This is a genomic window from Halomonas shantousis (assembly GCF_054654615.1).
This window is the reverse complement of record NZ_BAAIER010000001.1, coordinates 57,672-114,795: the sequence shown is the minus strand read 5'-3', so window position 1 is coordinate 114,795 and position 57,124 is coordinate 57,672. Positions and strand designations below refer to the sequence as shown.

Below are 57,124 nucleotides of genomic sequence, written 5' to 3'. Positions count from 1 at the left end.
GGCATCCAGGCGCGCCAGCGTCGCCTCGGAGAGCTCGGCCAGGTGTCCATCCATGTCAGCCAGCTCATCGACCGCCAGGACACCGATTCCTCCGCCATTGGTGAGAATGGCCAGCCGGTCGCCCTTCACGCGGATGCCGGTGGCCAAGGTGCCTGCGGCCTGGAACAACTCATCGAGCGTGTTGACCCGCAGCATCCCTGCGCGCCGGAACGCGGCGGCATAGACGGCATCGGCGCCGGCCAGTGCGCCGGTATGCGACAGCGCGGCCTTGGCACCGGCATCGCTGCGCCCGGCCTTGACCACCACCACGGGCTTGTTGCGCGAGGCCATGCGGGCCGCCGACAGGAACTTGCGTGCCTCGGTAACGGCCTCGACGTAGAGAAGAATGGACCGTGTCTTGGGGTCGAGGGCCAGGTAATCGAGCATGTCACCGAAATCGACATCGCTCATCGAACCGAGGGAAACCACATGCGAAAAGCCGATGCCACGCGCCGAGGCCCAGTCGAGGATGGAGGTCGCCACCGCGCCCGATTGGGTGACGAAGGCCACGTCGCCTTTCTGTGGCGTGAGATGCGCGAAGCTGGCATTGATTCCCCGGTGCGGCACCAGGATACCCAGGCAATTGGGCCCGACGATGCGCATCAGGTAGGGCCTGGCTGCTTCCAGCATCGCCTGCTTGAGCGCCTTGCCATCCGCACGCTCTCCCTCGCCGAAACCGGCCGTGATCACCACCGCAGCACGACAGCCCCGTTCCCCGAGTTCGCGGATCAGCTCCGGCACGGTATCGGGCGGCGTCGCGATGATTGCCAGATCGGGGGCCAGCGGCAGTTCGCTGATGGTGTGGTAATTTAGGGCCGAACGAATGGCCCGCTCTCTTGGATTCACGGTCAGGATAGGCCCCTCGAAACCGGCCTCGAAGAGATTGCGCGCCAGCACGGCACCCACTGAGCCAGGACGGTTACTGGCACCGATCAGAGCAATCGTGGCGGGAGAAAACAGCGCATTCAGATTACGAATCGACATCGAATATCTCCGATCATCGTCCGGTCGCAGGACACGCCATCTGTTCGCCGGTTCATCACGATCGCTCTTTGCGGCTAGCTCACTCCCTGAGCCGGAGAGGCAGAATCCGAGACACAGCCCGGCAGCTTGACGCCTGTGGCGGCCTTGCCGGCATGGCCCAAGTTGACCCGAAACAGTACACGGCTATGCGATATAGAATTTATATTCCGGTGCTGCGAGCGGTAAGCGATATCTCTTGTTAACCATAGTTATTCATTTCCAGCCATTACCAACACAGCAGCACCGGTCAGCTTGCCGTCCCTAAGATGCCTGAGTGCTTCATTGGCGGCATGAAGCGGGTAATGCTCTATCCTGGTCCGGACGGTTGCCTTGGAGATCAACTCCAGAAATTTCTCGCCGTCCTTGCGGGTCAGGTTGGCCACTGAACGCAACTGGCGTTCACCCCAGAGCAGCGCATAGGGGAAGGAGGGAATATCACTCATGTGAATTCCGCCGCAGACCACCAGACCGCCCTTACGCACTGCACGCAGTGCAGCGGGCACAAGCCCCCCGACAGGGGCAAAGATAATTGCTGCATCCAGTGGCACATCGGGAAGCTGATCGGAGTTACCTACCCAAGTTGCCCCCAGCTGTTGCGCAAACAGTTGGGCACGTTCATCTCCCGGACGAGTAAAGGCGTATAGCTCGACACCCTGCCATAGGGCGATTTGGGCCACGATATGGGCCGCGGCGCCAAAACCGTAGATACCCAGGCGCTGCAGATCATTGCCACACATGCTCAAGGAACGGTAACCGATCAGGCCAGCGCACATCAGCGGTGCCGCCGCTGCTGAACTATAGTCGGGACTGATGGGAAAGCAGAAGCGATGATCCGCCAGGGTGTATTCGGCAAAGCCACCATCGATCTGGTAACCGGTAAAGCGAGCCCGGTCACAAAGGTTTTCCTGCTCATGTGAGCAATACCAGCACTCGCCACAGCTATAGCCCAGCCATGGCACGCCCAGACGAGCGCCATGCACTAGCGTAACCCCGGGACCACAACCCGCAACGCGGCCAATGATCTCATGGCCGGGAATGATGGGATACGAAATATCCGGTAGTTCACCATCCAGCAAATGCAGATCGGTACGACATACCGCACAGGCTTCAACCTTGAGCAACACCTGCCCGGGCCCAGGCGTAGGAATAGGTCGGTCCCTCTCCTGAATAGGTCCGCCCTGTTTCTCAAGCACCATAGCCTTCATAAAGTCATGTACTCGAATTGAAGATGGCGCCGGTGACGATATCGTCACCGGCGCCTTCGGCTTATTTGACCTCTAATTTACGTCGCACGTCCTGCTTGGCCTTGGGCAACGTGATCGTAAGGATGCCGTCCTTGAATTTAGCTTCAGCATGATGTTCATCGACATCAACCGGCAAGGCGATGGTTCTCGCGAAGGAACCTTGCCACATCTCCGAATGGTAATACCTTTCCTTTTCTTCTTTCGCTTCTCCCGAACGGTGCCCCTTGATCACCAAGGAGTGACCGGTAATCTCGATATCAATCTCCTTGCGGTCCACGCCAGGCATTTCGGCGCGAACGATGATCTCTTTTTCGCGATCGACAATGTCAACCTTGGGGTTGTGTTGACCGAAAAAGCCTAGGCGCTCCTTCACAAGGTCGTCTTTGAAGAAAGGCTTCATCCAGCTTCGTTCGAAAAACCCTTCCACCATATGATCGAACTCCTCCAAGGGATTCAACGATCGATGGGACGATACTGAGGAAGGCTCTTGGCTGGAAGGCTCCTGGCTAGCTTGCAAAGGCTGATTGGCGGTCTTATCCACGTCGGTACTCCTGGATCCGTGCACTCGCGGACGGTGATAACAGAGTTCGTGACTTTATATCGTAATGATCATGACTTTTATATCGGACGATCAATCTTTACCGGAACACGCTTCTACCACATGGTTACTTATAGTGGGTAATCTCTTCTTGGAAAGCTCTTCGAGTATATAAAAAAGCCAAAAGAATTTATATTTTGACTTGGATCAACAAACCAACCAGGCAAACATCAAACTACATATTTTAACGACTTCATGTAACTATTGCGCAACAGCCAGATTGAATGCGCGGCAATCTCTTCAGCTGCAGGAGTAGTAAGCTTTTCGTTGTAGATGGCGTTAGTGCCTTCAGTTATAGAAGTTAGCTATAACAGAGCGCTCCTGTCATGCACTACCGCTAAGCCAATCTTTATCCATCATTAGCTTCACTGCCTAGTGAAGACATTTCTATACTATGCTTGATACTGATCAAATTTTTTATCGCCTTATATTTCTATGTTAATTATTCATTAGTCGAGCTCTCAAGCCACGAAACAGGAACAAGATAATGAAAGCGCTTGTTTATGAAGGAGCGGGGCAAAAAAGCTGGAAGGACAAGTCTCGCCCGGGTATCGAAAAGCCCACCGATGCCATCGTACGAATAACACACTCCACCATCTGCGGAACCGATCTGCATATACTCAAGGGCGATGTCCCCGCAGTCGAGACCGGCCGCACCCTGGGTCACGAGGGAGTCGGTATTGTCGAGGAAGTCGGCAACAGCGTCAGCAGCCTAAAGCCCGGGGACCAGGTGTTGATCTCCTGTATCACTTCCTGCGGGCATTGCGACTATTGCAAACGAGGCATGTACGCGCATTGTCGCGATGGCGGTTGGATTCTGGGACACAAGATCGACGGCACACAGGCTGAGTTCGTGCGAATTCCGCATGCTGACAATAGTCTTTACCGCTTACCGCCGGCACTCGATCCCGCCGCAGCCTTGATGCTGAGCGACATTCTGCCCACCGGGCATGAGATTGGCGCGCTCAATGGCGAGGTCAAGCTCGGCGATACCATAGCCATCGTCGGCGCCGGCCCGATCGGTCTGGCGGCCCTGCTCACGTCCCGCTTCTATTCACCGGCCCGCATCATCATGGTCGACCCCGATGAAAATCGATTGGCCGTGGCTCGCCAGCTGGGCGCAACCGATGCCGTAAGTGCCGACCCAGTCGAGGCCGTCATGAAACTCACCGACGGTGAAGGCGTCGACGTGGCCATGGAGGCAGTGGGCATTCCCGAGTCGTTCGATACCTGCCAGCGCATCCTGCGTCCCGGTGGCCGGCTCGCCAATATCGGAGTGCATGGTCGTAGCGTCGAGCTCCGCATCGAGGATCTTTGGATCAAGAACATCACCGTACGCACGGGTCTGGTAAATACCAATACTATCCCCGTATTGATGCGCTTTCTCGAAGCCGGTGGTATCGATGCGGGGAGTCTGATCACGCATCGTTTTGCCTTGAGCGAGATCGAGCAGGCCTATGACGTGTTCTCACGCGCCGCCTCGGAAAAAGCGATCAAGATGCTACTGACGGCCTGATCAACGATTCGGCCTAAGTTCTGGCTGAAAATGCCTGAGTGAGCGCAGGCATTTTTCAGCCAGAGCGTAACGAGCTGCGCGATTGCCTTTAATGACCTGATGACTTTCCCTGAAGCAACTTTGCCGGGTGGATCATGGCGACACAAGACAGAAAGGCCCTGCTGGAAGGGCTGCGGGCAGATCTCCAGACACGTATTCGCCGCTATCAGGACCATCAGCACCGTACCAGTGGTCCCTTAGACAAGAATCCCGAAGAGCAAGCGCTTGAAGTTCAAAATGACGAAGTGGTGGAGCAGCTCGAGGCGGAGGCAAAAGAGGAATTGGCCCAAGTCGAGCGAGCCCTGGTTCGTATCGATGCCCAGGTCGGCGACCGTTGCGAAGAGTGCGGCGACCCGATTGCGCCCGATCGTCTCGTGGCCTTGCCCTACACGACCCGTTGCAAGGATTGCGCCGACCTGTAGCAGGAACGCGGGCTCTTTCCACTGCGTCTATCCTGCTGATCGGCCCGCCGGGTACCGGCAAGACATCGCTGGCTCACGGCGGGGCCGGCATGCCCTTCTTCCGAACTTTATTGACTAGAACAGTGTTCGACCGCTCGAGACGCTAAAAAATGAAAACCATCAAGGTATTCATTGCCGTTCATCTTCGTCGACAGCAGTTAGCTAAGTTTTGTCTGAAAAATCGACGGGCGATAAACGGACTGGGCCTGCATTCGGATTTACGTGGTGTAAATGAGCATTTTAATGGGGACGCCGAGTCCGGACTCGCGCTCGAGCTGATTGTTAACGCTGCATGAGTGAGCGCAGACGCTTTTCAGACAGAGCGCAAAGCTGATGTAGAGCAAATTATATGGGTACACGTGTGCATACAATACACGATACCAGCTAACGAATTGCCCTGGTGATGACAATGAAATCCATGCCCATTGATTTGTTGGATAACCCATGAGTTAGGCACGAACTTACCAGCCACGAAGACCCTCTTCTTTGATGAGGCTAAAAATGGTGCAGTCTACACAGAAGTTGAAAATAGGCGCTCTTACCGCACTCGTCATCGGCTCGATGATCGGCGGCGGAATCTTTTCCTTGCCGCAGAACATGGCCGCCAGTGCCAGTGCAGGTGCCGTCCTGATCGGATGGCTGATCACCGCCATCGGCATGCTGACGCTGGCCTTCGTCTTTCAGACACTGGCCAACCGCAAGCCCGATCTGGATTCGGGGATCTACGCCTATGCCAAGGCAGGCTTCGGCGATTACATGGGGTTCTCGTCCGCCTGGGGCTACTGGATCAGCGCCTGGCTCGGCAACGTCAGCTATTTCGTTCTTCTGTTCAGTACTGTCGGGTATTTCTTTCCCGTCTTCGGTGAGGGCAATACGCCTATCGCCATCGTCTGCGCCTCCCTGCTGCTGTGGGGCATTCACTTCCTGATCCTGAACGGCATCAAGGAAGCGGCTTTCATCAACCTGATCACGACCGTGGCGAAAGTCGTGCCACTGATCGTCTTCATTGTCATCGTGGCCTTCGCCTTCGATAGCGACATTTTCCTGAGCGACTTCTGGGGGCGCGGCAACACCGATCTCGGCAGCGTCATGGATCAAGTGAGGAACATGATGCTGGTCACGGTCTGGGTCTTCATCGGTATCGAAGGCGCCAGCATCTACTCGGCCCGGGCCGAAAGTCGTCGCGACGTGGGCCGGGCCACGGTAATCGGCTTCTTGAGCGTTCTCCTGCTGCTGGTGCTGGTCAACGTGCTGTCCATGGGCGTCATGCGCCAGCCCGAGCTGGCCACCTTGCAGAACCCGTCCATGGCCGGCGTGCTGGAACATGTCGTGGGACGCTGGGGCTCCATCCTGATCAGTTTCGGTCTGGTGATCTCCCTGGTGGGGGGACTACTGGCCTGGACCCTGCTGTGTGCCGAGATCCTGTTTGCCGGTGCCCGCGATCACACGATGCCGAGTTTCCTGAAAAAGGAGAATGCCAAACAGGTTCCGAGCAACGCACTCTGGGTGTCGAACGGGCTGATCCAGCTTTTCCTGATCCTGACGCTGTTCAACGAATCCACCTACCTGAGCCTGTTCTACCTGGCCACCTCCATGATTCTGGTGCCTTATTTCTGGTCGGCCGCCTATGCCGTCCTGGTGAGCTGGCGCGGCGAGACCTACGAACGACAGCCGCATGAACGCCGCAAGGATCTGATCACTGCCCTGATCGCTGTCATTTACAGCGCCTGGCTGGTCTATGCCGGAGGCGTGCAGTACATCCTGCTCTCGGCACTGCTCTACGCGCCCGGCGCTCTCTTCTTCGCCAAGGCCAAGCGCGAGCAGCATCTCCCCGTCTTTCGCCCCATGGAAAAGTGGATCTTTGCCGCTGTCCTGATCGGCGCCGCTCTTGCAGCGTACGGTCTGTACACCGGTTACCTGTCGCTCTGATGCGGACCCTGCCGGCATGAGCCGGCGGGATCGGCCCTGTTCAAGGAGATTCATCATGACGATTCCCGTGTCACTCGGCGTTCACTCGGAAGTCGGCAAGTTACGCAAGGTCCTGGTCTGCTCGCCGGGGCTGGCCCATCAGCGCCTCACGCCAAGCAATTGCGACGACCTGCTGTTCGATGACGTGATCTGGGTCAGCCAGGCCAAGCGCGACCACTTCGATTTCGTGGCCAAGATGCAAGAGCGCGGCGTCGAGGTCCTCGAGATGACCACGCTACTGGCCGAGACGCTGCAGAATCCCGACGCTCGCAATTGGATTCTCGACCGCAAGGTCACGGCCAATCATGTCGGGCTCGGCCTGGTGGAGGAAGTGCGCGCCTGGCTGGAAGAGCAGGCACCAAGCCGGCTCGCCGAGTTCCTCATCGGCGGCGTGTCGGGAGACGACCTGCCGGGCAACCATACCAGCGAGATCGTCAGGATGTTCCGCGATTATCTGGGACACTCGAGCTTCATTCTGCCCCCGCTGCCGAACACGCTGTTCACTCGCGATACCACCTGCTGGATCTATGGCGGCGTGACGTTGAACCCCATGCACTGGATGGCACGGCGCCAGGAAACCGTGCTGACCACGGCCATCTACAAGTTCCATCCCGAGTTCGCGCATGCCGATTTCCAGGTCTGGTACGGCGATCCCGATATCGACCATGGCCTGGCCACCCTGGAAGGCGGCGACGTCATGCCGCTGGGCAACGGCATCGTGCTGATCGGCATGGGGGAACGGACGTCGCATCAGGCCATCGGCCAGCTTGCACGCTCCCTTTTCCGGCAGGGCGCCGCCGAACGCCTCATCATCGCGGGCTTGCCCAGGTCGCGGTCCGCGATGCATCTGGATACCGTATTCAGCTTTTGCGACCGCGACCTGGTGACGATATATCCCGAAGCCGTGGCCTCCATCGTCGCCTTCAGCCTGCGCCCTGACGACAGCAAGCCAGGCGGCATCGACGTCCGCCGGGAAAAGCAGAGCTTCCTCGATGTCGTGGCCTCGGCGTTGGGCTTGAAGAAGCTGCGCACGGTGCATACCGGAGGCGACAGCTACGAGGTGGAGCGCGAGCAGTGGGACGACGGCAATAACGTGGTGGCGCTCGAGCCCGGCGTGGTCATCGGCTACGACCGCAACACTTATACCAACACGCTGCTGCGCAAGGCAGGCGTGGAAGTGATCACGATCGATGCCAGCGAACTGGGACGAGGCCGCGGCGGCGGGCACTGCATGACCTGTCCGATCGTTCGCGACGCCGTGGATTATTGACCATCCGCCCCGATGCCCGCCGCCCCCCAAGGAGATTCCGTCATGGCGTTCAACATCCATAACCGCAGCCTGCTCAGCCTGAGCCATCACAGCCTGAGCGAGCTGCGCTACCTGCTCGATCTGTCCCGCGATCTCAAGCGGGCCCGGTACACCGGTACCGAACAGCAGCACCTGAAGGGCAAGAACATCGCGCTGATATTCGAGAAGACTTCGACGCGCACACGCTGCGCCTTCGAAGTGGCCGCTTATCAGCAGGGGGCCAATGTGACGTTCATCGACCCCGCTTCTTCCCAGATCGGCCACAAGGAAACGATGAAGGATACGGCACGCGTCCTGGGCCGGATGTACGATGCCATCGAGTACCGCGGCTTCAGCCAGGCCATCGTCGAGGAACTGGCGCAGTATGCCGGCGTTCCCGTCTTCAATGGGTTGACCGACGAATACCACCCGACGCAGATGCTCGCCGATGTGCTGACCATGCAGGAGCACAGCGACAAGCCGCTGCATGAGATCCGTTACGCCTACCTGGGAGATGCCCGCAACAACATGGGCAATTCCCTGCTGATGATCGGCGCCAAGCTGGGCATGGACGTGCGGATCGCCGCGCCCAGGGCGTTATGGCCCCACCCCGAGCATGTCGAAGCATGCCAGCGGTTCGCGGAAGAGTCGGGTGCCCGCTTGACGCTGACCGAGTCCCCCGAAGAGGCCGTCCGAGACGTCGATTTCATCCATACCGACGTCTGGGTTTCCATGGGCGAGCCCATCGACACCTGGGGAGAGCGAGTAAGCCTGTTGATGCCCTACCAGGTGAACAAGACCCTGATGGATGCCAGCGGCAACCCGCGCGTGAAGTTCATGCACTGCCTGCCAGCGTTCCATAATGCACAAACCAAGGTCGGCAAGCAGGTCGCCGCCCAGTATCCCGAGCTGGCCAACGGCATCGAGGTCACCGAGGAAGTCTTCGAGTCACCGGCCTGTATCGCCTTCGAGCAGGCGGAAAACCGGATGCACACGATCAAGGCCGTACTGGTTGCCACTCTCGGCGATATCTGACCTTCGAGCCAAGGGAGAATCACGATGCGCATCGTCACCGCCCTGGGCGGCAACGCCCTGCTTCGTCGCGGCGAACCGCTGACGGCAGACAGGCAACGCGAGAATGTTCGCGTTGCCTGTGCCCAGTTGGCCAGGATCATTCCCGGCAATGAAGTGGTGATCGCCCACGGCAATGGTCCGCAGGTGGGCCTGCTGGCCTTGCAGGGCGCGGCCTACACCGATGTCACCGCCTATCCTCTGGATGTGCTGGGAGCCGAAACCGAAGGCATGATCGGCTACATGATCGAACAGGAACTGGGCAATCTGCTCCCCGCCGAGGCGCCCTTGGCGACGCTGCTGACCCAGGTGGAGGTGGACGCCGACGATCCGGCCTTCCAGCATCCCAGCAAGCCCATCGGCCCGGTGTACTCGCGAGAGGAAGCCGAACGTCTTGCCGGGGAAAGGGGCTGGAGCATCGCACCGGACGGCGACCGCTTTCGCCGCGTGGTGCCCAGCCCCCGCCCCAAGCGCATCTTCGAGATACGTCCGGTGAAATGGCTGCTCGAGAAAGGCTGCGTCGTGATCTGCGCGGGAGGCGGCGGCATCCCGACCCTCTATGCACAAGGCCGCCAGTTGCAGGGCGTCGAAGCCGTCATCGACAAGGACTCGTGCTCGGCACTTCTGGCCGAGGAGCTGCACTGCGACCTACTGATCATCGCTACCGATGTCGAAGCCGCCTATGTCGACTGGGGCCAACCGACCCAGAAGGCCATCGCGCGAGCCCATCCCGCGGCCCTGGCGCAGCTCGCCTTCGCGGCAGGCTCCATGGGCCCCAAGATCGAGGCGGCCTGCGACTTCGCCCGCCATACGGGCAAGGAGGCCGTCATTGGCTCCCTGGCAGACATCGAAGCCATCATGCTGGGCCAGGCCGGGACTCGCGTCAGTACCGCGATGCCGGGAATAGAGTACTTTGAACGGTAGCGCGCCACGTTGCCAGCCCCCTCGCCATGGGCGATTCGACTGGACCGGGCACAAGGTGATCCGCGTCGGGAATATTCCTTGTGTCGTGCCATTTAATGGGAAATATCCTCTGGTCCATGGTTGCGAAGAGGAACATCACTATGGATGACAAGCCTCAGGGACGGGTCAGCGCCGTACGCGGCGCAGTGGTCGACATTGCGTTTTCCCACGGTTTGCCTCGCATCAATGAAGCGTTGGCCATTTTGCGCGAGGACGGCTCTGCGCTACTGGCCGAGGTGCAAGCTCACCTGGACGATCACCATGTGCGCAGCATCGCGTTGGCGAACACCTCGGGCCTTTCCCGTGGCGGTCCGGTTCGTGCGCTCGACGGACCGCTCAGCGTGCCGGTGGGCGATGCCGTGCTCGGGCGTCTGCTCGACGTGTCCGGCACCCCGGGAGACGCCGGTCCAGCTCTGCCCGAGGACATCGCGCGGCGTTCGATTCATCAGCCCCCTCCGGCGCTGGCCGCTCAACATGCGGCAAGCGAACGCTTCACCACCGGCATCAAGGTCATCGATCTGCTGACGCCGCTGGTCCAGGGCGGCAAGGCCGCCATGTTCGGCGGCGCCGGGGTCGGCAAGACCGTGCTGGTCATGGAACTGATCCATGCCATGGTCGAACGCTATCAAGGCATTTCCGTGTTTGCAGGCATTGGCGAACGTTCCCGCGAGGGCCACGAGATGCTCCTCGACATGCGCCAATCCGGTGTGCTGCCGCATACCGTGCTCGTCTATGGCCAGATGAACGAGCCTCCCGGCGCGCGCTGGCGTGTTCCGCTGACGGCGTTGTCCATCGCCGAATATTTCCGCGATGAACGCCGCAGGAACGTGCTACTGCTCATGGACAACGTCTTTCGCTTCGTGCAGGCCGGCTCCGAGGTATCCGGCCTGCTCGGCCGCCTGCCTTCACGGGTCGGCTACCAGCCGACACTGGCCGACGAGGTGGCGGCCCTTCAGGAGCGTATCGTCTCGGTGGAAGGGGTCGCCGTGACCGCGATCGAAGCCGTCTACGTGCCCGCCGACGATTTCACCGACCCCGCGGTCACCGCCCTGGCCAGCCACGTCGACAGCATGGTCGTGCTGTCCCGGTCCATGGCGGCTCAAGGCATGTATCCGGCCATCGATCCGATTGCCTCCTCGTCGACCCTGCTCGACCCGACGGTCGTCGGCGAAAGGCACTTTGCCATCGCCACCGAGGTACGCCGTGCCATCGAGCATTACCGCAGCCTGCAAGACGTGATATCGCTGCTCGGGGTCGAGGAATTGGGCAACGAGGATCGTCGTATCGTCGCACGCGCCCGCCGCCTGCAGCGCTTTTTGACCCAGCCGTTCGCGGTGACGGAAGCCTTCACCGGCATGCCCGGCCACTCGGTAGCGCTCGAGGATACCCTGGCGGGTTGCCAGGCCATCCTGAACGGCGAGTGCGATGACTGGCAGGAGCGCTCGCTGTACATGGTTGGCACGCTCGACGAGGCACGCGCCAAGGAACAGGCGGCGCCACAGGGCGAGAGCGGAGAACGAGCGTCATGAGTCATGCGCCGTTTCATCTGCTGATCGTCACGCCGCAGCGAATCCTGGTGGACCGCGACGACATCGTGGCCTTGCGCGCCGAGGACGCCAGCGGCAGTTTCGGCCTGCTGCCCGGCCACGTGAATTTTTTGACCGCACTCTCGCCCTCGGTGGTGCGCTGGCGCTGTCGGGCGGGCAGTTGCGGCTACTGTGCCGTTCACAGTGGCGTACTGAGCCTGATGGGCGGAGAACTGCGCATTGCCTGTCGCGAGGGCGTGATCGGCGACGACCTCGACATGCTCGAGGCGCAGGTCCATCAGGCTCGCGATCAACAGCGTGACACGGTTCGCCAGGCGCGCGTCGAGCATCTCCGACTGCATACCCAGGCTGTCCGTCAGTTGGTGCGCTACTTGCGCCCTGGCCAAGAAACGGCGATGCATGAAGGGGGCAATGATGGACCAAAAGCCTAATCATGTCAGCGACGCCGCCCGTCGGGCCGCGGAGCGTGCCCGGCGCGGCAGGGGCGATCCGGAACCGTCATTGGCGAGGCGCCTGGGACAGATCGGCGTGCTGGGATGGGCTATCGTCATCCCCTTGCTGCTGGGCCTGTTTCTGGGGCGCTGGCTCGACCGCCTGCTGGGGACCGGCGTGCTGTTCGCCGCGGCGCTGCTCTTTGTCGGCGCGGGAATCGGCCTGTGGTCGGCCTGGCGCTGGATGCACCGTCAATGAGCAGTGAAACGCACAAGGGATACCGCCGCATGAGGAGTCACACGGGATGAACCTGATTGCGCACGCCTTGGTGGGCCTGGCCCTGGGCATGACCGGCGGCCTGATCCACTTCCTGTCGCTGGCCTGGAATCTGCATCTGTTCCTGGCCGGCAGAACGTGGCAGGCCCTTGGACTCCAGGGCCTGCGCCTGGCGTTCACCGTTGCCCTGCTGGTCGGTCTGGCCCAGTGGGGCGCGGTTGCCGTGCTGGCCGGCCTGGCCGGGCTGCTGCTGGCGCGCCACTTCACGTTGCGGGCTCGAAGGGTGACAACGCCATGAACGATTCCCCGCTGGTCACTTCCGCCCTGTTCCATATCGGCCCAGTCGCGGTCAGTGCCGCTGTCGTCGTCACCTGGTTGCTGGTCGTGGGGATGGCGATGGCTAGCTGGGCGCTGACCCGCGGACTTTCGCTACGCCCGGGAAAAGCCCAGTGCATTCTCGAGCTGTTGGTCGAGACGCTGGATCATCAGATCCGCGATACCATGCAGGTACCTCCCCAACGCTACCGGGCACTGATCGGCACGCTGTTTCTGTTCATCCTTGCCGCCAACTGGTCGGCGCTGATTCCCGGTATAGAACCGCCGACGGCGCACCTGGAAACCGATGTCGTGCTTGCCCTGATCGTGCTCGCAGCCAGCATCGGCTATGGCGTGGCGACCCGTGGCGTGGCGGGCTATCTGCGCACCTTCGCCGAGCCGAGCTGGGTGATGATCCCGCTCAACCTGGTCGAACAGCTGACCCGCACGTTCTCGCTGATCGTGCGCCTGTTCGGCAACATCATGAGTGGCGTCTTCGTACTGGGCATCACCCTGTCGCTGGCCGGCCTGCTGGTGCCGATCCCCTTCATGGCGCTGGACATGCTGACCGGCGCCATCCAGGCCTATATCTTCAGCGTTCTCGCCATGGTGTTTCTGGGGGCCGCCGTGGAGGCGCCCCCGTTACCGCACTCTCTGGACCATAAGGAGCCTTGAGTTGGACAACCTCATCCAGATCGTCAGTATCCTCGCGGCGGCGATCGCCGTCTCCTTCGGCGCCATCGGCCCCGCGCTCGCCGAAGGCAGGGCCGTGGCCGCCGCCATGGATGCCATCGCCCGTCAGCCCGAATCGGCCGGCACCCTATCGCGGACACTCTTCGTCGGGCTGGCAATGATCGAGACCATGGCCATCTACTGCCTGGTCATTGCCGTGCTGGTGCTGTTCGCCAACCCGTTCGTCGGATAGGCCGATGACGCTCGACTGGTGGACCCTGGGGCTGCAGACCCTCAACGTTCTCGTCCTGCTCTGGCTGTTGTCACGCTTTCTGTTCAAGCCGGTAGCGAGGATTATCGCCGAGCGACAGCAGGCGGCCAATCGGCTGCTCGACGAGGCCTCGGCGGCGAAGAGTGAGGCCCGCCAGCTCCGTGAAGCTGCCGATCAGGCCAGGGACGACGCCAACCGCCAACGCGCCGCCGCCCTGCAAGCCGCCGAACTGGACGCCGATCAGGCCCGCAGACAGCGCATCGAGGAAGCCGATGCCGAAATCGCGCGCCGCCACCGCCAGGCCCGGGAGGCGTTACGAGCCGAGCAGCAGCGCCTGCAATCCGTTATCGAAAAGCGGGCCGGCCAGTTGGCTCTCGATATCGCCGGCCGGCTCATGCAGCGCCTACCGGACAGCGCCCGCATCGACGGGTTCATCGATGGCCTAGCCGAAGGTCTGGGATCGTTGCCGGCGGAGACACGTCGTTCATTGGCACGAGCCGATGCTCCCTTGCGCCTCAAGGCACCGCGGGCATTAACCGAAGCAGAACGCAGCGCTCTTCAGGCCGCCCTTCAAGACGTTCTGGAAACCCCGCCCGAGCCTCTGGTCATCATCGACCCCGAGCTGATCGCCGGTCTGGAGCTGGAAACCGAGCACGCCGTGGTGCGCAACAGCCTGCGCGCCGACCTGGCACGCCTGCAGACGGAGATATCCCTGCATGACCGCGAACACGCCTGACGCCACCGCCGATGCCTGGCTGACCCACAGCCAGGCCACACTCGAACGTACGTCCTTTGGGGTCGAGGTCGGCGAGATCGGACGCGTCATCCAGATCGCCGACGGTATCGCCCGGGTTTCCGGCCTGCCGAGCGTGAAGCTCAACGAACTGCTGCGTTTCACCGACGGAAGTCTCGGCTTTGCCCTGGCCCTCGACACCGAAACCATCAGTGCCGTGCTGCTGGACAATACCGGGAGCATCTCGGCCGGCAGCGAAGTGCATGCCACCGGCGATATCATGCAGGTACCGGTCGGCGAGGCGCTGCTCGGGCGGGTCATCGATCCCCTCGGTCGTCCACTGGACCGCGACGAGCCCATACAGGCCGAGACCACGCTGCCCATCGAGCGGGCCGCACCCGCCATCATCGAGCGCGACCTGGTCAGTGAACCGCTCGACACCGGCTCACTGGTGATCGATGCGCTGTTTCCCATCGGGCGCGGGCAACGCGAACTGATCATCGGCGACCGCGCTACCGGCAAGACCTCACTGGCCATCGATGCCATTCTCAACCAGAAACATAGCGACGTGATCTGCGTGTACGTCGCTGTCGGGCAGCGCGCAGGGGAAGTGCAACAAGTCATCGAGTCGGTACGCCAGCATGGCGACCCGAGCCGTTGCATTTTCGTTGTCGCCACCGCGTCGGCCTCGGCCGGCCTGCAATGGGCCGCGCCTTTCGCCGGCTTCAGCGTCGCCGAGTACTTTCGCGACCGCGGCCAACACGCGCTGGTAGTGATCGACGATCTCAGCCAGCATGCCGCCACTCACCGTGAGCTGGCACTGCTCACTCACGAGCCGCCGGGGCGGGAAGCCTATCCCGGCGACATCTTCTATCTGCATGCCCGCCTGCTCGAGCGTGCCGCCAAACTCTGCTCCGAGCATGGCGGCGGATCACTGACGGCACTTCCGATCGCCCAGACCGATGCCGGCAATCTTTCGGCCTATATACCGACCAACCTGATCTCGATCACCGACGGGCAGATCGTGCTCGATGCCCACCTGGCCGCGGCCAATCAGCGGCCTTCCGTGGACGTGGGCCTGTCGGTCAGTCGCGTGGGCGGCAAGGCTCAGCCCCGGGCACTGCGTGACGTTTCGGGCAAGCTGCGCCTGGAGTATTCACAGTTTCAGGAACTCGAGATGTTCACCCGCTTCGGAGGACTCAGCGATGCCCGCGTCAAGCAGCAGATCACCCATGGCCGCGCCATCCGCGCCCTGCTCACGCAGCCACGGTTCAACGCCCTGCGGCGGATCGATCAGATTGCACTGCTGGCAACTCTCGACGAAGGAGTCTTCGATACCTTTCCGCTGCCACGCATCGCCCTGCTGAGAGCGCGCCTACCGGCCTGGCTGGACGCGCGGCTGGGGAGCGACAAGCCCGATACCGCACGCCTGGCGACCACACCGCTTGACGATTCGCTGCGTCGCCGGCTGGTCGAAGAGGTCCGGGCCCTGGCGAGCGATATCGTGGACTCATCGTCATGAGCGGGAGATTGAACGATGTCACCACCCATCTCGAAACGACCCGCGAGCTGGGCCTGGTGGTCACCGCCATGCGTGGCATCGCCGCGGCACGCTCGCGCGAGGCTCAGCAACACCTGCAGGGCATTCGCGCCTATGCCGACGTCATCGGCACGGCTATCGGCGAGGCCCTGGCACTGGTCAACGTCGCGGAACGACCGACCACCACATCGACGACGGGGCCCCAGCGCCACCTGCGCATCATCTTGTGTGCCGAACAGGGCTTTGCCGGTAATTTCAGTGAGCGCATCCTGGCGATGACTCTGGAGTCGCAGATTTCATCAAGCGATAGCGTATTCCTGGTAGGCGAACGTGGCCTGACGCTTGCCGCGGAGCGGGCAACGAAGCCGGCCTGGTCAGCCTCCATGGCAGTCCATCCGGATGCAATGCCAACACTCGCCGGAAGCATTGCCGATGCGCTCTACGCGCAACTCGCCGACGCCGTTCCCACCCGCGTGACGCTCGTGCACGGCTTGCCGGGCGGTGCCGGCGTCCAGCCCATCGTCAGCCGGACGCTATTGCCGTTCGACTATTCGCGCTTCCCCGTGGCATCCCATTCCCAGCCACCCCTGGTCACGCTGCCCGCCTCTCGGCTGATCGCCGACCTGGCGGAAGAATACGTCTACGCGGAACTCCACGAGGCCCTGATGCTGTCATTTGCCGCAGAGAACGAAGCTCGCATGCAGGCCATGATAGCCACCCAGAGCAACATCGAGCAGCGACGTGACGAACTGCAAGCCGAATTCAGACGCTTGCGCCAGGAAGAGATCACGGAAGAAATTATCGAGCTGTCCGCCTCCCGGCTGGGAAGTCGCTAGGTTACGAACGAGAGAATCACTAGCGAACTGCATCATCACGACAGGATCATCGAGAGATAACCACCGATTAGCGCCAGTACCGTCGTAAGGGCATAACTGACCGGATAGGGAACTGCGGCCACTGAACTTCCCGACTCTTCAATAATCGCGTTCAGACCCGGTGTACTGTTTCGCCCACCGGTAGTGGCCCCATCAGCGATGATCGAGTTGAGTCCGAAAAACCTGACTCCGACCCAGAAAGCAATAAACGGCGGCAGTAATGCGCCAGTGGTCCCAATCAACGCCAGCCACAGGATTGTATCGCCCCCCAAAGCCGATATTACTTTTGGCCCGACATTTGCCGAGAGAACTGCAACAAACGCATTTAGTCCAAAATCTTGGAGGAAGCTGCGCGCGCCCTCATGCACTGGCCCGCCAAATTCAGGATTCCGACTTCGGAAATAGCTGACGCCTACACCTGCGAGGATGCACCCTGCCGAGGTTCCTAGCGAAAAGGGTATCCCGGCTATGGTGACAGTGATAATGCCGACCATATACCCCACCAGCATGGCCAGCGCCAGATAAAGCACTTCGGATTTCATTGTCGGCAGTATTGCGTGGCCACCTAGCTGCTTCGCCGCCGCTTTGAGTGCCGCGTCAGGGCCCGTCAAGCGCAACACGTCGCCAAACGCTACAGTACTTTTAGGGCCCAGAGGAAGTTCGTTACCGCCTCGAAAAAGGGCTTGCACTTCAACACCTCCCGTTCCATGGCTAGCAAGCTCCTCAAGCGTCTTGCCGGAGACCGAATGAGAACCGACATGCACATCCGCAACCTCCAGAGGAACATTTCGAGCAAACGGATCATCGGATTCTGGCCCGATCAACTCGCCTTCATTGAGAATCAGATCGTGCACATTCGCGCGCACGGTCACGATATCGCCCATGGCAAGAAGAGTATCGCCCGTAAGTTTTAGTGCCTTTCCATCTCGCACCACTCGCAAGATCGGGACCTGGGGGAACTCGTTAGCCAACTGCGACAAAGTGCGCCCCACAAACCTATCGTGAGTCACGGCGAAAGCGCGTAAGTCATAGGGCGAGAATCCCATTGTCAATGCCCCCGGGGCACCCGGGACTGGATGCGTGGCATCACCACTGTACTCAGCCTCAGCACGTTTGGCGTCGGCTCTGGCATCATGACCGAAAATACGTGGAAGATAGCGGATCAACAAGATAATGCCGATACTCGATAGCACATAGCTGATGGCGTAGGCCGCGGCCATGTTGGCTCCGACCTCCTCGACAGTCATACCAGCGGGCGGAGTATAAGCGCCGCTCGCCAACGCCCCCTGACCGACGCCGAGAATCGCCGTGATAGTGTAACTTCCAGAAATAAGCCCGGTCGCATATCCCGGGGCCAGCCCGGCCCAATACGCACCCAAATAGCAAATGACCCAATTCAGTACCCAGACAATGATGCCTACCCCGATAAAGGCTAGCCCCCCCTTGCGCAACCCGGAAAAGAATTGTGGCCCGACCTTTAGGCCAAGGGCATACATGAAGAGCAAGAGCATGAACGAGGAGAGAACACCAGGAATGGAATAAGTTATCCCGTAAGCTGCCTCAGCGATCATCGAGATCACGATCCCCACAAGCAACGAGCCTGCAGTAGAGCCGAGCGAAATGCCCTTGAAGCTGAACTTTCCGATCAGCGTGCCAAGGGTAAGCGCGAGAAGGATGAACGCAATAGGCTGGTTTCCCAATAGCTGAAAAAGCCCGTGAATTCCGGCCTCCGCCACTGGCTCCATTCTATCGAAAACCTGTCCGATTACACGCCCACCTCCGGATGAGGCATCACTTTGAGCCACGGCAGTTCCGGAGACGAGCAACAAGGCATAAAGAATAATGCGGACCGTAAGTTTATCGAGCATTCTGACAAGCTTTTTCACATCAACCATGATGGAATCCCGGTTTTGCGGTCGAATTCGGGACAGGATTCTTCGATAGATGATTAATTGCTCGCTTTATGTCATCGAGAAGAAGGTGCGCCAGGTCACGACTGACACCGTGGCGGATAAGGATACGTTGAACGACGGTTTCATGACGGTTTGACGGCAGAGGGTAGGATGCGATCTGCCAACCGCGCATCCGCACCCGCTCCGAAAGATCATAGAGCGTGAAGCCATGATCCGCGTCGGTCAGCTTGTAGGCAACCGCAGGCAGACCACCATGCCCGTCATAGACCATTTCGAAAGGCCCTAGCTTGGCTAGCTCAGCTCCCAACCACTGCGCTGTATCGGCACAGGCTTGCTGAATGGAAGCATAGCCCTCGCGGCCAAGTCGCAAGAAGTTATAATATTGAGCGATTATTTCGCCACCTGGGCGAGAGAAATTGAGCGCGAAGGTCGGCATGTTACCGCCGAGATAGTCAACGTAGAAAATCAACTCCTCTGGCAGGTCTTCCTTTGATGCCCATATAATCCAGCCCACTCCCAAAGGCGCCAATCCGTATTTATGCCCTGACGCATTGATCGACCGAACCCGCTCTATTTGGAAATCCCACACTAGATCATGTTGAATGAATGGTGCAATAAATCCACCGGATGCAGCATCGACGTGGATCGGAATATCCAGCCCTAAATCGCGCTCAATTGCATCCAGCTCACGTGCCAAAGCCTCAACCGGTTCATAAATACCCGTGAATGTAACCCCGAGGGTAGCAACGACACCTATCGTATTATCGTCGCAATACTTTCTAAGGTCCTGCGGTTGCAGACCAAGCGCATCACCTTCAAGCGGCACTTCCCTGATCTCGACATCGAAATACCGTGCGAATTTTTTCCAACATATCTGCACCGGCCCGGTCACGATGTTTGGCTTGCTGGTATCCTTACCCTCTGCTTCCCGACGCTTGCGCCACTTCCACTTGAATGCGAGGCCACCCAGCATTGCCGCTTCGCTTGAACCTGTTGTGGAACACCCTACCGTCTCCCAAGATTTCTGGGCGTGCCATAAATTCGCCAGGATATGTACACAGCGGTTTTCGATCTCAGCAGTTTGAGGATACTCATCCTTATCAATCATGTTCTTGTCGACGGCATCCGCCATCAATTGCTTGACTTCATCCTCCACCCAGGTGGTACAGAACGTTGCAAGATTTTGGCGAGCATTGCCATCCAGTAAAAGTTCATCGCGCACCAGCGAGTAAGCGGCATGAGGTTCAGTACGCCCCTCAGGTATCCGAAACTTGGGTAGGCTCTCTGCTGAAGTATCCGTTGCATAAATATCCCGCAAGCTCGATTGATCGCCTAAATCAATATGATGAATGGGCATATTAAATCTCCTTTAGGGTCGTAGGCATGTCATAGCGGGCATGCAACTGAGCCGTGACACATGTACAGGATTGTCAAACGCTTCCCACACGCCTTTCCACTAACACCCCAAAGGCCTTTTTTTCTTCCGGTAATAAATTTTTAGGGTGTAGCTCGCAAGTTGCGAGCCGGATTGGTCTGCAGGCTCCCTTCTGAATCGATTTACCCAGGCGGGGCCGCTTATAATCCCCACAAGGCAACATTAGCATATTAGACTATTTTAACTGAATTTGCTCTGGTGATATCCCATGTTTCAGCGATGAGTTTGGCACCCAGCAATACTGCATTTTGGGATCAGGGGCGCAGGGGTATTGTCAGGATGAATACACATGTTCAGGAGGTCATCGCAGAAAGCGATTAAAAGCCGCAGAGTACAATGGAGAACGTAAGGATCCCGGCGCAGGATAGACAATTTTTCGTTAACTGACTTATCAGCGTTCTGCCGATTCAGACTGCCAGCAGCGTTCTTCGTGAGAATAGTAGAGTTCCAGCCGCTGCCCCTCGCCGAAGGGGTGTAGCTCGTCGCGAAACATGATCCGCTCAGGCCCCGCCCAGCCCTCCGGCGCCGTCAGGGTCAGATGATCTTCTTCGACGTCGAGTTCGAGCCAGCATCCCCGATAGCGCAGCCGCAAGTGTAAACCGCTCAGTGCCTCGGGCAGGCAGGGATTGAGTCGGAGCATGCCATCGCGGACTTCCAGCCCGGTGTGGCCGCGCTGGATCAGATCGACACTCCCCGCCATGGCGCCCAGATGGATGCCTTCCGGCGTCGTGCCACCCTGGCTATCCTCGATATCGCTTTGCAGGACTTGCTGGAAGAGATCCCAGGCCTGACGGCGGTCCGAGCGCGCCAGTACCCAAGACATCACGACACGGCTGAGGGTCGAACCATGCGAGGTGCGCTGCTGGTAATAATCGATGGTACGCGGAATCAGCTCGCCAGAGAACGGATAGCCGAGCTGGGCGAAGACGTCACCGAGTTCTTCGGCAGAAAACAGGTAGAACAGCATCAACACGTCGGCCTGCTTCGAGGCCTTATAGCGGTTGACGGTGTCCCCTTCCGCCTCGAGCAACCGGTCGAGGCGATGAATATCGCCATAGCGGTCTCGATAGCCGGCCCAATCGAACTCCTGCAGATGTTCGTAGCCCTCGAACTGGCTGGGAATGCCATCGTCGTGGAACGGGATGAACAGTTGCTGGCCGATGGCCGTCCACTCGTCGACCTCCCGACCGGATAGACTCAATGTTTCCTTCAGTTCCCGGCGGCGGCGTTCGCCGATCAGGTCGTAGACGTTCACCGCTCGTCCCAGCACCCAGGCGGCCATGACATTGGTATAGGTATTGTTGTCGAGCCCCGGTGCCGATGCGTCGGGATAACGGTCGTGGAACTCGTCGGGCCCCATCACGCCACGAATATCGTAGCGCTTGCGCTGTGCATTCCAGCATGCGGCACTCGCCCAGAAGCGGGCGATCTCGAAGAGCATTTCGGCGCCGTAATAGGCCAGGAATTCACGGTCTTCAGTCACCTCGTAGTAACGCCACACGTTGTAGGCCACCGCGGCATTGACGTGACGCTGCAGTGAGCTGTTGTCGGCCGTCCAGCGTCCCGACTTGGGATTGAGATGGACTTGCTGGCTTTCCTCACGCCCATCGCTGCCGCTCTGCCAAGGGTACATGGCGCCCCGGTAACCGGCTTCGCGCGCCAGGTGGCGGGCCTCCCCCAGACGCCGATAGCGATAGCGCAGCAACGCCCGGGTAATTTCGGGAATGCGATAGTTGAGGAATGGAAAGATGAACAACTCGTCCCAGAAGATGTGCCCGCGATAGGCTTCGCCATGCAGCCCCCGGGCCGGCACGCCGACATCCAGGTCGGCGCTGTGCGGCGATACTGTCTGCAGCAGGTGAAAGATATGCAGGCGCAGAATCATCTGCGCTCGCCCGCCCTCGCCAAGACCGACATCGCAGCGTTGCCAGAGATGCGACCAGACTCGCCGATGGCTATCCAGCAGCTCGGAAAACGTTCCGGCTCTGGCCACCGACTGGCAGGCAGCGAGACCGGGTTCGGAAATCGCGCGGTCGCGCGAGGTATGCAGCGCCACGACTTTCTCGATCACGGCCTCGCCACCAGCGACAAGGTCAAATGTCATATCCTGGGCGATGTAACCGGCTTCCTCCACGAGCTGCCGCTCACCCTCGCAATGCCGACCGGCCACGTACAGGTGCGTACGAGCCGCCTGGGCGATGTGCAACCTGGACTGACGCGTCTCGACCTGCAGGCGAATCGTATCGTCACTCGGTGCATCCGCCGATAGCGGCGTCAGATGAGTGCTGGCCAGCTGCCGATAGCGCGCAACGCCGGCATTGATCACACGGCCATCCAGGGCCGAACGCACGGTGACGTGTCCCGACCAGTTCTCGGGACGGATGCGCCACTCAATGGCAGCAAGGTGAGGCTGGCCCATGTGCACCAACCGTTGCGTGATCAGTGTGGTCTCGCGCCCCTGACGATCGCGAAAGAAGAGCTGGCGCCGGAGAACGCCGGCTTCGATATCCAGGGACTGATGGTAGTCGAGCAGTTCCACCGCCATGAGATTGAACCAGTCACCGCCCTCGGACCGGAATGTCAGGCACAGCCAATTGGGCAGGTTGACCAGATCCTCGTTCTCGATCACTCGCCCGGCGATTTCCGTCGACAGCCGGTCATACCCCCCCGCCAAGTAAGTTCCCGGGTAGTGGAACTCGCCCGCCTCCGTCTCATCAGCAGCTCCCCGGGTCGCAAAGTAACCGTTGCCCAGCGTACACAGGGCTTCACGCAGCCCTTCCTGCACCGGATCGAAGCCGCGATAGTCAAGTGTCCAGTCGTTCATGGTTCACTGCTCAAGGTATCGGTCAAGGCGGTCGAGAAAGCGCCCAACCGCATCAGTGTCTTCCAGACAATAACTTGCGGCCGTGACCTGCGCGGCATCGCCAACGAAAAGCCCGAGGCCACCTCGTTCGCGCAATACCACGAAGGCATCCTCGTCGGTTTCGTCGTCGCCGATGTAGATCGGCACGACAGTGTCGTCCGCCAGCCCGAGCGCCTCGAGCAGCCATAGCACGGCCTTGCCCTTATCCCACGGTAACTGCGGACGCAGTTCGAAGACCTTCTTGCCACCGGTACGGCGCAGGCGCGGGTTCTGGCCCGCCACGGCTTCGACGGCCGCCTCGATGCGCGCCACATCACTCTCGCCGACCAGCCGGAAGTGAACGGCGATGGCGAAGCGCTTACGCTCGACGAGTACGCCAGGCACATCGGCCAGGCGGGCCTGTAGTTGCGCTTCGGCCTCATCGAGCGCCGACAGATAGTCCGCGGCGCGTTCATGCTGCATATGCAGACCCCCGGGGCCGGCGATGTCGAAGCCGTGGCTGCCTGCATAGACGAGGTTGTCGATGCCGACCAGCTCGGTGACGTCGGCACGGTCGCGCCCACTGACGATGGCGACAGTGCAGCGCTCGGCCAAGTGCTCAAGCGTGTGGCGCATGGCACCGTCGAGTACCGCCAGGTCAGGCCGGTCGACGATGGGCGTCAGGGTCCCATCATAATCCAGAAATACGGCCAGACGCCGATGTCCCAGTTGCTCGACGAGTCGCTCGAAGCCGTCCAGCGCATCCGGCAACGACGTTCCGCGTGTCGCCCCATCAGGCATCAGTTCGGCCAGATCATCGACGACGACATCGGCACCATGCGCCAACAGCTCGTCGCGCTGTCGGGCTCGATCGATACCGATCACCAGCCCGAAGCCTGCCTTGTCGGCGGCTTCGACACCGGAGAGCGCGTCCTCGATCGCAAGGGCTTCCCCTGGTGGCACCGACAACAGACTGGCCGCATGCTGGAAGATGTCGGGGTGCGGCTTGCCCTGCAACCCCAGCCGCTCCGACTCGATGCCGTCGACCACCGTATCGAACAGGGGGTCCAGTCCGGTCCGGACGAGGATGCCCTTGGCGTTCTTGCTCGACGAGACCAGCGCCGTCTTCACGCCAGCCTTGCGCAATGACTCGATGAAGGCCACCGAGGACGCAAAGACGTCGACGCCCTCCGCCGCCAGGAACTGTTCGAAATAACGCTGCTTGCGATTGCCCAATCCGCAGATGGTCTCCTCGTCGGGCGTATCCTCGGGAGAGCCGAACGGCAGTCGAATGCCACGCGATTCAAGAAAGCTGATGACGCCGTCATAACGTGGCTTACCGTCGACGTAACGGCGGTAGTCCTGCTGAGGATCGAATGCCCGGAAGGATTTACCGTCGCGCCCGGCAAGTTCGGTCAGATAGCCATCAAAAAGCTTTCGCCATGCCTGGCAATGGACACGCGCCGTGTTGGTCACGACACCATCCAGGTCGAAGACACCGGCTCTATAGTCGGTGGGTATTATCTTCTTTGGCGAGTGCCCTGATTGTTGCATCGCAAGTCCCGTTGCGTGTTATGGGTTGTATCGATAGTGTAGCTGGCTGTCTCGGTCCCGTGCCTCTCTGAGCAGCGACAGAGCACCGTAGAGAGCCCTTTAGAAAAATGCGTTACCGATGATGACCAGCCTCGGATGCGCGTGTTGCCATGGCCGAGCATCGAGGCTTGCAGGACTCCGCACCTCTCACACCGACCGTATCGGGTAGTGTCTGGCCACTCCGTGTCGGCCGAGCCGCTGCCCCGTTCTGTCAGCCTTGCACATGACGCGCCGCAGTCCGGCGCTACCGATGGCAAGCGCCAGGCAGTCTTCGGTTAACCCCAGCGCCGCGTTGGCGAACGCGCTGGAACTACCGTAGCGCTTACGCAAGCGGATCCCGATTTCCGAAGAGACACAGGCGGCCGTTGCCCCCACCAGGACGGGGAGCAGGATCGGTTGCCGCTGTACACGAGCAAGAGCCGCCGCGGTCATCCCCCCCGATACTGCCCGCACCAGCATCGAGGCGCCGATGGTACGGTCTGGCGCGAAGGGCATCTTGTCGCCTAGTATCTCACCGGCAGCCAGCGGCATCAGGACATAGCGCGTCCGCGGAGATGCCAGGGTGCGTGCAGGCTCGTCCATGTCCTGCACATCCGGACGCTCTGCTAGCGCCCGGCTGGTCATCGTCGGCGCCAGCATACTCCGCATGCCAGTCACTATCCCCAGGGCCAATGCCCCCCGTAACAGATTGCTCGATCGCGCCATGCTCGTGTCTCCAGTTAGCTGAATGATGCGAGTTGCCGTCCACGGTAGAAGCACAAGGGACACCGCCGGCATCAGAGCTCATGTCATCTCGGTGGTCAGATCAGGCCATCCTGGCTGCAACAGTGCATGACCTGCAGGTCTTCGGTGACTCCACATGCCAGTGTAGTCAGGCCGTCAAGCTCAGGTCATCGGAAAAGGTCCAAGGGTCCGGAAAAATCGCGGTTGGATACGGTAAAACGACGCATGAAGTTGTTGCTGATTGATTGAGACGATGCAAGGGGGCACCATCATGCCGATTAATCGCTGTCTCATCATTCTGGCAGGAGGTGCCCGTTTATTCGATGAATAGCAGAAAGCCCGAGTCGCAATAAGAAATCCGCGACACGCGTGATGATGAGAGTTATTATTCAAGTTCTTGAATGATAGCGATACAGCAAAGCTGAAGAGCAGACAACATGTTGAGCATTCTGATATTTTTCATGATCTTCGTTGGCGTCACGATATCCATATATCAAGTGTACGATATCCATTATAACTTGAACTTCGATGATGAAGAGAAAACTCCTCATGTCGAGGACCGAGAGCTAAATGACCTATCTCTCAAGGCAAAAGAGTATTCAGAAACGGGTAAGCCGCACGGCTTCATTCAAGCAGTACAGAACATCTTCGGAGATGGTTTCAATCATCGAACCTTGCTTCATGTCTTTTCCGAAGAGAAAGAGCACGTCTACGCCAAGCCACTGCTGCGGCGAAAGAAAAATATCGTTTGCGATGGCAGGATAAAGGTTCGTCATCTGCCATTCCTGCAGACAAGCCCTCCCACGAAGGACATTAGAGGGGGGCTGCTCGTCATCGTTGTAGCCAACTGTCTCTTGGCGCTATTTTTTGGCGGAATGAGCGTTTACACCACGGCCTATGAAGTTTCAGTGGGTTATCTCTCATGGTTCAACAATGAATTCATCCTGATGCTGCTAATACTCCTGCTGGTATCGGTTACCTATTTTATTTCCAAGTTCGACATGTACATGCACGACATCTATCAAATTGGCAAACTGAACGATCTTTGCGCAGCTCAAGACAATCAGCAAGCTTGAAGATCCGTACTCAGGAAGCATACGCGACTGGGCTGAACCGCTTGCGCTTCTCGGTGGATTTCCAGTCATGCAACTTGGGATGCAAGCGAACTTGTACGCCATGAAGCATCATGATCCGGGCACTGCGGCATTTGCAGGGAGCTGGAGTGTCGCACCGGCCTGTAGCGGCAGGGTGTCTACCGGGTTCTCCGCGCGCAGGGCGTTAAGAGGCACACCGAGCGCTTGGCTGATGGTCGCCAGCGTATCCCCCTGCTGAATCTGATAACTCGCCACGGTGCTCTTCCTGACATCCTTCGTCTGGGTATTGGACACCTGCACCGTTGCACGCGCCTGTTGCTGGGCGAGCCATGTCCCTCGGGGTGGCCCGCTCTCGAAGTAGCCGACGAGACCGTTGTAAATGGCCTCCGCTAGCCGGGCTTGGTAATCAGGCGCCCTGAGCCGGCGCTCCTCTTCGGCATTGGTGATGAAACCGGTCTCGACCAGCAACGAGGGGATGTCAGGCGATTTGAGCACCACGAAGCCAGCCTGCTCGACCCGGGGCTTGTGAAGACGGTTGACCTGCCCGATGGCCTCAAGCATGCGACTGCCTGCATTCAACGACTCGGTAAGGGTCACGCCCATTGCCAGATCGAGCAGAACAGAGCGGAGCGTGGGATCAGCATTTGCCAGCGCGATATGGTCATCATCGCCGCCCAGAAGGGACGCGTTCTGCTGGCCGGCCAGCCAGCGCGCCGTTTCCGAGCTAGCCCCAGACGTGGAAAGCGCGTAGATCGAGCTGCCCTGAGCGCTCGTGCGAGCCGCTGCGTCGGCGTGCACCGACACGAAGAAATCCGCCGAAAGATCACGCGCTATCCGCGTTCGCTCCCGCAGGCTGAGAAAGGTATCGTCAGCACGGGTCAAGGCTCCCTGGAACCCTGGCGTGTCATCCAGCCGCTTTTCCAGTTTCCTGGCGATCGCCAGCACCACATCCTTCTCGTAGGTGCCGTTGGCCCCGATCGCGCCGGGATCCTTGCCACCATGACCTGCATCGACAATCACCACGATGTCTCGCCCAGGCGGTACCCGCGCCGCTTGCGAAGCGACAACGTCAATAGGGTTGGCGGTTTTTGACGGCTCCGTAATGCCGCGGCTTAGATCCAGCACGAGCCGGTAGGGCTGCCCTTGACTGGGCGCCAGCAGGAAGTGCTTATACTGCACCGGGCCTTGCAGATCCAGCACGAGGCGCGTCATGCGGTCGTGCTGGCCGGTGCGCACCGCAGCGATGGGCGAACGTCCCAGGTCGAGTCGGTCTGCCAGTGTGCTGTCGGCATCCGTGCCGGGTAGATCCACGACCAGGCGATGCGGGTTGTCGAGTTCGAATATCTTCGGTGTGACCGGCCCCGTTATTTCCAGGACAAGCCGAGTTTTCCCGGCGTCTGTCCAAACGCGAGCCTCGGTAATGTTGGCGGCGTAGCTGGCGAGCGGAGCGCTCACCAGGACCAGCAGGGCGATAAAGAGGTATCCCATGCGCATGGTGTTGTTTCCCTGCCAAGCGCCCCGCTTTTGCATACAGGCGCCGTGTTCTATGCCGTATCGCTTGTCCCGCGATATCGATTCATGCAACAGGGTATCAGCTCAGGCCAGCCTTCTTAGCTTCAAAAGCCGGGTGTTTCACCCCTTAAACGGGCAATCAAGCGTGAGCAAGCGTTCGGGTTACCAGAGACTCGCCTGAGTGTTTCAGAGAGAACAGCCAGGCGTAGCCCGGCCTCAAGGGAATGGAATTGCCGACGAGCAGATCGAGGTGCCGCTCTGCATGTCTCCCGAAGCAGGCCGGCAGCGTACCGCTACACGGTGTCCGCCAGCACCGTTTCCGCCAGTCCCAGAGGGTCCTCCTCCAACCCGTCCAGTTGGTCATCGAGCAGCAACTGGCCCAGGCCGTGCACCAGCGCCCAGGCACGCAGCGTGGTGCGGGTTAGGCGCTGCGGATCCGGCTTTACCCCGGGCCAGTCGCGGGCAACCGCCTCGCGCAGTGTCTCGAAGGCCCTTCGCGAGGCTTCGTGCAGTTCATCGTCGCGCCGTTGCGGTGGGATCACGCTGAACATCAGGCGAAACAACGCCGGGTTGTCATGGGCGAAGCGAATGTAGCTGCGTCCCCCGGCGAGCAGTGTGTTGCTATCCCCGGCCTGTGCCTCGGCCCGAAGCTGGGCGGCGCTCAAGCGTCGAAACCCCTCGGAGGCCAGCGCCTGCATCAAGGCCTCTTTGTTGGCGAAATGCCGGTAGCTGGCGTTGGCGGTGACACCCACCCGGCGAGCCAGCTCGCGTAGGCTGAAGCCGTCATACCCGTTCTCCGCCAGTAGTTCCAAACCCTCTTCGACTAGCGCGCGGCGCAAGTCGCCATGATGATAGCGATCAACGGAATCGCCTTGACTCGATGTTGACACTGTACACATCCCCCTTCTATCTTATGTTTACAGTATACACATTGGCTGTTACGGGCCCAGCCCGACGGAGAGGAAGCCATGATGTTGGCGGTCTGGATTCATCTGGTAGCAGCGCTTTGGGCGCTGGCATTCGGTGCCGTACAGCTGATTTCGACGAAGGGCACAAGGAAACATCGCTGGCGGGGCTGGTCCTGGATGCTGGCGATGATAGTCACGGCGGTGTCCTCGTTCTGGTTGCACAGCGACCTAGCCATACTTGGACCCTTCAGCAACATTCATCTGCTCTCACTCTGGGTGCTGGTCTGCGTGGTGATATCGCTGCTGGCGGTACGCCGCCGGCGTCTGGATATCCACCGCAATTTTCTGGTTGGCGCCTATCTGGGGCTGCTAGGCGCCGGCCTGGGCGCCCTGGCTCCGGGTCGTCTGATCAGCGGCTGGCTGTTCGGCGCTTGATTTCGTGACGATTGAGACTGCGGTTTCAGCCGGCTTTAGGAAATAGTGGTCTGCGTGCCCTTGGCGAGTCGCTCCGGCATCAATGAACTGCCTTGTATCGCTGGCGACTTCACGCATTGAGCCAGGGGTTCGTCACGTGGTGAATGGCAGGGGCAACAATATCCGAGAACCCCGGAGCCGTTGCACCACCTGGCGGATGGCGTCCGGAGTCATTGCGTCTAGGGCTTTTCAAGCCCAGCGATCAGTTTCCCCAGCAGCCGGTTCAAGGTTTCCTGCTCTTCATCCGAAAGCCCTGCCAATGCCTGGGCTTCGTTCTCTACATGCAGGGGAACGATCCGGTCGATGATCTCAAGCCCGTCTTCGGTGAGCGAAACGAGCGTACCGCGCCGATCTTCAGGGTTGGGCGCCCGCGCGATCAATCCGGCCTTCTCTAGCCGATCGAGTCGATTGGTCATGCCCCCCGAAGTGATCAACAGCGCTTCATACAGTTGTGTCGGCCCCAGCGCGTAGGGCGCTCCTGCTCGACGCAAGGTGGCAAGCACATCGAACTCGCCCGCCTGCAGGCCATGCTCCTTGAAGAAGGGCTCTAGAAAATCCCTTTGTACCAGGCGGCCTGCCACCTTCATGCGGCCGACCACGGCCATTGCCAGCAGGTTCAATTCGGGCTTCTGCCGCCGCCACTGCTCGATAGCCTTCTCTACGGTATCCACTGCCCTTCCTTTTATCTTGATACTAAGATACTTTATGGAAAGATTCACGATCGGTAATCATATCTGGAGGCAAGCATGGCAAGTCCGCTGCGACTACACAAGACGGCACGTCGAGGCCAATGGCAGGCCTTGGGCTGTCTGCTTCTCGTCGGGACATGCCTGGCGCTGTCGTTTATCGTGGCCAAGCTGGCGGATACCGCCGGGGCGCCCCGGCTCACCTTTCTTGCCCTGTCCATGCTGGGAGCCGGCAGCTTGCTACTGGGAGGCGCACGATGGCAGCGCCAGCCCACGCCAGTGACCCGACGTACCGTCGAGTATGCCTTTGTCTCGGGATTGCTTTTCGCGCTGCCCAATGCGATGGGCTTCCTGGCCGTCCGCCATGTCGGTGCAGGGTTCGTCTCGTTGAGCTTCGCCTTTCCAATCCTCGTGACCTGGTTTTTGGCCGTCGTGCTGAAACTGGAGCCATTACGCCTGTCTCGACTGGCAGGCGTGATGCTGGGCCTGGCCGGCGCAGTGCTGCTTGCTCTGGGCAAGATCAGCGGGACGGGTGACAGCTGGGGCTGGGCCATCATAGTGCTGGCGATGCCGGTCATCATCGCGACGGGCAACCTTTATCGGACCCTGCGTTGGCCCGCCGACGCGGCCCCCATCTTCCTCGCCGCCTTGATGATGTTCGGCGGGGTGGCCTCGCTGCTGCCGTTCGTGCTGATCCTCGAGCCGGGACAGATCGCAGGGCTGCTCGCCTCCCCATTGGTGATCCAGCTACTCATGGCGGAAACCGGCATCTTTGTCGTGTTGTATCTCTTCTACTTCCTGCTCCAGAAGCTGGCCGGGCCCGTCTACTTCAGCCAGATCGGGACCGTCGCGGCCTTGTTCGGAACACTTGTCGCCATCATCGGCCTGGGTGAAGCCTTGCCGAGCCACCTTGGCGCGGCGGCGGCCCTGATCGGCCTGGGCACCGTACTCTTTCATCGCGGGGCACAAGGCAAGGCGTCCTAACGCAACATCGTCACGGTCACCGTCCTCCCCTGACACACCTCGATTATCAAGGAGTTTCATACCATGACGATCCTCGATGCACTGCACTGGCGCTACGCCACAAAACGCATGAACGGTCGAAGCGTTCCCCCCGAGAAGCTCGACGTGATCCTGGAGGCGGCTCGCCTGGCGCCCTCCTCGTTCGGCCTGCAGCCCTGTTCGGTCATGGTCGTCGAAGACCCGGCCCTGCGCGGGAGGATCCGGGAAGTCGCGATTCCCCAGCCCCAGGTCACCGAAGGGTCCCACCTGCTGGTCTTTGCCACGTGGGATTCGATCCATGACGGGCAGGTCGATGACTTCATTGCCCATGTGGCTGCCGAGCGCGGCCTGCCCCTGGACTCGCTGGATGGGTACCGAGATGCGATCAGGGCCGCCATCAGTCGTCACCCGACTCAGGAGGCTCGCCTGCAGTGGGCGGCCAGACAGGCCTACATCGCCCTTGGCACGGCCCTGGTCGCGGCGGCGACCGAGCAGGTCGACGCCACGCCCATGGAAGGGTTCGATCCGCAAGCCCTGGATGACATACTCGGGCTCAAGCAAAAGGGACTGCGCAGTACGGTCGTCATGATGCTGGGATATCGCGATACCGAGAATGATCGCATGGCCTCGCTCAAGAAGGTGCGCTGGCCCCATGACAAATATCGGCTTTCGCCCTAGGGGAACTGTGTACCTGTTGGACCCATTAGCTCGGATCCCAGCTGAACGTCGGCGTGACGCAGCCAGAATGTCAAAGGAGGCGACATGAGTAGCTCAAGCAAGCAGGGTTACATCAGCGAGATCATGTATAGGGAAGCCAGGCGTCAAGACCTGTCTGCTATCGTTTCGCTATTGGCCGATGATCCGTTGGGATCGCAGCGGGAGGATGCATCCCAACCGCTCAATGAGCGTTATCAGACTGCATTCGAAGCCATCAACTCCGATCACAATAATATGTTGTATGTAGCCGCACATGACGAGCGCGTCATCGGCGTTCTGCAGCTTACCTTCATTCCCTACCTGACCTATCGGGGAAGTTGGCGAGCTCTGATCGAAGGCGTTCGGATACATCGAGACTACCGTTCGGCCGGTGTAGGCAGGCAGTTCTTCCAATGGGCTATCGAACAATCACGTAACCGAGGCTGTCATCTGGTTCAGCTGACCTCGGATAAGGCACGGCCTGAGGCAATCCGGTTTTATGAGTCGCTGGGCTTTACCCCTTCGCATGAAGGGCTGAAGCTAACACTTGCATAGATGCACGGGGGCCGCCGGGCCATGATGCTTCTTCACGGCTCTATGGACTCTGGCCTGCCCAGGTTGACGGCCGCCTCTTCATCGGCTCTCTGGCCTTACGGGTTCGCGAGCTTGCCGAGAGCTTGAAGTGAAAAGGTGCGAGAAACAGCCACTGTGGCTTGGATGGAAAAAGAGCTATGTCTGTACATGACAAAGTTGAACTCGGCGGTAAAAGCTTCACACACTCGATGGTCGATGCAGAGGGAATCCGCTTTCATACAGTTTCAGGAGGACAGGGTTTTCCTGTTCTGCTGATGGCAGGCTTCCCGCAAAGTTGGTATGCCTGGCGCCGTATCATGCCTTTGCTCTGCGATCACTTCCATGTCGTTGCAATTGACCTGCCTGGACAGGGGGATTCTGACAAGCCGACAGACGGTTACGACACACGTACAACGGGCGACCGTGTCCATGCATTAGCGAGAACCCTTGGATTCGATCGCTACCATATCGGCTCTCATGATATTGGCTCATGGGTGGCTTATCCCTATGCGGCCCGTTTTGCCGATGAGGTGGGCCGGTTGGTCATGCTGGATGCCAACATACCCGGCGTCACGCTCAAGTCCACCGTCGAAGTGGGCCCACATAACTGGAAATCATGGCATTTCTTCTTTCATCCTATAGCGGACCTCCCCGAAATATTGATATCCGGTCGTGAGAGAAGCTATATAGAATGGTTTCTGCAAAACAAGACCTTTAATCCCGCAGGTACGTTCTCGCAGGCTGATATCGATGAATATGAGCGCGTTTATAAACAGCCAGGGAACTTAAGAGGAGCACTGGCCTATTACCGGGCTGTTTTTGAGGACATTGAACAAAACAGACATCTATCGAATGAAAAAATAGAGACGCCGATACTCGCTCTAGGCGGAGACGCAGGCATGTCACCGAATATTCTAGAGGCAATGAAGCCACTAGCGAACCGGATCGAGGGCGGCATTGTACGCAATTGTGGCCACTACATGCCTGAAGAGCAGCCCGAAGAAATCGGAGCAAGAATGATCGACTTCTTTCAGCAGGATAGTGTTTCTCACAGTGAGAATGCCTTTTCTGGCCTGCGCTGAAATTCATCAGGCAATTGAAGAAGCAGTCCAACCATATAAATGCCCCCTTGCGCACGAGCTGCCATGGTGGGGCGCACTGAAAATCATAACATCAAGGAGCTACCCTTGGATGGATTGACTTGGCTGACCTACGTTGGCGTCATTTTTGCGTTGATCATTTTTCCGGGCCCGGTGGCATTGCTATGCACCAGTCATGGGCTCAAGTTCGGCAGACAACGCGCGACGGCCACCGTCCTCGGGGGCGCTTCGGCCTCGCTGGTTCTCATGATGATTTCATCGCTGGGACTTGGGGCGATCCTTGCCGCTTCAGAGACGGCATTCTACGTGCTGAAGATGCTTGGAGGAGCCTATCTGATTTACCTGGGAGGGAAAGCCTGGCTGGAAACGGCTGTTGTAGCGCCACAGACCGGCGCAGAAGCAGACAATGGCATGGCTTCTACTGGCAGGCTTTTCCGTCGCGGCTTCATGGTGGGGATCAGTAATCCCAAGGATCTCTTGTTCTTCGCTGCTCTCTTCCCCAACTTCATCGATATAAGTGAACCGCAGTTGCTGCAGTTTGTCATTCTGGCGACGACGTGGCTTGTCATCGATATCACCTTGATGTCGACCTATGCGGGACTCGGATCGGGTATTAGCCGCTGGTTCAAGAGCCCGGGTAGAGCCAAGCTGTTTAACCGAGCCACCGGCAGCCTATTCATGCTTGCTGGCGGCTCCCTGATAGCCTCAAATCGTTAGGGTTTAATCGCGCGCTGCACACCATGCTTGCCTCCTGTGCGCTGACAGGCTGTAGCGCATAGGCGGTCCATGCACGGGTAACATAAGCCTTCATGACCCTTTCGTGGGGCTCATTGACCGCCATCTGCCGTACCGAAAGCCCATCCCGACGCCAACGGATCCGAGGGTCAGAGCAGCGCCGAACCAGGCCAATGCAACGTCGTGACCAAGCGCATCGATCAACAGACCAATGACGATCACGGGCAAGCTGAAGCCGAGATACGCCATGAGAAAAAAGCCGGCGCTCGCTCGGGCCTTGTCTGCTCCGGCTACCTCGATTACCCCACTGAGCCCGCCCAGGTACACGAAACCATAGCAAGCACTGCTAGCAGCCAAGGCGCCCGCCAGCACTGCGCTTAGGCTGCCATACAACGCGCCCCAGGCGATCATCGCATAGGCCAGGGGGAGAATGACCAGGCCCAGTTGCGTGGAGACCTGGGGTGAAAGCCTGCGCGCCCAGGGTTGAAACAGTAACCCACAGCTGCAGATACCAAACGTGGCAAAGCCGGACCACGCAGACAGCCCATGAAGGGCAAGGGCCGAGGGCAGAATGGCAATGACTACGCCGACCGTGGCCCAGGCCAGCAGGATGGCCAGCCCATAGGGAACGGACCCCGGAGGATAGGCCGGCAGGCGGAGCATGGCGGCGTCTTTCTGACGCGGCGCGGTATCCTGCAACCCGATAACCAGAAGCAATGCCAGCCCCCCCGCTCCAAGATAGATCCATAGGCTCGGAGGGGTCAGGCTGGGTGATCGAAGGACGAAAAGACTGGTGACTGCAGCCCCCAGACCGAAGCCCAACGATGTACTGGCTGCTACCCAGGTAGCGGGTATCCGCATATCCTTCCCTTGGTAAAGCTCAAGCATGTAAGCCGGCGCCACCGCCGAAGTGAGTGCCGTGCCGATCCCCAACATGAAGCGGGCCACCCCCAACGTCACGAGCCCGGGAAACAGGAGCGTCAGCGACGTGGCGGCCAGGGCCAGGCACAAGGCGGCGATCACCAGCGGGCGTCGCCCCATCCAGTCGGGGAGCCCACTCAGCGCAAGTAGCACCGGCAGAACTCCCAACACGTAACCGGCGAATGCCAGAGTACTGGCTCCCACTCCTAGCCCGTTCGCCGCTGCCAGACCTGCATAAAGCGGGGCCTGCAAGTTGACGGCGGTCGTGACCATACATAACGCAAAGGCGAGCCGAAGAATGTTCATTTTGTTCATGAGGGCACCACGAGGTTGTGAATCAGCTCACCATCGCACCCGAGCGGCATGGTAAAAAGGAACGCTTACCACCGATAACTCAGGCACTGTTCCAGGATTTTCCGGAACGGTGGCAGGCAGGAGTGATACGCAGTGAAGCTGAATGTCGACCCGGGCTCGCCCACCCCGTTGGTACAGCAGGTAACGGAGGGCCTTCGCGACTGGATCGTGAAGAACGGGGCCGGGGGCGGTCGTCGCCTCCCCTCGATTCGTCACCTCTCTCGCGATCTCGGGATCAGCCGCAACGTGACGATCGAGGCCTATGAGCGGCTGGTGGCACAGGGGCTGGTTCGCTCGAAACCAGGCTCGGGCTTTTATGTGGCAGGAAGCGCGACCAGGGTGCTTGCCAAGAAATCCGCAGCATCAGCCAGCCTCGAGAACCTCACCGGAGAGATGTGGCATCTGTTTCAAGCCAACGAGAAAAGCCTGAAGCTAGGATGCGGATGGCTGCCGAACCATTGGCACGACGGGGAGGATCTCTCCCATGCGATCCGTCAGGTAACCCGGCAGAGCCGCTCGGGGCTGTTCGATTACAGCACCCCGATGGGATCGCCAGAACTGCGTGCCTTGCTCCAGGAGCGGACTCGGCTGCTCGGCATTGAAGCCGATGCCGAGCGGATCCTTCTCACCGGTGGCGGCAGCCATGCACTTGATCTGATTGTCCGGCACATGCTCAAGCCTGGCGATACGGTGTTCGTGGAATCACCAGGCTACTACAACCTGTTCGGCCTGCTTCAACTGCAGCAGGTGAAGATGCTCGGCGTGCCGCGCCTGGCTGGAGGGCCCGATACCGAGCGCATGGCAGAGCTGCTGGAAACGCACAAGCCCAAGCTGTTTTTCATCAACAGCGTATTCCAGAATCCGACCGGGACGACACTCACACCGACCGTGGCCCACCGCATCCTGCAGCTCGCAGAGAAGCATGATTTCCGTATTGTCGAAGACGACATCTATGCCGACTTTCAACATGCCCCTGCTCTTCGACTGGCATCACTCGACGGACTGCACCGGGTCATTTACCTCAGCAGCTTCTCGAAGAGCTTGTCCAGCTCGCTGCGTGTGGGGTTCATTGCCGCCGCGCCGGAGCTGCTCGGCCCCTTGGTCGACTTGAAGATGCTCACCAGCATCTCCACCTCGCGCTTTGCCGAGCATGTAGTGACCGCTCTGCTCCAGAACGGTGCCTATCGAAAGTTGGCAGAGCGGCTCAGAATCAAGCTATCGGGGCAGATGGCGACGGCCCTGGGTCTGTTCAAGAATGCAGGCTGGGAGGTCTTTGACGAGCCGGATGGGGGCATGTTCATTTGGGTGCGTCATCCGACAATCGAATCATCAACTCTGCTTGTCGAGCGTGCGGAACGCATCGGCATCAGCCTGTCGCCGGGTCACATCTTCCTGCCTCAAGGCACTGACACTCCCTGGATACGCATCAATGTCGCCTATACAGGAGATATGCGAGCTGTTCGGTTTATTAATGATCCTCTCGTTAATGACCCTCTCGCTCTGCCTGGAAAATAGGCTCGCAATCAGTACCGTCCGCACCGTAATGCAGGCTGAAAACACAAGGGTCTGGCAGGCTTGCTGCCGCGCCATTGGCAACGCTACACGGGAGCGGATGGATTCTGTCTTTGCCCGTAAACCAGCGACAACAACATCGCTCCGGCCACCATGAGCCAGGCGAATAAGGCAACCCAGAGAGTGACACGAGGAATGATAAGCAGAAATGACAGATCCAGCGCATCGGAAAGACGTATCGTGCAGGTCGTGTACATACCGAGGGGAAATACCATCCCCCAATACTGCGGATTATAGCGTAAGGGTTGCCTCGCAATCAGATGGCGCCAAAGTGTCAATCCGACAAGGAGCGGAATCCACCAAGTCGCTGCCGCCCACATGAAAACCGTCATTCCTTTTATGAAAGGAAGTAAACTCTGGAGCACGACACTTTCCTCTAGCACCAGAGTAATACTCGACCCCGCCAGTGTAGCGATGGCCATGGCGCCCATATTGATCCAATAGGGTGGCGTGAGCGATGCCCCATCTACTGGTACAAAAGTCAGACGATAGAAAATCAAGGGGATAATGGCGAGATATAACATGCAACCAATCAGAAACATGCAGATGGCGAAAAACAGGGCAGGAACTGTTGCAGCTTGCGGCCAATCCACAAGTACCGTAAGCACCGCGATAGACTGCGTGCCGACGGAAGCAAGCAGCCAGGCACCATTGATTCCCTTACGTAGGGTGGGCTTCTCAGTACGCACGGTAACGGCAACAAAGAACCAGTACATGATAAGCCACCATAGTCCAATACCTATAACCCCTAGCAGACGTGCAGCAAACGGGGCATGAGCGACCAGTTGCATCTGAGAGCCAAGAATGCACGTCCCTGCCACAAGGGTGAAAAAGCCCGGCCCTTTTGAATGGGTATGCATATCCTGAACGAGCCGGCCGGAATGGCGCATGGCACGAAGCAACGTGAGAAAAATCAAGATAGCGTATGCAAGGCAGTTCACATACAACAAGGGCAGTGCTATCCAAGCGAGCCCCAGCAGATGCGAAGCGACCGAGACCGCTCCAGTCGCCATCACTAAGGCGAAATAGCCTGGAAAGAGGTTGGCGGCGGCGGTATCCACCAGAAGTGCAATTCGATCCATGATTAATCTTTTCCCATTATTTCAGTCGAATATATAATTGACCCACTGTCCTTATTCCGATTGTCGGCACATTCCTCGCGCTTCTTCGGTCGATCATGAACTCCGAGCCAGAGCCCATTATGGCCCAGCCGCCATCCCCGACACGTGACCCAATGGGGCGGGTTCAGCCGTCCATTGTGGGTATAATCAGCTGCCCATCATGGGTATGAGTTGTACCCCTTTTCCGTCTGGCATAGCCACATCCGCGTGGCAATAAACATTACCGGCTTCCCGGGTTCAAAGGAAACCGTAAAAGTTACAAGAAAATTAAATATTCTTTACATATAAAATAACATATAACAACAATATATAGAGTATGCGAATGCATTGACCTCGATCAATTAATTAGTTGAAAAACAATCAACTTAACTTTGACTTAATTTCGAGAGAGAACCAGCCTGAACAAGTAAAGCACGCCGATAAGCATAGAACTCAGGATGGATCAATGAGCCACTTTCTTGACCGCCTCACTTATTTTCGCCGTCGCCAGGATAAATTCTCAGAGGGGCACGGGATCACCACCGATGAATCCCGCGAGTGGGAGGATGCCTACCGCAAGCGCTGGGCATCGGACAAGATCGTACGCTCGACGCATGGCGTGAACTGTACCGGTTCCTGCTCCTGGAAGATCTATGTCAAGGGCGGCATCGTCACCTGGGAGACACAGCAGACCGACTACCCACGCACCCGTCCCGACCTGCCCAATCACGAGCCGCGCGGCTGTCCTCGCGGCGCCAGCTACAGCTGGTATCTCTACTCGGGAACACGCGTCAAGTATCCCCTCGTTCGCGCTCGCCTGCTGCGCGCCTGGCGCGAGGCGCGTGAGACGATGACGCCGATAGCGGCCTGGCGCCATCTGGTGCAGACTCCCGAAACGCGTGCGAGTTGGGTGACACGCCGCGGGCGTGGCGGTCTGATCCGTGCCGACTGGAACGAAGTCAACGAGCTCATCGCCGCCGCCAACGCCTACACCATCAAGGAGTACGGCCCCGACCGTATCGCCGGCTTTTCGCCGATCCCGGCCATGTCCATGGTCTCCTACGCTTCCGGCACCCGCTACCTGAGCCTGATCGGTGGCACCGTCCTGAGCTTTTACGACTGGTACTGCGACCTGCCGCCATCCTCGCCGCAGACCTGGGGTGAGCAGACCGACGTGCCGGAGTCGGCGGACTGGTACAACTCCGGATTTCTGCTGGTGTGGGGCTCCAATGTTCCGCAGACCCGCTCGCCGGACGCACATTTCTACACGGAAGTGCGCTACAAGGGTACCAAGAGCGTGGTGGTGTCGCCGGACTACTCCGAAGCTTCCAAGTTTGGCGATATGTGGCTGCACCCCAAGCAGGGGACCGACGCCGCGCTCGCTCTGGCGCTGGGTCATGTGGTGCTGCGCGAGTTTCATGTCGACCGCCAGGTCCCCTACTTCGACGATTACGCCCGGCGCTTTACCGATATGCCCTTCCTGGTGAAGCTGGTCGAACGCGACGGCCGGCTGGTACCTGACCGCCTGGTACGTGCCGCCGACTTCGAAGGCGCACTCGGCGAGACCAACAATCCCGACTGGAAGCCGGTCGCCATCGACGAACGCAGCGGCAATGTCGTCTGTCCGCTGGGCAGCGCCGGCTACCGCTGGGGCGAGGAAGGCAAGTGGAACCTGGAGGAAAGGGACAGCCAGGGCCGCGATGTGCGCCTCGGACTCAGCCTGGCAGAGAAGAGCGACGGCGTCGCTGCCGTCGCCTTCCCCTATTTCGGCACGGTGGCGCCGAAGACCTTCGTCGCCACCGAGCATGACGAGATTCTGATGCGCAACGTGCCGGTGAAGGCACTAGAGCTGGTGGACGGCAAGACCTACGTCGCCTCCACCTACGATCTGTTCCTGGCCAACTACGGCGTCGATCGCGGCCTCGGTGGCGACAATGTCGCCGCCAGCTTCGATGACAACATTCCGTTCACACCGGCATGGGCCGAGAAGGTCTGCGGCGTGCCGCGCGATGCGATCATCCAGGTGGCGCGCGAATTCGCCAGCAATGCCGAGAAGACCCACGGCCGCTCGATGGTCATCGTCGGCGCGGGTCTCAATCACTGGTACCACATGGACATGAGTTACCGCGGCATCATCGCGCTGCTCACCATGTGCGGCTGCGTTGGCCAGAGCGGCGGCGGCTGGGCGCACTACGTCGGCCAGGAGAAGCTGCGTCCGCAGACCGGCTGGCAGCCGCTGGCTTTTGCCAGCGACTGGCTACGGCCGACGCGCCACATGAACAGTACCAGCTTCTTCTACGCCCACACCGACCAGTGGCGCTACGAGTCGCTGAAGATTTCCGACATCCTGTCGCCGACGGCGCCTCCCGGCCACTGGTCGGGGGCGATGATCGACTACAACGTGCGTGCCGAGCGCATGGGCTGGCTGCCCAGCGCACCGCAGTTGCAGAGCAATCCCATCGAGATCGGCCGCCAGCTCGCCGAGCGCGGCGCCGACCCGCTCGAGGCCGTTCCCGAGGCGCTCAAGTCCGGCGATCTGAAGCTTGCCTGCCATGACCCGGACAACCCCAGGAACTGGCCACGCAACATGTTCTTCTGGCGCTCCAACGTGCTGGGGGCGAGCGGCAAGGGCCATGAGTACTTCCTCAAGCATCTCCTCGGCGCGCGCCATGGTGTGGTCGGCACCGATGATGTGCGCAACGGCTACGAGCGTCCCGAGGAGGTGGTCTGGCACGAGGAGGCGCCGGCCGGCAAGCTCGACCTGATGGTGACCATCGACTTCCGCATGTCCACCACGGCGCTGTATGCCGACATCGTGCTGCCCACCGCGACCTGGTACGAGAAGCACGATCTCAACACCACCGACATGCATCCCTTCATTCACCCGCTAACCGCGGCGGTGGACCCCGTGTGGGAGGCCAAGAGCGACTGGAACATCTTCCGCGGCATCGCCAGGAAATTCTCCGAGGTGGCCGCCGAGGAGCTCGGTGTCGAGCACGACCTGGTGCTGACGCCAACGACGCACGACTCGCCCTCCGAACTCGCCCAGCCTTACGCACCACGCGACTGGAGCAGGGGCGAGTGCGAGCCCATGCCCGGCAAGACCATGCCCAACGTCACCCTGGTCGAGCGCGACTACCCGGCGACCTTCGCCCGCTTCACCTCGCTGGGACCGGGACAGGAAACGAATGGCAACGGCTCGCGGGGACTCAACTGGAGCGTCACGCCCGAGATCGAGCTGCTGAAAGCGCTGAATGGCGTGGTCCCGGACGGTCCCAGTGCCGGCCGGCCCAGGATCGATACCGATATCGACGCCTGCGAGACCATCCTGACGCTGGCGCCGGAGACTAACGGCGAGGTGGCCATCCGGGCGTGGGCGTCGCAATCCAGGCAGACCGGGCGCGACCACCATCACCTGGCCGAGGGCAAGGAAGAGGAGAAGATTCGCTTCCGCGACATCGTCTCCCAGCCGCGCAAGATCATCACCTCACCGACCTGGTCGGGTATCGAGAGCGAGCATGTCTCTTATACCTCGAACTACACCAACGTCCACGAACTGATTCCCTGGCGCACCCTGACCGGCCGCCAGCAGCTCTACCAGGACCACGATTGGATGCGGGCCTTCGGCGAGGGCTTCGTGACCTGGCGCCCGCCGATCGATACGCGCTCGGTCAAGCAGGTACTCAACAAGCTGCCCAACGGCAACCCGGAGATTCAGCTCAATATCCTGACGCCCCATCAGAAATGGGGCATTCACTCGACCTACACCGAGAACCTCATCATGCTCAGCCTCAGCCGCGGCGGGCCGACGGTGTGGATCAGCGAAGAGGACGCCAAGGCAGCCGACATCGAGGACAATGACTGGATCGAGGCCTTCAACATCAACGGCGCACTCACCGCCCGCGCCATCGTCTCTCAGCGGGTCATGCCCGGTTCGGCCATCATGTATCACGCGCAGGAGAAGATGGTGAACACCATCGGCTCCGAGATCACCGGGCAGCGCGGTGGCATCCACAATTCCGTCACGCGCGTCAACATGAAGCCCACCCACATGATCGGGGGCTACGTCCAACTCGCCTACAGCTTCAACTACTACGGCACGGTCGGCGCCAACCGCGACCAGTTCGTCATCATCCGCAAGATGAACGAAGCCAACTGGTTCGATAGAGCCGCGGACGATACTGCTACCAGCACGACCGCCACGGCCGGCGATCAGGCTGACGATACGAAGACGGAGGCGCTATGAAGGTACGCGCGCAGATCGTGATGGTGCTGAATCTGGACAAATGTATCGGGTGCCACACGTGCTCCGTTACCTGCAAGAATGTCTGGACCAACCGTGAAGGTGTCGAGTACGCCTGGTTCAACAATGTCGAATCCAAGCCGGGGGTCGGTTATCCCAAGGACTGGGAGAACCAGAATCGCTGGAAAGGTGGCTGGGTCCGCAAGAAAAACGGCAAGATCCAGCCGCGTGGCGGCTCCAAATGGCGTCTGCTCTCGAAGATCTTCGCCAACCCCGACCTTCCCGAGATCGACGACTTCTATGAGCCCTATACGTTTGAATACGAGTGGCTGCAGAAGGCACCCGAACTGGAAGCGCAGCCGTCGGCAAAACCGCGTTCGCTGGTGACCGGTGAGTTGCTGAAAAAGGTCGAGTGGAGCGGCAACTGGGAAGACGATCTGGGCGGTGAGTTCGCCAGACGCTCCCGCGATTACAACTTCGACGGGGTGGAGAAGGAGATCTACGGCCAGTTCGAGCAGACCTTCCTCATGTACCTGCCCCGGCTCTGCGAACACTGCCTCAACCCCTCCTGTCTGGCTTCCTGTCCCTCCGGCGCCATCTACAAGCGCGAGGAGGATGGCATCGTCCTGATCGATCAGGACAAGTGCCGCGGCTGGCGCATGTGCGTCTCGGGCTGCCCCTACAAGAAAATCTACTACAACTGGTCGAGCGGCAAATCCGAGAAATGCATCTTCTGCTTTCCGCGTATCGAGGTGGGACAGCCCACTGTATGCTCCGAAACCTGCGTCGGGCGCATTCGCTATCTCGGCGTGATGCTCTATGACGCCGATCGCATCGAGGCAGCGGCATCGGTGGAAAACCCCAAGGACCTCTACCCTGCCCAGCTTGACGTCTTCCTCGACCCCGACGATCCCGCCGTCCAGGCGCAGGCAAGGCGTGACGGCGTGCCCGAGACCTGGGTGGAAGCGGCAACCCACTCGCCGGTCTACAAGATGGCCGTGCAATGGAAAGTGGCCTTCCCGCTGCATCCCGAATACCGCACGCTGCCCATGGTCTGGTACGTACCGCCCCTGTCGCCCATCCAGTCGGCGGCGGAAGCCGGCAGGATGTCCGTCAACCACGGCATGCCGGACGTACGTTCGTTGCGCATTCCCATGCGCTATCTGGCCAACCTGCTCACCGCCGGCGATGAAGAGCCCATTGCCGCTGCGCTGGAGCGGATGCTGGCCATGCGGGCCTACATGCGGGCCAAGACCGTCGATGGGCGTATCGACGAGAGCATTGCGGAGCGTGTCGGGCTGACCGGTGCCATCATCGAGCAAATGTACCGATACATGGCGCTGGCAGCCTACGAGGATCGTTACGTCATTCCCACCTCGCATCGTGAGACGAACGAGGACGCCTACCATCTCCGAGGCTCCTCAGGCTTCGGCTTCGGTGAGGTCAACAACGGCAGAACGCAGACCAACCTGTTCGGTGGCCCCATGCGGGCCGCTCGCAAACCCCATACGGACGTCCCCACATGAGAACGACACTGCGTGCGCTATCGGCGCTGCTCGGCTATCCGTCTGCCGAGCTCAAGGAGCATATCGGTGAGGTTCGCACCGGCCTGCGTTCGGAGGCGGCGATTCCCTCCCAGTTGCAGGACTCCCTGGAGCCGCTTCTGCAAGCGTTCGAGAAGAAGGATCTGATCGACCTGCAGATCGACTACAGCGAGCTTTTCGATCATTCACGCTCGCTCTCGCTGCATCTCTTCGAGCATGTCCATGGCGAGAGCCGTGAGCGTGGCCAGGCGATGATCGATCTGGGCCAGCAATACATCGATCGTGGCTTCATCATGGAGCCCACCGAGCTGCCCGACTTCCTGCCCCTGTTTCTCGAATTCCTGTCATGCCTGCCGCCCCAGGAAGCGCAAGACTGGCTAGGCGAGCCGGTGCATGTCCTGGCCGTACTGGCGGAGAGACTGTCGGAACGGGAGTCGCCATATGCCGCAATCCTTCAGGTTCTGGTCGCGCTTGCCGATGCCCGTCCCGATCCCGATGCGATAGCCGAATTGCAAGAACGTACCGGGGCCCATACGGAGAAGCCCATCGATGAGGAGTGGGAGGAAGCGCCGGTCGATTTCACCGCGCCCCTGCCCAGAAATCGTAGCGATGATACGACGTGGGTGATCGATAGGATCCGTTCGGCCAGCGAGATGCCAGCCTCGACGGGCAGACACTAAAGGAGGACATGATGAACGACCTCACCAACTACCTGATGTTTGGCTGGTATCCCTATCTCGTCATTACGGTACTGATCCTGGGCAGCATTCTGCGCTTCGACAAGGGCCAGTACACCTGGCGCTCCCAGTCCTCCCAGTTCCTGCGGCGCAAGCAGTTGATGGTCGGCTCCAATCTGTTCCACCTGGGCGTGATCGTTCTGTTCGTCGGCCATTTCGTTGGCCTGCTGACACCGATCCGGCTGTTCGAGTTCTTCGGTATCAGCCATAGCTTCAAGCAACTGACAGCGCTCATCGTGGGTGGGCTGGCGGGAATTGCAGGATTCGTTGGCTGCAGTCTGCTGCTCTATCGGCGCTTGTCCGACCCGCGCATTCGCCGTAGCTCCTCCATCGGCGACATCCTGGTGCTGGTGTTGCTGTGGCTTCAGTTGTTCCTGGGACTTTCCACGACCCTCTGGACCATGGACCATCTTAGTGGCGAGGAGATGGTGCGTTTCATGGGCTGGGCACAGGGAATACTGACGCTCGACCCGGGCGCCTCCTACCTGATCGCCGATACCTACCTCGTCTACAAGCTCCATATCGTGCTGGGACTGACACTGTTTCTGATCACCCCCTTCACACGGCTGGTGCATATCTGGAGCGCTCCCGTCTGGTATCTGCTCCGGCCGGGCTATCAGATCGTTCGATCACGCGCGAAGCGTGGCACCACGACACCCGTTCCAGGCGTCACGGGGCTCACGCCAGGCGCCGGAGGTAATGCAACGCCACGCGCTCATAGCGAGAGCGCCCAATAAGCAGTGGAGTGCACCGACCGATGGACGAACAAATTATTGCGACGGATGTAGGTAGGCCTGCTCGACCGGAACCCGTCATGCCCAGCGCCTGCGAAAGCGGCGGATGCGGCGGCGGGGCCATGGAGTCCGATCCCCGGATCAGGTTGGCACCCCCCAGCTTCGGGACGATCAGCGTCAACGGCGTGGAGATCGAAGCGGAAGCCATCGCCCAGGAGATTCAGCACCACCCGGCCAACGATGGCGAACAGGCCTGGCAGGAAGCTGCACGCGCCCTGGCGCTGCGCGAGCTGCTGCTTCAGGAGGCTCGCCGTCAGGGAATATGTGCCGCTCCCGAAGTCGATGAAGCGGGGCGCTGCGAGACCGAGGAGGACGCGCTCATCCGGGCCCTGCTGGAGCGGCAAATCGAACCGGCTAGTGCCAGCGAGGCAGAGTGCCGGCGCTACTACGAGGGACACATTCATCGCTTTCGCACGCCCGATCTGTTCGAAGCGTCGCATATCCTGATCGAGCCGAATGCAGACGATGCGGACGCCTGGGCGAGTGCCGAAGCCAGGGCCCGGACCATTGCCACCCAGGTAGGCGACGACTCCCGGGCATTTGCCGCAGCGGCACGCAAGTTCTCCGCTTGTCCTACGGCCCACCAGGAAGGATCGCTTGGACAGGTGCGCCGCGGTGAACTGGTCGCAGTCGTGCAAGAGGCATTGGAGGCGCTGGCTGAAGGCACTACCGGGCGGGAGCCAGTCCGCTCCCAGCATGGTTGGCATGTGCTACGCCTGCAACGCAGGCTCAATGGCAATACGCTACCCTTCGATATGGCCAAGGACAGGATTGCGGATATGCTCGAGGCCCGCGCCTGGGCAGTTTCAGCCACGCGTTATGCTGCCGAGCTTGCGGACTCGGCGGCGATAGAGGGCGTGATGATCGAGCCATCGTCATCCATGGGAGATCACTGATGCCGACACCGACACTGGGTGATCTTCTGGGCGACGCGAAGCGCTCCACTACCGGCTTCCAGGCATGGATCGAGGCCACCGATCCCGAGCTCGCGGAAGAGGCCGGACTGGCTGCCAGGCGCGCCGGCACGTCGCTGGCGGGCCTGGCGCGTGCCGCCATTGCCGACTTCAGCCGCTTCGCCGACCCGCATGCCTGGGCCCAGCTGACGAGCAGAATCAGCAACAGCTCCGACCCGGGAGCCACCTGCCTGGCCCTCATGGTGCGCTGGCAGCTGACCGATCGGAGGCTGCGCGAGCAGCCCTCCCTAGCGCGAGAAACAAGAGGTGACCGATGAACACCACACCGCCCGACAAATCTTCCGATGAGACGACGAATGACGTGCCGCTGAATCCCGCGCTCAAGAAGCGGCACGATGAGCTGTATGGACCGGATCAACGTGGTACCGACCCGATGAAGACGGTATCCGTTCAGAAGGACGAAGGTAAGGCCTGGCCAACGATCTGGGCCGTCGTCGCGATCGTGTGCGTGCTCGTCACGATCATGCTCCTCATTTTCTGACCCATGAGGATAGGCCCGCGATCTCGAAAGCCAACGAGTCCGGCTCGGTCCTTCGCTCCGAGCCGGCGCGACAGGGATCTAAGCTCTGTCTGAAAAATCGACGAGAGATGGCCAGACAAGGCAAAAATTGGCGAAAAAATGGACCGGGCTGGCGTACCAGTTCACGAGATGTAAATGAGTCGTTTGATCGGACTCGCGCCCGAGCCAATTTTTAATGCCGTATGGACGAGCGCAGACAATTTTCAGACAGAGCGTTTAGGCCAATCTACTCCTTGTTCAGGTAATCCAGCTTACCGGCGACACCATCCCATTTTTCCGCTTCATCGAGAGGCGCTTTCGCTTCAGTAATTGACGGCCATTTTTCCGCCAGCTCGGCGTTGAGTTCAAGGAAATGGCGCTGCGAATCGGGCAGTTCATCTTCGGGGAAGATAGCCTCGGCAGGACATTCAGGTTCGCAAAGAGCACAATCGATGCATTCATCAGGATGAATGACAAGAAAATTTTCGCCTTCATAGAAGCAGTCGACAGGACATACCTCTACGCAATCCGTATATTTACACTTGATACAGTTTTCGGTCACGACAAAGGTCATGGCATCTCTCCTATAAGATGCATTACATATATATCTTATAGAGATCTGCGGCAGTTTTCCAGGAGATTCCTGTATCACAAACCCGTTAGAGCCCTTGCTGAAATGTCAGCCCCGGGTTTCTGCAGTGACTGGTCGAGATCAGCTTCTGATCATCAATTCGCTCGATGTCAACCGAGATGCGGACCATGCCTTTACTCACGGTATCCCGACGACCGCTCCTCCTCTTACCAAAGGTGTCAGATGGCTCTACAACAGCACATTCTCGAAGCTATTCTGGAAGAGAACCCGCTTGCCACTATCTATGCCGACCGCCAGGGCCTGATTCGCTACTGGAATAGCGCTGCGACCGACCTTTTCGGCTTTACCGCAGAACATGCGCATGGACAGAGCCTCGATCTGATCATTCCCGAAAAGTTGCGCGCTGCTCATTGGCGCGGATTCGAGCAGGCCCTGTCCACGGGCAGCACCCGGCTGGGCGGGCAATTCGTACGCACCCGCGCCCTAACCGCAGCGGGGCAGCCATGTTATGCAGAGGTGTGCTTCTCCCTCATCAGGGATACGGCGGGGAGCCTTGTCGGTGCCGTCGCCTTCTGTCGGCCAACGGCATGAGACCCAGCCAGGCATCGCTCGTTGCCACCGACAGGTCCAGTTCCGGTTACGCTTCGGCCCGGCGCATGGAGCGGCGTTGCAGTGTCATGCCGACCGCCAGCCACAGTCTCCACACGGCCAGAAGCCAGGCCAGGCTCCAGGCCAGCGCCGCCGCCCACAGCAGCGGCAGATACAGCCCCGGGACCAGCGGCGCTGCGAGACGCAGCAGGGTTGCCATGCCGATCAGCAGCGTGAAGGCAACGATGATCCGCTCCCGGCCAAGATCGGCTTCGGTCCGGGGCGCGGCTTGCAGGATGGCGGTACGCAGCATGACGACACCCGTCAGGGTGCCCAATGCGCCTAGGGTGATGATATGCAGCAATGCCGGCGTCGCCTGCCCCACTCCTTGAGCAGTCCCATTACTCAGCAGGCCCGCCGCCAGCCAGCCATAGCCGATCCCCAGACAGAGCAGATCCGGCCGACGGGCGCAGCGCCACAGCTGCCAGCGAAGCAGGCGCACCAGTGCCAGCAGACCGGTTCCGGCCAGGGCCCAGCCCGCCCATGGCCGTCCGGACGGCCAGACCGACAGCAGCACGCTGAACAGCATGCCGGTCATGATCAGCCCCTCGATACGTGGCTGAACCCGGGCCCCGACAGCCTCGCCCCGGCGTAACCGGTATCCGGCCATTGCCGGTGCAACCACACGCCCGCCCATGAACAGCATGAGCAGTGCCAGCAGCAGTACGGCCTGGTGCACGACGGCATAGCGCAGGCCTGTCAGCGTTTTTGTGTACGCCAGCCCGAATGCCATCACCGCCAGCAAGCAGATCAGCAGCAACAACGGAGCCAGCAGACGGTTGCGCCATTTTCTGGCGGTGCGAAAACGAGGCAGCAGAAGAGCGCCCAGCATCACGGCGAAAGCCGCGCCCAGCAGGGAGGGCAACAGGCTAGAAGGTATCAGCAGGTAGCTCACCCTGGCTCCCAGCCACAGGAGAAAGAGCGCAGCCAGACGGTATGGAGGCATGGGCCCCAGCAGGTATCCCGCCACTACGGCCAGGGCAAACCCGAAAAGCAACTCCCGGGCATGCCCCAGACCACTGTTCAGACTGGGCAGCAGATCAGGACGATGGAACATTGCCCAGAGCGAGAGCGGGACCAGCAGAGCCGCATACAGGCTTGCGGCAGGAAAGAACAGCACATGGGCAGGCAGCCTGTTGCGCCTGGCTACGTCACGATGCCTTGTCATGGAGCGAGCGGCCGCACTATTTCAAAACCAACGCACTACTTCAAAACCAACGAGTAGAGTTCCCTGGCCAGGGATGCCTGCATGCCCATATCCGAGAAATGGCAGGCACAGGAGAACTCCCCGGCTCCTTCCACCGACCCGATCGTGAGGCGTTCATCCTCATCCGGCCAGCGCAGTGACTCGACGATAGGGAGTGATTCGGCGACGGGGACTGACGGGACAGTTTCGCGGCTTTTCATGCGGTGACTCCTGCTTGGTAAACCGAGGACAGTGATCCCATGGCCGGCTCCCAACCGGGGCACTCATACGGACGTTGTTCGAAGGCATGGTGCGTACGCTCGGCGTGCCGGGTCATGTAGCCAAGGATATCGCGCAGCAGGACGATGCTGGGCATGTCGCCACGTCGGGCCCCGGGAAGTTGACGGTCGAGGAGACACAACAGACCGTCGTATCCGCGGTGGTCTTCTTGCAGCCGTTCGAGAGCGGAGATGAACATGAGCGCCTCCTGTCAGTATTGCGCGGCAACTTCGCCGATTCCTGCGTTCGAATTACCGGTTACCCGAGTCGTCGTTGCAGGAAGCGGGGCGTGGGTGAGGCTACCCGTCGACTGATCGAACGCGCCCAGGCTGGCCTGGTGTGTATTCGGCCGATACTTGCGCATGATGTAGCGCAGGCGCTTCATCACATTCAGATTGGCGGATTCCATCTTCGCCAAGGCACTCATGGCCTCGTCGATGTGGCCTTCTTCGTAGCAACGCACCGCCTCGATGGCCTGGCGGTGTACCTCGATATGCGGTCCCTCCAGCGCCTGAAAATCCTTATCGCTATAGAATTGTTGGCTACCGGTCCCGGCATAGTACCAGCGGCCCAGGGCACACTGGGTCTCATCGGGGAGTTCCTCGGCCCGGGTTTTCGACAACCCCATGAAGATACGGTAGACCTCGAGCTTGATCTCCAGCTCCTCCAGATTGGCGAGTTCCACCTCGCTTAGCATGGCGGAGAAGGAAAGCGCCTGGCTGCTCTCGCCGGTCAGGGTCAGCAGCTGTTCGGTGCGCGTCATCACTTGGCTCGCCTCGCTACTCAGCCGCTCGGCCTTGCACGCATTGTCCTCCATTGTCCCGTCCACCTGGTCGGCCTGGCTGAGAATGCTGCCATTGAGCCCGCCGATCTCGTTGGTGGCAGTCGTGGTGCGCGAAGCCAGCTCGCGTACCTCGGTAGCCACGACGGCGAAGCCGCGACCAGCGTCACCGGCCCGTGCCGCCTCGATGCTGGCATTGAAGGCGAGTAGCGTGGTCTGCAGCGAAATCTCCTCGATGACCCCCACGAAGCTGCCGATACGACCGGCATCGTCGCGCAGCGAAGTGACCTGTTCGGCGGCCAGCCCGATGCGCTGATTGAGGGCGCGAAGCTCCGCTACCATGGTGTTGAGGGCGTCCTGGCTGCGCAGGGACTCGCTTGCAGTGAAGTCAGTGACGTTGCGATTGCTCACCAGCAATTCGGAGAGTTCGGTGAAGGATTCGCGCAGGGCGACCACGGAGTCGCCGAAGCCGGTGAGATTGGTGAACAGGTGTCGATGGACGCGCTGCTCGTCCTCGAGCTGAGCGATTCGCGCCTGCAGTCGGTCGCGTTCGGCGAGGGTGGCGGCGACCTCCTGGGGCGGATTGGAGTGTGAGGCAATGGCCTTGCGTTTCCAGAAGCGCATGAGAGCTCCAGTCATTCAGAGGGAGGGGCTTGACGCCGACCGTACCGGGGGATGGACGGCGTCCTGCGGCAGGCCAGGTGTGGCCTGCCGGTTCTTGTGGTCGTGGTCTCAGCCCACACGTTCGAAGAGCACGTTATTCTCCAGGTGGATGTGCTGCATCAGGTCTTCGCGGAACTCGCGTAACCCGGCATACAGGGCGCGCCAGGTCGTGCAGGCGCCCTTGGGCGGGGTGATGTCGTCGGTCAGCGCCATCAACTGCCCCAGGCTCTCGCCATGATCGTCATGCTCGTGACGCATGATGGCGATAGGCCCCTGGGCCTGGGCGCCCACACCTTGACGCAGCATGGGGAAGAGAATCTGCTCCTCTTTCTGCATATGGCTCTCAAGCGCCTGGTAGAGGGTGATGAGCAGCCTGGCCAGGCCGGTCGGACAGGTGTTGCGCTCGCCGTGGACCTGCTCGACGCGCTGCGCCATGCGCACCAGCTCGGGTAACTGCTGGCGGTGGACGTCATGGTAGCGAGTCAGGATATGGTCGATCAGCTCGGCGTTGCTGGCCGATGCCCAGTCGTGCGCGTCGCTCATGCCCTGGGGCAGCGCCTCGAGCTCCGCCACAAGCGTCTCGGGGGCCAGATTGGCGTGCTCGGCAGCCTCGCGCAGACTGATGCGCCCGCCACAGCAGAAGTCTATGTTGTGGTCGCGGAATACTCGCGTGGCGCCGGGTAGGGTCAGGGCGGTGCGGCCGACGGTCTGTTCGATCAGGTTCATGACAGTAAATCCCCGCTGAGGTGAGAGATACTTTCATTTAGCAAGTGGCGTGCCAGTTCTCGAGCGCCCGTCTTGAGGGGTTTGCGCAGCTTTACGGTGAAAAATACCCTGCACGCTCAGGGTATATAGAACCTTGAAAGGGTAGATATCACCATACTCAGCCAGACTCTGCGGGCATCGCGGCGCGCGGCGCATTTCGAACGGGTGCCGGTGGCCCGGCGGGCCGGTAGTTAACGATACCCATCGCGCCCTGCTCGCCCGCTACTTGATACCTAACCGGCGCGCCAGCTTGTGCAGATTGCTGGAGTCGACCTCGAGCAGACGCGCCGCCGCCGACCAGTTTCCGTCGGCACGTTCGAGGGCATGGTGTATGGCTTGTCGCTGGCTGCGCGCCACGCTGTCGTGCAACGCTTCCACCGGGGCGTCAGGGGACGGTGCTACCGTCACACTCGGGGCCGAGGCCGTGACCAGCGGCAGGTCGAGCAGCCCAGGTTCCAGGGTAATGATATCCTCACGACGCGCGCCCTGGCTGAGCGCCTTGATTGCCGCACGGCTGATGACGTGTTCAAGTTCACGCACGTTGCCCGGCCAGTCGTAACCACTCAGCGCATCCTCGGCGGACGGCGACAGACGCAGACTGCGTACCCCCAGGCGGGCCCGGTTGAGCTCGAGGAAATGCCCGGCCAGCACCAGCACGTCGCTGCCCCGCTCACGCAGTGGCGGAATCGGCACCGGATAGACCGAGAGTCGATGATAGAGATCGGCACGAAAGTGACCGGCGCGCACACTGTCTTGCAGGTTACGGTTGGTGGCGGCGATCACCCGCACATCGACGTGGCGCGGTTCGTCCTCACCCAGGCGCTGGATCTCGCCATTTTGCAAGGTACGCAACAACTTGGCCTGGATGGCCAGCGGCAATTCGCCGACCTCGTCGAGAAACAGCGTACCGCCGTCTGCCGCTTCGAAGCGCCCGGCGCGGGCATTCCCCGCTCCCGAGAAGGCGCCCTTCACATGGCCGAACAACTCGCTTTCGGCCAGCGATTCCGGCAATGCGGCGCAATTGACCTGAATCATCGGGCGTCGCCGACGCCGTGAACGCTGGTGCAGGTGGCGTGCGAACAGCTCCTTGCCCACACCGGTCTCCCCCGTGAACAGCACCGGCAGCTCAGAATCCCCCACCACCTCGAGCTCGTCCAGTAGCCGACGGAGGATCGAACTCTGCCCAATGATCTCCCCCTCCTGACGTTCAGTGACGTCCTGGCCAGCATCGCTTCGCGACAGGCGCAGGCGACGCACGTCCTGCTCCAGGCGGGTCATGCGCACGGCGGCCTCGGCCAGCAGGGTGAAACGCTGCAGGTCATCCTGGGCACGCCCATCGAAGGTGCCCGGGGTAAGTGCATCCAGGGTCAACGCTCCCCACAGGTTGCCCTCGACATGCAGGCTGATGCCCATGCAGTCATGCACCGGCAAGGGTTCGCCGATCTGGTTATCGACCAGACCGTCGTAGGGGTCGGGCAGGGTCGAGTCGGGCGGAAAGGCCACCGTCTCGCGTTGGGCGAGGATCGCTGCCAGGCGCGGATGCTGAGCGATCACGAAGCGTCGCCCCAGCGCCTCGCGCGTCAGACCGTCGACCGCTACCGGACACAGCGCATCATCGTCGAGACGCAGCAGCCCCACCGCGCCGCAGCGAAAATATTCACGCAGGGTTCTGACCAGCCGTTGTAGGCGCACTGCACTGGGTAGTTCGGCGGTGAGGTCGGCAAGCATGACGTCTTCGAGCATGGCAGGGCCCCTGGCGAGACAGTGCGGAAGCGGAACGGGTAAAAGCTACCGTGACCAGGTCATTATTACCGCTCCCAAGCCGGGTAGAATTGACCTCAATCAACAATAACCACAGCCAATCAACCACTTAAAAGTTGGCATGCCGGATATACAGGCACCCAAGGGGGCCTACACGACTTGGCGCGCCCTCTATGCCGGCCTGCGCGCATTCCGTGAGGAGATGCAGCATATCCATCTGGAGAACAACGTACTCTTCGAAAAGGTCACGTCAGAATTGGCGCTATCGAATGAGTTACCCCCCACCTCGCTCGCTGAGGCCGAATAGGCCCGAACATGGTCGAACGCGATGATGATCTGCCCGCGAGGCGCCGTTACTCGTCGATCTTTGTCAACGCCGAGTCCTTGTGCATGGCCACGTGATCCGTCTTGTCGCTCTTGATGGCGTATTGTGGCTCATCCTCGCTGGCTCGGCGCCTATGCCCCTTGTACTCAGTATCCTGGGTATGGACCTCAATGATCCGGCCACTGACGTGCCCGGCCTCGGAATTCCAGCTTACGTGGTCCCCTACCTTGAAACGTTTAGCCACTTGCGCCTCCTGGTTAAATGCTTCTTTGGGTTTGCGATGTACGTCACACGTTTCAGGCCATCGGCGAGCAGCACTCGATACCGTCACTGCAGGCATATATCCTTCAGTGGCGGCCCATGCCAGGGCAAAGCAACATATCAGCCCTGAGCTCTCGCCAACGCTTGGTCGAGGTCAGCAATCAAGTCATCGATATGTTCGATGCCGATCGAAAGGCGAACCATATCGTCAGTCACCCCGGCGGCTGCGAGTTCTTCATCACTGAGTTGGCGATGCGTGGTTGCGGCTGGAATCGCCGAACATGTCTTGGCGTCACCGATATTCACCAAACGCAGTATTAGCTGCAGCGCATCGTAGAATCTGGCTCCGGCCTCGCGCCCGCCTTGTATGCCAAAGCTCAAGATGCCGGAGGCCCGTCCACCCAGGTAACGCTTGGCCAGAGCGTGATCCTTATGTTCCTTTAGAGCGGCGTACTGCACCCATGTAACCTGTGGGTGTGCCGCCAAGTATTCTGCCACCTTGGGGCGTTATCACATATCCGCTCAATGCGCAGCGACAGCGTCTCCAAGCCTTGCAGCAGATTCCAGGCAGCCTGGGCGGAAAGCGCTGCTCCCATGTTTCGTAACGGTACGACGCGACGCGGTCCCGGGCAATAAAAGCGGCTTCTCCAACGTCACGGACGTAGCTTATGCCATGATAGGAATCATCAGGCTCATTGAGCAGCGCGAAGCGTTGAGGATGTTCAGCCCAAGGAAATTTCCCTGAATCAACAATGATGCCGCCGATGGTCGTGCCATGTCCGCCGATATACTTGGTGGCAGAATGGATAACGATGTCTGCACCATGTTCTATCGGGCGCCACAGAAAGGGCGTTGCTACCGTGTTGTCGACGATCAAAGGTACGCCATGACGATGCGCAATCTCCGCCAGGCTTGCCACATCTACGATACTGCCAGAAGGATTTCCGATGCTCTCGCAGTAAACTGCCTTGGTGCGCTCGTCGATCGCTGCTTCGATGCCGTTCAGGTCGTCTTTATCGGCAAAACGCACCCGGATACCCTGGCGTGGCAGGGTATGAGCAAAAAGGTTATAGGTTCCGCCATAAAGTTCGCTGATGGAAACGATATTGTCTCCAACCTCGGCAATTGTCTGAATCGCATAAGTGACAGCAGCCATGCCCGATGCCACTGCCAACCCGGCAATGCCACCTTCAAGGGCAGCGACACGCTGCTCAAGCACGGCACACGTTGGATTCATGATGCGCGAATAAATGTTTCCCTCCTCCTTGAGATCAAACAGATCTGCGGCGTGTTGCGCACTATCGAAGGAGAAAGAAGTCGTTTGATGAATGGGGATGGCCACGGCATGCTGATTATCAGGAGCGTAACCATGATGAAGAGCGATAGTTTCTGGCCTCATGGATCCTATTCGCTAAATGGCTACAGTGAGATTCTGCCTCAGTAATCGATCGAATTCAGACCCAGCCACTCTGCAACGTAGTACCGGGCTCCCGGATTACGTCTAAAATCATCTCACCATTAAGGAGAGGAAAAAGAAGCATCAACACATTATATGTGAGCACAAACGACTAACCTACCAGTTAGCGCTTGACGGCCACATGCATCACTCATTCTTGATAAAGTGGCTAGTTACGTTAATTGCTCGCATAACACTTAACATGTCTTATGCTAATGGCTAGTCACCTGCCCATGTCTGGCTAAGGTGAGGCAAGGTGGCCCCAGACTCTGCAACTGGGGCCAGTAACGGAGAATACCTCCTCAGTGCAACGCAGCACTCGGCCCGAAGTGTTCGTAGTGACGATGCTCCTCGGGTACACCGAGAGCCTCCAGCGCCTTGTCCATGTCGCGCATGAACGGCAGCGGACCAATGAAGTAGCAACTCGGAACCTGGCCATCGGGCAGGTACTTGGTAAGCAGATCGCGATCGATCAAGCCCTTGTACTGCTGCGTCTCCTCGGAGGTCGGCTCGCTGTAGAAGAAGCGATAGGTCAGGGCATCGCCATGACGTGCGACCAGCGACTCGATATGTTCGCGGAATGCATGTACCTCGTGATGACGAGCGCCATGTAGGTAGACGACCCGGCGCCCTTCGTCCAAAGCCTGCTCCACCAGTGACAGCATGGGCGTCTGCCCTACTCCGGCGCTGACCAGAAATACCGGTGCATCGCGGTCGTCGAGAATCAATTCGCCCACGGGCGGCAACAGCTTGACGTGATCGCCTACCTGCACCCGATCATGCAGGAAGCGACTGGCGGCACCTTCGGCTTCACGCTTCACCGAGATTCGATAGTGATCTTCGCCCGGCTTGGAAGTCAGGCTGTACTGGCGCAGGGTACGCTGACCGTCGATATCCAGGACAATTCCGATGTACTGGCCCGGACGGAAGCTCGAGATCGGCTGGCCGTCGCTGGGCTTGAAGTAGAACGAGACGATCTCGCTGCTCTCCTGAACCCGGTCGACCAACTTGAAATCCCGTTCACCGCGCCAGCCCCCCGGCTCCTTTTCCAGGCGCTGATAGCTGGACTCCTCGGCATTGATCAGGCGATCGGCGAATTCCCAGTACAGCCCACCCCAGGCATCGGCGACTTCGGGCGTGACTGCATCGCCCAGTACGCGTCCGATGGCTTCCATCAGGCACTCGCCGACAATGGGATACTGGTCGGGCTGCAGGTTGATGGCAACGTGCTTGTTGATGATCGGCGCCGTAAGCGCTTCCATTGCCTGCGGATCGTGGCGATTCAGCGCATAGGAAACGACCGCTCTAGCCAACGCCCGTGGCTGAGCGCCGGTTTCCTGATGGCGCATGTTGAACATGGAGCGTACCTCGGGGTAGCGCTCAAACATTAGCGGGTAGAAGGTACTGGCGATGGTCTCGGCATGTTCAGCAACGACAGGCGCCGTGGCTTCGATGACCTGAAGTTGCTTCTCGTTAAGTTCGCGCATAGAAGTTCCTGAGTCGATGGATACA

Annotated in this window: 55 protein-coding genes and 1 pseudogene (1 of these 56 running past the window's edge); 33 read left to right on the top strand and 23 right to left on the bottom strand. The window is 60.0% G+C overall.

The features are described from left to right. The 3 genes from ACYQ12_RS00495 to ACYQ12_RS00485 form a co-directional block, all read right to left on the bottom strand. On the bottom strand, positions 1-1,023 hold the 5' end (the start) of the coding sequence (locus tag ACYQ12_RS00495) for a bifunctional acetate--CoA ligase family protein/GNAT family N-acetyltransferase (protein ID WP_459866102.1). It extends 1,644 nt beyond the left edge of the window; only the first 1,023 of its 2,667 coding nucleotides appear in the window; its start codon is at positions 1,021-1,023; its stop codon lies beyond the left edge, outside the window. Between the two features lie 248 nt (positions 1,024-1,271). Then, the gene (locus ACYQ12_RS00490) at positions 1,272-2,258 is read right to left on the bottom strand and encodes a zinc-dependent alcohol dehydrogenase family protein (protein ID WP_459866099.1); all 987 of its coding nucleotides are present in this window, start codon (positions 2,256-2,258) and stop codon (positions 1,272-1,274) included. Positions 2,259-2,328: 70 nt separating this feature from the next. Continuing rightward, a complete protein-coding gene (locus tag ACYQ12_RS00485; protein WP_459866096.1) occupies positions 2,329-2,847 on the bottom strand; it encodes an Hsp20/alpha crystallin family protein in 519 nt (172 codons plus the stop codon). 544 nt (positions 2,848-3,391) lie between these two features. Between ACYQ12_RS00485 and ACYQ12_RS00480 the strand changes: the two genes are divergently transcribed. The 17 genes from ACYQ12_RS00480 (at position 3,392) to ACYQ12_RS00400 (ending at position 16,832) form a co-directional block, all read left to right on the top strand. Beyond that, the gene (locus ACYQ12_RS00480; protein ID WP_459866093.1) at positions 3,392-4,420 is read left to right on the top strand and encodes a zinc-dependent alcohol dehydrogenase family protein; all 1,029 of its coding nucleotides are present in this window, start codon (positions 3,392-3,394) and stop codon (positions 4,418-4,420) included. Positions 4,421-4,554: 134 nt separating this feature from the next. Beyond that, on the top strand, positions 4,555-4,881 hold the full coding sequence (locus ACYQ12_RS00475) for a TraR/DksA family transcriptional regulator (protein ID WP_459866090.1): 327 nt from the start codon (positions 4,555-4,557) through the stop codon (positions 4,879-4,881). Further along, positions 4,803-5,027 carry an AAA family ATPase gene (locus ACYQ12_RS00470; protein ID WP_459866087.1) on the top strand — a complete coding sequence of 75 codons (225 nt, stop codon included), beginning with the start codon at positions 4,803-4,805 and terminating at the stop codon, positions 5,025-5,027. Before ACYQ12_RS00475 ends, ACYQ12_RS00470 begins: the two co-directional genes overlap by 79 nt. Before the next feature lie 3 nt (positions 5,028-5,030). Beyond that, on the top strand, positions 5,031-5,216 hold the full coding sequence (locus ACYQ12_RS00465; RefSeq protein WP_459866084.1) for a hypothetical protein: 186 nt from the start codon (positions 5,031-5,033) through the stop codon (positions 5,214-5,216). Positions 5,217-5,421: 205 nt separating this feature from the next. Further along, entirely contained in the window at positions 5,422-6,849 is a 1,428-nt protein-coding gene (gene arcD / locus ACYQ12_RS00460) for an arginine-ornithine antiporter (protein ID WP_459866081.1), read from the top strand. Positions 6,850-6,904: 55 nt separating this feature from the next. Next, positions 6,905-8,158 (top strand): arginine deiminase, encoded by a 1,254-nt coding sequence (arcA, locus tag ACYQ12_RS00455; protein WP_459866078.1) that lies wholly within the window; start codon positions 6,905-6,907, stop codon positions 8,156-8,158. A 42-nt stretch (positions 8,159-8,200) separates the two neighbouring features. Further along, positions 8,201-9,211 carry an ornithine carbamoyltransferase gene (locus ACYQ12_RS00450; protein WP_459866075.1) on the top strand — a complete coding sequence of 337 codons (1,011 nt, stop codon included), beginning with the start codon at positions 8,201-8,203 and terminating at the stop codon, positions 9,209-9,211. 24 nt (positions 9,212-9,235) lie between these two features. Next, the gene (arcC, locus tag ACYQ12_RS00445) at positions 9,236-10,171 is read left to right on the top strand and encodes a carbamate kinase (RefSeq protein WP_459866072.1); all 936 of its coding nucleotides are present in this window, start codon (positions 9,236-9,238) and stop codon (positions 10,169-10,171) included. A gap of 140 nt (positions 10,172-10,311) precedes the next feature. Continuing rightward, the gene (gene atpD / locus ACYQ12_RS00440) at positions 10,312-11,739 is read left to right on the top strand and encodes a F0F1 ATP synthase subunit beta (RefSeq protein WP_459866069.1); all 1,428 of its coding nucleotides are present in this window, start codon (positions 10,312-10,314) and stop codon (positions 11,737-11,739) included. Further along, a complete protein-coding gene (locus ACYQ12_RS00435; RefSeq protein ID WP_459866066.1) occupies positions 11,736-12,188 on the top strand; it encodes a F0F1 ATP synthase subunit epsilon in 453 nt (150 codons plus the stop codon). Before atpD ends, ACYQ12_RS00435 begins: the two co-directional genes overlap by 4 nt. Further along, positions 12,169-12,447 (top strand): AtpZ/AtpI family protein, encoded by a 279-nt coding sequence (locus ACYQ12_RS00430; protein ID WP_459866064.1) that lies wholly within the window; start codon positions 12,169-12,171, stop codon positions 12,445-12,447. Before ACYQ12_RS00435 ends, ACYQ12_RS00430 begins: the two co-directional genes overlap by 20 nt. A 46-nt stretch (positions 12,448-12,493) precedes the next feature. Beyond that, on the top strand, positions 12,494-12,763 hold the full coding sequence (locus ACYQ12_RS00425; protein WP_459866061.1) for an N-ATPase subunit AtpR: 270 nt from the start codon (positions 12,494-12,496) through the stop codon (positions 12,761-12,763). After that, entirely contained in the window at positions 12,760-13,455 is a 696-nt protein-coding gene (locus ACYQ12_RS00420) for a F0F1 ATP synthase subunit A (protein WP_459866058.1), read from the top strand. The genes ACYQ12_RS00425 and ACYQ12_RS00420 overlap by 4 nt, the downstream gene beginning before the upstream one ends. Before the next feature lies 1 nt (position 13,456). After that, a complete protein-coding gene (locus ACYQ12_RS00415; RefSeq protein ID WP_092844411.1) occupies positions 13,457-13,705 on the top strand; it encodes a F0F1 ATP synthase subunit C in 249 nt (82 codons plus the stop codon). Positions 13,706-13,709: 4 nt separating this feature from the next. After that, positions 13,710-14,459 (top strand): F0F1 ATP synthase subunit B, encoded by a 750-nt coding sequence (locus ACYQ12_RS00410; protein WP_459866055.1) that lies wholly within the window; start codon positions 13,710-13,712, stop codon positions 14,457-14,459. Beyond that, on the top strand, positions 14,440-15,978 hold the full coding sequence (locus ACYQ12_RS00405; RefSeq protein WP_459866052.1) for a F0F1 ATP synthase subunit alpha: 1,539 nt from the start codon (positions 14,440-14,442) through the stop codon (positions 15,976-15,978). The genes ACYQ12_RS00410 and ACYQ12_RS00405 overlap by 20 nt, the downstream gene beginning before the upstream one ends. Next, positions 15,975-16,832, top strand: a complete 858-nt coding sequence (locus ACYQ12_RS00400) for a F0F1 ATP synthase subunit gamma (RefSeq protein ID WP_459866049.1) — start codon at positions 15,975-15,977, stop codon at positions 16,830-16,832. Before ACYQ12_RS00405 ends, ACYQ12_RS00400 begins: the two co-directional genes overlap by 4 nt. A 35-nt stretch (positions 16,833-16,867) precedes the next feature. Here the strand turns inward: ACYQ12_RS00400 and ACYQ12_RS00395 are convergent, their stop codons facing one another. The 5 genes from ACYQ12_RS00395 to ACYQ12_RS00375 form a co-directional block, all read right to left on the bottom strand. Beyond that, positions 16,868-18,766: an aspartate:alanine exchanger family transporter gene (locus ACYQ12_RS00395; protein ID WP_459866046.1), complete on the bottom strand. Its 1,899-nt coding sequence runs from the start codon at positions 18,764-18,766 to the stop codon at positions 16,868-16,870. After that, complete coding sequence (gad, locus tag ACYQ12_RS00390; protein ID WP_459866044.1) at positions 18,759-20,141, bottom strand: glutamate decarboxylase; 1,383 nt, start codon at positions 20,139-20,141, stop codon at positions 18,759-18,761. The genes ACYQ12_RS00395 and gad overlap by 8 nt, the downstream gene beginning before the upstream one ends. A 469-nt stretch (positions 20,142-20,610) precedes the next feature. Next, positions 20,611-23,043, bottom strand: a complete 2,433-nt coding sequence (locus ACYQ12_RS00385; RefSeq protein ID WP_459866041.1) for a glycoside hydrolase family 65 protein — start codon at positions 23,041-23,043, stop codon at positions 20,611-20,613. A gap of 3 nt (positions 23,044-23,046) precedes the next feature. Further along, the gene (gene otsB / locus ACYQ12_RS00380; protein WP_459866038.1) at positions 23,047-24,615 is read right to left on the bottom strand and encodes a trehalose-phosphatase; all 1,569 of its coding nucleotides are present in this window, start codon (positions 24,613-24,615) and stop codon (positions 23,047-23,049) included. A 186-nt stretch (positions 24,616-24,801) separates the two neighbouring features. Further along, on the bottom strand, positions 24,802-25,359 hold the full coding sequence (locus ACYQ12_RS00375; protein ID WP_459866035.1) for a DUF4126 family protein: 558 nt from the start codon (positions 25,357-25,359) through the stop codon (positions 24,802-24,804). A 455-nt stretch (positions 25,360-25,814) separates the two neighbouring features. Between ACYQ12_RS00375 and ACYQ12_RS00370 the strand changes: the two genes are divergently transcribed. Beyond that, positions 25,815-26,453, top strand: coding sequence for a hypothetical protein (locus ACYQ12_RS00370; protein WP_459866032.1), 639 nt, complete (start codon positions 25,815-25,817; stop codon positions 26,451-26,453). A gap of 108 nt (positions 26,454-26,561) precedes the next feature. On the opposite strand, the gene ACYQ12_RS00365 is transcribed toward ACYQ12_RS00370, so the two are convergent. Continuing rightward, complete coding sequence (locus tag ACYQ12_RS00365; protein ID WP_459866029.1) at positions 26,562-27,965, bottom strand: N-acetylmuramoyl-L-alanine amidase; 1,404 nt, start codon at positions 27,963-27,965, stop codon at positions 26,562-26,564. A 311-nt stretch (positions 27,966-28,276) separates the two neighbouring features. Further along, positions 28,277-28,873 carry a TetR/AcrR family transcriptional regulator gene (locus ACYQ12_RS00360; protein ID WP_459866026.1) on the bottom strand — a complete coding sequence of 199 codons (597 nt, stop codon included), beginning with the start codon at positions 28,871-28,873 and terminating at the stop codon, positions 28,277-28,279. 78 nt (positions 28,874-28,951) lie between these two features. On the opposite strand from ACYQ12_RS00360, the gene ACYQ12_RS00355 reads away from it, so the two are divergent. Further along, complete coding sequence (locus ACYQ12_RS00355) at positions 28,952-29,326, top strand: DUF2306 domain-containing protein (protein WP_459866023.1); 375 nt, start codon at positions 28,952-28,954, stop codon at positions 29,324-29,326. 218 nt (positions 29,327-29,544) lie between these two features. Here ACYQ12_RS00355 and ACYQ12_RS00350 read toward each other — a convergent pair whose 3' ends face one another. Further along, a complete protein-coding gene (locus ACYQ12_RS00350) occupies positions 29,545-30,036 on the bottom strand; it encodes a MarR family winged helix-turn-helix transcriptional regulator (RefSeq protein WP_459866020.1) in 492 nt (163 codons plus the stop codon). A gap of 75 nt (positions 30,037-30,111) precedes the next feature. Between ACYQ12_RS00350 and ACYQ12_RS00345 the strand changes: the two genes are divergently transcribed. The 5 genes from ACYQ12_RS00345 to ACYQ12_RS00325 all read left to right on the top strand — a co-directional run bounded on the left by ACYQ12_RS00345 (position 30,112) and on the right by ACYQ12_RS00325 (position 34,139). Then, a complete protein-coding gene (locus tag ACYQ12_RS00345) occupies positions 30,112-31,035 on the top strand; it encodes a DMT family transporter (RefSeq protein WP_459866017.1) in 924 nt (307 codons plus the stop codon). A gap of 63 nt (positions 31,036-31,098) precedes the next feature. Then, positions 31,099-31,731, top strand: a complete 633-nt coding sequence (locus ACYQ12_RS00340; RefSeq protein WP_459866014.1) for an NAD(P)H-dependent oxidoreductase — start codon at positions 31,099-31,101, stop codon at positions 31,729-31,731. An 84-nt stretch (positions 31,732-31,815) separates the two neighbouring features. Beyond that, positions 31,816-32,304 carry a GNAT family N-acetyltransferase gene (locus ACYQ12_RS00335; protein ID WP_459866011.1) on the top strand — a complete coding sequence of 163 codons (489 nt, stop codon included), beginning with the start codon at positions 31,816-31,818 and terminating at the stop codon, positions 32,302-32,304. Positions 32,305-32,480: 176 nt separating this feature from the next. After that, entirely contained in the window at positions 32,481-33,404 is a 924-nt protein-coding gene (locus tag ACYQ12_RS00330; RefSeq protein WP_459866008.1) for an alpha/beta fold hydrolase, read from the top strand. A 105-nt stretch (positions 33,405-33,509) separates the two neighbouring features. Further along, a complete protein-coding gene (locus ACYQ12_RS00325) occupies positions 33,510-34,139 on the top strand; it encodes a LysE family translocator (RefSeq protein ID WP_459866202.1) in 630 nt (209 codons plus the stop codon). A 90-nt stretch (positions 34,140-34,229) separates the two neighbouring features. On the opposite strand, the gene ACYQ12_RS00320 is transcribed toward ACYQ12_RS00325, so the two are convergent. After that, positions 34,230-35,393 carry an MFS transporter gene (locus ACYQ12_RS00320; RefSeq protein WP_459866005.1) on the bottom strand — a complete coding sequence of 388 codons (1,164 nt, stop codon included), beginning with the start codon at positions 35,391-35,393 and terminating at the stop codon, positions 34,230-34,232. A 132-nt stretch (positions 35,394-35,525) separates the two neighbouring features. On the opposite strand from ACYQ12_RS00320, the gene ACYQ12_RS00315 reads away from it, so the two are divergent. After that, positions 35,526-36,947 carry an aminotransferase-like domain-containing protein gene (locus ACYQ12_RS00315; protein WP_459866002.1) on the top strand — a complete coding sequence of 474 codons (1,422 nt, stop codon included), beginning with the start codon at positions 35,526-35,528 and terminating at the stop codon, positions 36,945-36,947. An 83-nt stretch (positions 36,948-37,030) separates the two neighbouring features. Here the strand turns inward: ACYQ12_RS00315 and ACYQ12_RS00310 are convergent, their stop codons facing one another. Next, positions 37,031-38,086: a tellurite resistance/C4-dicarboxylate transporter family protein gene (locus tag ACYQ12_RS00310; RefSeq protein WP_459865999.1), complete on the bottom strand. Its 1,056-nt coding sequence runs from the start codon at positions 38,084-38,086 to the stop codon at positions 37,031-37,033. Positions 38,087-38,570: 484 nt separating this feature from the next. Between ACYQ12_RS00310 and ACYQ12_RS00305 the strand changes: the two genes are divergently transcribed. The 7 genes from ACYQ12_RS00305 to ACYQ12_RS00275 all read left to right on the top strand — a co-directional run bounded on the left by ACYQ12_RS00305 (position 38,571) and on the right by ACYQ12_RS00275 (position 46,877). Further along, positions 38,571-42,350 (top strand): nitrate reductase subunit alpha, encoded by a 3,780-nt coding sequence (locus ACYQ12_RS00305; protein ID WP_459865996.1) that lies wholly within the window; start codon positions 38,571-38,573, stop codon positions 42,348-42,350. Further along, positions 42,347-43,873, top strand: coding sequence for a nitrate reductase subunit beta (narH, locus tag ACYQ12_RS00300; protein ID WP_459865993.1), 1,527 nt, complete (start codon positions 42,347-42,349; stop codon positions 43,871-43,873). Before ACYQ12_RS00305 ends, narH begins: the two co-directional genes overlap by 4 nt. Continuing rightward, positions 43,870-44,571: a nitrate reductase molybdenum cofactor assembly chaperone gene (gene narJ, locus ACYQ12_RS00295; protein ID WP_459865990.1), complete on the top strand. Its 702-nt coding sequence runs from the start codon at positions 43,870-43,872 to the stop codon at positions 44,569-44,571. The genes narH and narJ overlap by 4 nt, the downstream gene beginning before the upstream one ends. Positions 44,572-44,582: 11 nt before the next feature. Next, positions 44,583-45,365, top strand: coding sequence for a respiratory nitrate reductase subunit gamma (narI, locus tag ACYQ12_RS00290; protein ID WP_459865987.1), 783 nt, complete (start codon positions 44,583-44,585; stop codon positions 45,363-45,365). 77 nt (positions 45,366-45,442) lie between these two features. Further along, entirely contained in the window at positions 45,443-46,318 is an 876-nt protein-coding gene (locus ACYQ12_RS00285; RefSeq protein ID WP_459865984.1) for a peptidylprolyl isomerase, read from the top strand. Next, positions 46,318-46,653 (top strand): hypothetical protein, encoded by a 336-nt coding sequence (locus ACYQ12_RS00280; protein ID WP_459865981.1) that lies wholly within the window; start codon positions 46,318-46,320, stop codon positions 46,651-46,653. Before ACYQ12_RS00285 ends, ACYQ12_RS00280 begins: the two co-directional genes overlap by 1 nt. Continuing rightward, positions 46,650-46,877: a hypothetical protein gene (locus tag ACYQ12_RS00275; RefSeq protein ID WP_459865978.1), complete on the top strand. Its 228-nt coding sequence runs from the start codon at positions 46,650-46,652 to the stop codon at positions 46,875-46,877. The genes ACYQ12_RS00280 and ACYQ12_RS00275 overlap by 4 nt, the downstream gene beginning before the upstream one ends. 265 nt (positions 46,878-47,142) lie before the next feature. Here the strand turns inward: ACYQ12_RS00275 and fdxA are convergent, their stop codons facing one another. Further along, entirely contained in the window at positions 47,143-47,469 is a 327-nt protein-coding gene (gene fdxA / locus ACYQ12_RS00270) for a ferredoxin FdxA (protein WP_459865975.1), read from the bottom strand. A gap of 240 nt (positions 47,470-47,709) precedes the next feature. Between fdxA and ACYQ12_RS00265 the strand changes: the two genes are divergently transcribed. Next, positions 47,710-48,078: a PAS domain-containing protein gene (locus ACYQ12_RS00265; RefSeq protein WP_459865972.1), complete on the top strand. Its 369-nt coding sequence runs from the start codon at positions 47,710-47,712 to the stop codon at positions 48,076-48,078. A gap of 46 nt (positions 48,079-48,124) precedes the next feature. Here the strand turns inward: ACYQ12_RS00265 and ACYQ12_RS00260 are convergent, their stop codons facing one another. The 9 genes and pseudogenes from ACYQ12_RS00260 to hmpA form a co-directional block, all read right to left on the bottom strand. Further along, positions 48,125-49,303: an NnrS family protein gene (locus ACYQ12_RS00260; RefSeq protein ID WP_459865969.1), complete on the bottom strand. Its 1,179-nt coding sequence runs from the start codon at positions 49,301-49,303 to the stop codon at positions 48,125-48,127. Between the two features lie 35 nt (positions 49,304-49,338). After that, positions 49,339-49,542: a hypothetical protein gene (locus ACYQ12_RS00255; protein ID WP_459865966.1), complete on the bottom strand. Its 204-nt coding sequence runs from the start codon at positions 49,540-49,542 to the stop codon at positions 49,339-49,341. Next, positions 49,539-49,799 (bottom strand): hypothetical protein, encoded by a 261-nt coding sequence (locus tag ACYQ12_RS00250; protein WP_459865963.1) that lies wholly within the window; start codon positions 49,797-49,799, stop codon positions 49,539-49,541. The genes ACYQ12_RS00255 and ACYQ12_RS00250 overlap by 4 nt, the downstream gene beginning before the upstream one ends. Before the next feature lie 12 nt (positions 49,800-49,811). After that, positions 49,812-51,005, bottom strand: coding sequence for a methyl-accepting chemotaxis protein (locus tag ACYQ12_RS00245; RefSeq protein WP_459865960.1), 1,194 nt, complete (start codon positions 51,003-51,005; stop codon positions 49,812-49,814). A 108-nt stretch (positions 51,006-51,113) separates the two neighbouring features. After that, positions 51,114-51,770 carry an iron-sulfur cluster repair protein YtfE gene (ytfE, locus tag ACYQ12_RS00240; protein ID WP_459865956.1) on the bottom strand — a complete coding sequence of 219 codons (657 nt, stop codon included), beginning with the start codon at positions 51,768-51,770 and terminating at the stop codon, positions 51,114-51,116. A 261-nt stretch (positions 51,771-52,031) separates the two neighbouring features. Then, the gene (norR, locus tag ACYQ12_RS00235) at positions 52,032-53,552 is read right to left on the bottom strand and encodes a nitric oxide reductase transcriptional regulator NorR (RefSeq protein WP_459865953.1); all 1,521 of its coding nucleotides are present in this window, start codon (positions 53,550-53,552) and stop codon (positions 52,032-52,034) included. A 371-nt stretch (positions 53,553-53,923) separates the two neighbouring features. Then, on the bottom strand, positions 53,924-54,139 hold the full coding sequence (locus tag ACYQ12_RS00230) for a hypervirulence associated TUDOR domain-containing protein (protein ID WP_459865950.1): 216 nt from the start codon (positions 54,137-54,139) through the stop codon (positions 53,924-53,926). 137 nt (positions 54,140-54,276) lie between these two features. Then, positions 54,277-55,555 (bottom strand): annotated as a pseudogene (locus tag ACYQ12_RS00225) (O-acetylhomoserine aminocarboxypropyltransferase/cysteine synthase family protein). Between the two features lie 359 nt (positions 55,556-55,914). Continuing rightward, the gene (gene hmpA, locus ACYQ12_RS00220) at positions 55,915-57,099 is read right to left on the bottom strand and encodes an NO-inducible flavohemoprotein (protein WP_459865948.1); all 1,185 of its coding nucleotides are present in this window, start codon (positions 57,097-57,099) and stop codon (positions 55,915-55,917) included. Positions 57,100-57,124 lie beyond the last annotated feature (25 nt).

Coding starts and splice junctions, on each gene's coding strand:
- fdxA (WP_459865975.1), bottom strand. CDS start 47,469: ATGACCTTTGTCGTGACCGAAAACTGTATCAAGTGTAAATATACGGAT.
- ACYQ12_RS00340 (WP_459866014.1), top strand. CDS start 31,099: ATGACGATCCTCGATGCACTGCACTGGCGCTACGCCACAAAACGCATG.
- ACYQ12_RS00420 (WP_459866058.1), top strand. CDS start 12,760: ATGAACGATTCCCCGCTGGTCACTTCCGCCCTGTTCCATATCGGCCCA.
- ACYQ12_RS00260 (WP_459865969.1), bottom strand. CDS start 49,303: ATGACAAGGCATCGTGACGTAGCCAGGCGCAACAGGCTGCCTGCCCAT.
- ACYQ12_RS00410 (WP_459866055.1), top strand. CDS start 13,710: ATGACGCTCGACTGGTGGACCCTGGGGCTGCAGACCCTCAACGTTCTC.
- ACYQ12_RS00480 (WP_459866093.1), top strand. CDS start 3,392: ATGAAAGCGCTTGTTTATGAAGGAGCGGGGCAAAAAAGCTGGAAGGAC.
- ACYQ12_RS00320 (WP_459866005.1), bottom strand. CDS start 35,393: ATGAACAAAATGAACATTCTTCGGCTCGCCTTTGCGTTATGTATGGTC.
- ACYQ12_RS00285 (WP_459865984.1), top strand. CDS start 45,443: ATGCCCAGCGCCTGCGAAAGCGGCGGATGCGGCGGCGGGGCCATGGAG.
- ACYQ12_RS00335 (WP_459866011.1), top strand. CDS start 31,816: ATGAGTAGCTCAAGCAAGCAGGGTTACATCAGCGAGATCATGTATAGG.
- ACYQ12_RS00280 (WP_459865981.1), top strand. CDS start 46,318: ATGCCGACACCGACACTGGGTGATCTTCTGGGCGACGCGAAGCGCTCC.
- ACYQ12_RS00275 (WP_459865978.1), top strand. CDS start 46,650: ATGAACACCACACCGCCCGACAAATCTTCCGATGAGACGACGAATGAC.
- ACYQ12_RS00400 (WP_459866049.1), top strand. CDS start 15,975: ATGAGCGGGAGATTGAACGATGTCACCACCCATCTCGAAACGACCCGC.
- narH (WP_459865993.1), top strand. CDS start 42,347: ATGAAGGTACGCGCGCAGATCGTGATGGTGCTGAATCTGGACAAATGT.
- norR (WP_459865953.1), bottom strand. CDS start 53,552: ATGCTCGAAGACGTCATGCTTGCCGACCTCACCGCCGAACTACCCAGT.
- arcA (WP_459866078.1), top strand. CDS start 6,905: ATGACGATTCCCGTGTCACTCGGCGTTCACTCGGAAGTCGGCAAGTTA.
- ACYQ12_RS00255 (WP_459865966.1), bottom strand. CDS start 49,542: ATGAAAAGCCGCGAAACTGTCCCGTCAGTCCCCGTCGCCGAATCACTC.
- ACYQ12_RS00330 (WP_459866008.1), top strand. CDS start 32,481: ATGTCTGTACATGACAAAGTTGAACTCGGCGGTAAAAGCTTCACACAC.
- ACYQ12_RS00375 (WP_459866035.1), bottom strand. CDS start 25,359: ATGGCGCGATCGAGCAATCTGTTACGGGGGGCATTGGCCCTGGGGATA.
- ACYQ12_RS00395 (WP_459866046.1), bottom strand. CDS start 18,766: ATGGTTGATGTGAAAAAGCTTGTCAGAATGCTCGATAAACTTACGGTC.
- ACYQ12_RS00370 (WP_459866032.1), top strand. CDS start 25,815: ATGTTGAGCATTCTGATATTTTTCATGATCTTCGTTGGCGTCACGATA.
- ACYQ12_RS00365 (WP_459866029.1), bottom strand. CDS start 27,965: ATGCGCATGGGATACCTCTTTATCGCCCTGCTGGTCCTGGTGAGCGCT.
- arcC (WP_459866072.1), top strand. CDS start 9,236: ATGCGCATCGTCACCGCCCTGGGCGGCAACGCCCTGCTTCGTCGCGGC.
- ACYQ12_RS00310 (WP_459865999.1), bottom strand. CDS start 38,086: ATGGATCGAATTGCACTTCTGGTGGATACCGCCGCCGCCAACCTCTTT.
- ACYQ12_RS00465 (WP_459866084.1), top strand. CDS start 5,031: ATGAAAACCATCAAGGTATTCATTGCCGTTCATCTTCGTCGACAGCAG.
- ACYQ12_RS00475 (WP_459866090.1), top strand. CDS start 4,555: ATGGCGACACAAGACAGAAAGGCCCTGCTGGAAGGGCTGCGGGCAGAT.
- arcD (WP_459866081.1), top strand. CDS start 5,422: ATGGTGCAGTCTACACAGAAGTTGAAAATAGGCGCTCTTACCGCACTC.
- ACYQ12_RS00450 (WP_459866075.1), top strand. CDS start 8,201: ATGGCGTTCAACATCCATAACCGCAGCCTGCTCAGCCTGAGCCATCAC.
- ACYQ12_RS00245 (WP_459865960.1), bottom strand. CDS start 51,005: ATGCGCTTCTGGAAACGCAAGGCCATTGCCTCACACTCCAATCCGCCC.
- hmpA (WP_459865948.1), bottom strand. CDS start 57,099: ATGCGCGAACTTAACGAGAAGCAACTTCAGGTCATCGAAGCCACGGCG.
- ACYQ12_RS00265 (WP_459865972.1), top strand. CDS start 47,710: ATGGCTCTACAACAGCACATTCTCGAAGCTATTCTGGAAGAGAACCCG.
- ACYQ12_RS00250 (WP_459865963.1), bottom strand. CDS start 49,799: ATGTTCATCTCCGCTCTCGAACGGCTGCAAGAAGACCACCGCGGATAC.
- gad (WP_459866044.1), bottom strand. CDS start 20,141: ATGCCCATTCATCATATTGATTTAGGCGATCAATCGAGCTTGCGGGAT.
- narJ (WP_459865990.1), top strand. CDS start 43,870: ATGAGAACGACACTGCGTGCGCTATCGGCGCTGCTCGGCTATCCGTCT.
- ACYQ12_RS00305 (WP_459865996.1), top strand. CDS start 38,571: ATGAGCCACTTTCTTGACCGCCTCACTTATTTTCGCCGTCGCCAGGAT.
- ACYQ12_RS00425 (WP_459866061.1), top strand. CDS start 12,494: ATGAACCTGATTGCGCACGCCTTGGTGGGCCTGGCCCTGGGCATGACC.
- atpD (WP_459866069.1), top strand. CDS start 10,312: ATGGATGACAAGCCTCAGGGACGGGTCAGCGCCGTACGCGGCGCAGTG.
- otsB (WP_459866038.1), bottom strand. CDS start 24,615: ATGCAACAATCAGGGCACTCGCCAAAGAAGATAATACCCACCGACTAT.
- ACYQ12_RS00430 (WP_459866064.1), top strand. CDS start 12,169: ATGATGGACCAAAAGCCTAATCATGTCAGCGACGCCGCCCGTCGGGCC.
- ytfE (WP_459865956.1), bottom strand. CDS start 51,770: ATGAACCTGATCGAACAGACCGTCGGCCGCACCGCCCTGACCCTACCC.
- ACYQ12_RS00355 (WP_459866023.1), top strand. CDS start 28,952: ATGATGTTGGCGGTCTGGATTCATCTGGTAGCAGCGCTTTGGGCGCTG.
- ACYQ12_RS00435 (WP_459866066.1), top strand. CDS start 11,736: ATGAGTCATGCGCCGTTTCATCTGCTGATCGTCACGCCGCAGCGAATC.
- ACYQ12_RS00490 (WP_459866099.1), bottom strand. CDS start 2,258: ATGGTGCTTGAGAAACAGGGCGGACCTATTCAGGAGAGGGACCGACCT.
- ACYQ12_RS00345 (WP_459866017.1), top strand. CDS start 30,112: ATGGCAAGTCCGCTGCGACTACACAAGACGGCACGTCGAGGCCAATGG.
- ACYQ12_RS00385 (WP_459866041.1), bottom strand. CDS start 23,043: ATGAACGACTGGACACTTGACTATCGCGGCTTCGATCCGGTGCAGGAA.
- narI (WP_459865987.1), top strand. CDS start 44,583: ATGAACGACCTCACCAACTACCTGATGTTTGGCTGGTATCCCTATCTC.
- ACYQ12_RS00405 (WP_459866052.1), top strand. CDS start 14,440: ATGACCGCGAACACGCCTGACGCCACCGCCGATGCCTGGCTGACCCAC.